The sequence below is a fragment of the Clostridioides sp. LIBA-6622 genome (genome assembly GCF_056716095.1).
In genome coordinates this window covers 1,055,585-1,113,255 of record NZ_CP196998.1, presented here as the reverse complement: position 1 = coordinate 1,113,255, position 57,671 = coordinate 1,055,585, and the positions used below count along the sequence as shown (strand labels likewise).

Sequence of the window (57,671 nt, the reverse complement as noted above, 5' to 3'; positions counted from 1 at the left end):
TATTAGTATTAGCAACCGCAGCCACAGCCTCCATCACCATCAAAGAATCCACCACATGAACAAGTTATTAATAATAGTATTAAGAAAGGTATCCATGACATTATATCGATGTCTCTCCAACAATCTTCAAAAGCTAAGAATAGGAAGAATAGTACTATTATCCACCATCCTCCTCCACCAAAACATCCTTCTTCTCCAAAAAATCTATCTAACATAACAAAGCCCTCCTTTTTTTAGTAACTACTATCTTTACTCTAAGCATCCACCACAGCAGCAAAGTATTAATAAAACTATTAGGAATGGTATCCATGCCATTATGTCAAATTCTGCCCAGCTCTCTCCAAAAGCTAAGAATAGGAAGAATAGTACTATTATCCACCATCCTCCTCCACCAAAACATCCTTCTTCTCCAAAGAATCTATCTAACATTCCACGTTACCTCCTGTTGATATTTTGTTGAGCTTTTCGCTCCTAACATATACTATGCATTTGGTTTCCATTTTGCTAATGTATTTTTATTTTTTTTTTAATTTTTTCTTATTCTAAAAAATAAGTCTTGTACATTCGTACAGGCTATATGTATGGTAAACTATCACTTTAAAGAGTATTTTATTTATAATGAAATATTAAACTTATAATCTAAACTAAAAAAGGCAAAACCATAACTTGTATAAGTTACTGGCTTTGCCTATTTAATAATCAATATTTTTTAGCAACAACAACCATCATCGAAGTTAAATAACAACAATACTATTAGTATAACCCATATCCATATATTGTCATCGCATAATAAGTCTTCTAAAATGTCTGTACATAATAATAAGAATACTACAACTATTATTATCAACATTTTATTACCAAAAAATCCTTCGCATCCTCCAAAGAAACGTTCCATATTGTCTTCTAATTTTGTCATAACTAATCCTCCTTGAATCATTAAGAGACTAAGTTCTGTCTCTTTAATTAAATATATGTAGTAATAGACAGATAAGTTACTTCTAAAAAGTTTTTATTGATTAGTTTATTAATTTCTTTTTCGCCAAGTTTATTGTATCTATCAACTTCATCTAGATAATCTTTTTTTTCCTCTGATATAGTATAAATTAAACTTTCTATTGATTTTACTTTGTATTCTTTATATCTTTCTATCAAGAATGATGTTTTTGAACTTTCTATTCCTTTCTTCACATGCATTAATCTTGATATGTAATCTTCTTTTTCATTAGATACATAACTCTCTTTTTCTGCTACATCTTCAAGGATTAAATTAGTCTCCATTACATAGTCCTCTATACGTTGCATATCTAAAGTTATTGAATTATAATAAAAATTTACTGCTATAAGTAAAAACATTCCTACTGATGCTAGTAATAGTCCTACATATTTCATAGCATTTCCTCCTAAGTTATATTTGTTATCAATAAAGTTTATTCATCAAATAATACTTTATTACTACCTTTATAAAATTTTATTATTTTTTATGGATTCCATATTGAAAAATTATCAATATTATATTAAACTAACATTAAAATTAATTAAAACTGCTTTAGGAGGCTTAAAATGTTTGAAAAAATAAAAGAAATAATAGCAGAACAATTAGGGGTAGACAATTTAGATGAGATAACTATGGAAGCGTCTTTAATGGATGACTTAGAAGCTGATTCGCTAGATGCTGTTGAAATTATAATGGCCCTTGAAGACGAATTTGGAATAGAAATACCAGACGAAGAAGCTGAGAATTTTAAATGTATTGGTGATATATGTAAATATATCGAAGAAAACAAATAATATTGTTTTGTCTACAAATATAAATAGTCTGTGTAAACTTCTATATAATAACTTATATCGAAGTTTACACAGACTATATTACATTTATTTACAATTATAGAAAATCTACACTTTATATATAAGTATATAAATTACTCAAATCAAAATTACTTTTCTTCATAAAAAGTTACATTCTTTATTACTATATCTATAGTTCCATCTTGATTTTGTTTTACAGTATATTTCATTGGGTCTTCAAAATCAGTTAGATTTCCTTTTATATCAAACCCATTATCTGTTTTTATACTTCTTTTTTTCAGCTTTTTCTCAACCCATTTTTTATCTATACTAAAACTTTCGTCAAGACCTTTTTCCCCCATATGTTCCTTGAAGCTATCCTTTAACTCATTATCTTTAATTGAATTATCAACAAAGTCATTTATATCAACCTCATGTTTTTCCTTTAATGTATAATTTAATATACTTCTTACATCTTCTGCTTGTTTTATATCATTGCTAAGGGCATTTGTTATCCAGTTTTCAGCTGTATTTTTAAATACTTTTGTCTTATACTTATCATCATCAATTTTTTTAGCATTTAAAAATTCTGTCACAAACTTTGATTCTGACCCTTCCTTTTCTGCATCTTTATCTAAGAGTCTTAAATGAAACTCATCATTTATTCCACTTAAACTAATTAAAGCTCCTTGTTTTTGTCTTAGAGTCTCTGGAATACCAATTTCATTTGAAACCATTTGAATGTTAAATTTATCATCTACAAATTCAATTGAATGAGTATATAACTTTTTATAATCTAATTTTAATATAGCAACACTTTTTTCATCTTTAATAGTATATAAACAAATTGCCAAATCACAAGATTCTAGTGCCGCATTGATTTTCATAACATCAAACAAGTAAGATGCAATCTCTTTAGAATTTTTTAAAAAAGAACTCTCATCATATATTATTTGTTCACAACAGTTCTTAATTAAATTATCATTATAATCTTTAAAAACACCTTTTCTTAAATCTTCATCCTTTGCAATTCTTTTTATAGCTTTTTGAAAAAATCCATCTACTTCTTGATTAACTTTTCCTTCAAAGTCATTTAATATTGGAACATCACTATTTTTATCCAAAACATGTATTATAAATTTATGTATTATCATATATATCACCCCATTATCTTAATTTCGATATTAACTCTGTCATATCCTTTGGTATATTTGCTTTAAATTTCAATTTTTCTTTTGTTCTTGGTTGCTCAAACTCCAACTCATAAGCATGAAGTGCTTGCCTATCTATGAGGTTTTCATCTACATAACCATATAACTCATCACCTATTATCCCATGCCCTATATGAGCCATATGGACCCTTATTTGATGTGTTCTACCAGTCTCTAAACTTACTTCTAGTACAGTAGCATTTTTTAATCTTTCTATAACTTTATAATGAGTAATAGATACCTGTCCTCTTTCATCTATTATCCTCTTTATTGAATCCTCTGCCTGTCTATAAATTGGCTCATTTATAGTTCCTTCATCTTCTTCTATAATGCCATCAACTACTGTTATATACGTTTTTTTAACCTTATTTTCACTCATTGCTATAGACAAAGTGTGATGTGCATAAGCATTTTTCGCTACTATGACAAGTCCTGATGTATTCATATCTAACCTATTTACAAATCGTATTTTTACATTTTCTTTCTGATTATCTATATAGTAACTAATACCATTTGCTATTGTTTTATCATAGTGGCTCTTGGTTGGATGAACTACCATAAATGGAGGTTTATTTACCATGATTATATCAAAATCATCATATATTATTTGTAAATTTAAATCTTGAGGTTCAAATTTTGCTTTTTCTTCTTCTATTTTTACCTCTATCAAATCACCACAATATACTTTTATACTTGGTTTTTTATACACACCATTTACTAAAACACTCTTTTCTCTTTTCATTTTTGATAATGACCTAACCGAGAAATTTAGTTTGTCTAATAAAACTTCTTTCAAAGTCATTTCTTCTTCATTTGTATACGATATTATATTATATCTTTGATTTTCTTTTTTAAACAAGCCTTTACCTACTTTCTTTTATATCTTCAAAACCATGATATTATATATTTTACACTATTTTTGTTTAATAGATAATAATTATTTTTAACTATAAAAACCTGTAAGAATAACAAATAGTTACTCTTACAGGTTACATTTATAGTTAAGTATTTAATTTTTTAAAATTATAATCTAGAACTATCTTTTAACTATTAGAGTAGTTCCCATTCCACCACCTATACAAAGTGTAGCTAAACCAGTTTTAGCATCTCTTCTCTTCATTTCATATAGAAGTGTAGTAAGTATTCTTGCTCCTGAACAACCTATTGGATGTCCTATAGCTATTGCTCCACCATTAACATTAACTTTAGCCATATCTATATTTAAATCTTTTACTACAGCTATAGATTGAGCAGCAAATGCCTCATTAGCTTCAACTAAATCTATATCTTCTATAGTCATATTAGCAGCTTCTAAAGCTTTTTTAGTTGCTGGAACTGGTCCATATCCCATTATCTTAGGGTCAACACCAGCTGTTCCATAAGAAACTATAGTCGCAAGAGGCTCTATTCCTAATTCTTCAGCTTTCTCCTTAGCCATTACTACTAACATAGCAGCACCATCATTGATTCCTGATGCATTACCAGCAGTAACTGTTCCATCTTTCTTAAATGCTGGTCTTAATTTAGCAAGTTTTTCTATTGTAGTACCAGCTTTTATATATTCATCTTTATCTACTATAGTATCGCCTTTTCTACCTTTTATAACAACTGGAACTATTTCTTCGTCAAATTTTCCTTCGACTTGAGCTTTTTCAGCTTTATTTTGACTTGCAAGAGCTAGTTCATCTTGTTCTTCTCTAGTTATATTCCATTGTTCTGCTATATTTTCAGCAGTAATACCCATATGGTAGTTATTGAATATGTCTGATAATCCATCTTTTATCATTGAATCAACAAAAGCAGCATCACCCATTCTTGCACCATATCTAGCACTTGGTACTAAATAAGGAGACATACTCATGTTTTCAGCTCCACCAACTAGCATTATATCAGCGTCACCTAATGCTATAAGTTGAGATGCCATTGAAACAGATCTTAATCCAGAACCACAAACTATATTTATAGTCATAGCTGGTTTTTCTACTGGTATTCCTGCACCTAATGCTATTTGTCTTGCTACGTTTTGTCCAAGACCAGCTGTAAGTACTCCTCCTAAAAGTGATTCATCTATCATATCTGGAGTTATATTAGCTCTTTTTATAGCTTCTTTAGCAGCTGTTATTCCTAAATCTACTGCTGAAACTGATTTAAATGCTCCTCCAAAACTTCCTACTGCTGTTCTAGCTGCACTGGCAATTACTACTTCTCTCATATTCATTACCCCCATTAAATTAGATTTTTATCAGATTTTCAAAATTGTTTCTTAAACAATACTATTTAAATTTCTAAATTCTTATTTATTGTAATCATAGAATCCTATCTTAGTTTTTCTTCCTAATTGATTAGCTCTAACCATTTTAGCTAAAAGTGGATGAGGTCTATACTTAGTATCTCCAAATTCAGTATATAGAACGTTCATTATAGCTAAAACAACATCTAATCCTATTAAATCACCTAATGCTAATGGTCCCATTGGATGATTTGCTCCTAATTTCATAGCTTCATCTATTTCTTCTTTACTTGCAACACCATCTGCATATATACCAACAGCTTCATTTATCATAGGTATAAGTATTCTGTTTACTACAAATCCAGGAGATTCAGATACATCTACTGGAACTTTATTGATACTCTTAGATAATTCAAATACTGTATCAAAAGTAACTTTTGATGTTAACTGACCGCTTATAACTTCAACTAATTTCATCATAGGAACTGGATTGAAGAAATGCATTCCTATAACTTTATCTGCTCTAGTAGTAGAAGAAGCTATTTCTGTTATAGATAAAGATGAAGTATTTGTTGCTAAAATAGTGTCTTCTTTGCATAATCCATCTAATAATTTGAAAACATCTTTTTTTATGTTCATATCTTCTGCAGATGCTTCTATTATTAAATCCATATCTTTTAAGTCTTCATAGTTAGTAGTTGAACTAACATGACTTAATATTTCTGCTTTTGTAGCTTCATCCATTTTTCCTTTAGTAACTAACTTAGTTAAATTTTTATCTAATAAGCCTAAACATTTATCTATAGCACCTTGAGTTCTACTCTTTAAACATACATCATGACCACAACTTGCAAAAGTTTGTACAATACCACTTCCCATAGTTCCACTACCTATTACAGCTAATTTCATAGTTATAACCTCCTGTTATTTTAGTATTTATATTCTGTTAACTAGATTAAAATACTGATTTAATCTAGTTAACAGCAAATATATTTTTAATTAGATTTTTTACCCTTTTATAAAGTTAGCTTCTCTTTTTTCAACAAAAGCTGACATTCCTTCTTTTTGGTCCTTAGTTGAGAAACAAAGACCAAATAAATTAGATTCTATATCTATTCCAGTATTTATATCAGTTTGAGCACCAAGTTGTATTGCTTCTTTAGAGTATCTAACTGCAAGCTGAGCATTTTTAGCTATTACCTTAGCTAATTTTTCAACTTCTTCCATTAAAACTTCTGGCTCAACAACTCTATTTACTAGCCCTATTTTTTCAGCTTCATCAGCTTTTATAACTTGACCTGTAAAGATTAATTCCTTTGCTTTTGCCATTCCAACCAGTCTTGTAAGTCTTTGAGTTCCTCCATATCCTGGAGTTATTCCAAGAGTTACCTCTGGTTGACCAAATTTAGCTTTAGCAGATGCAATTCTTATATCACATGCCATCGCAAGTTCGCATCCTCCACCTAAAGCAAATCCGTTTACAGCAGCTATTACTACTTTTTTGCTATTTTCTATTTCTCCACAAGCTTTTGCTCCTAGGCTACTAAAATCTTTAGCAGCTACAGCATCTAAGTCTTTCATATATGCAATATCTGCTCCAGCTACAAATGCTTTTCCTTCCCCTGTCAATATTACAACATCAATAGTTTCATCATTATTAATATCCATGAATATTTCATAAAGTTCTTCTAAAGTTTTTGAATTTATTGCATTAAGGGCTTTAGGTCTATTCATTTTCACTGTGCATATATTTCCATCTACTTCAACAGCTACATTCTCATAAACTTTAACATCACTTGTACTCATAATACCCTCCCCAAGAAATTAGTTAGCTAAAACTTCACCTTTTTCTTTTGCAACACTTAATTGGCTAATAAGTTCTGGAAGTACTTTATGAACATCTCCAACTATACCAACATCAGCATATTTAAATATTGGAGCTTCTGGGTTTTTGTTTATAGCAACTATAAACTCAGCATCTTCCATACCAGCTATATGTTGTATTGCTCCAGATATACCACAAGCTATATAAAGGTCTGGTCTTACAGTTTTACCAGTTTGACCAACTTGTCTTGCTTTGTCTAACCATCCTGCATCTATAGTTGCACGAGAACCAGAAACTTCTCCACCTATGATTTCAGCTAATTCATAAAGTATGTCTAAGTTTTCTTTTCCGCCCATTCCACGTCCAGCAGAAACTAATATCTTAGCATCTTCTATTTTAACTTGTTTTTTAGCTTCTTTTATTACTTCTACAACTTGAACTAATTTATCAGCATCAGTAAAATCTACTTTGAAACGATTAATTACAGCTTCTTTAGTTTCATCAATTTCATTTTTCTTCATAACTCCTGGTCTAACTGTAGACATTTGAGGTCTGAAATCTTTACAAACTATTGTTGCCATTATATTTCCACCAAAGGCAGGTCTTGTCATTAATAATAATTTTGTATCCTCAGCTACTGCAAGTCCTGTACAGTCAGCAGTAAGTCCTGTATGTACTCTAGCAGATACTCTAGGAGCTAAATCTCTACCTATTGAAGTTGCTCCAAATAATACAACTATTGGGTCAGCTACTTTTATTGCTTCATAAGCTGCTTTTGTATATGGTTCAGTTGTATATACTGCTAAAGCTTCATCATCAACTACTATTACTTCATCTGCTCCATAATGTGCTAATGTATCTATTAAACCTTCTACCTTACTTCCTAAAAGTAATGCAGAAACTTTTGTATCATAATCTTTTGCTATTTCTGTAGCCTTTCCTAGCAATTCTAAAGAAACGGTTTGAATTACATTTTCTCTTTGTTCTATTACTACTAAAACGTTACCCATTCTTTATCCCCCCTTAAATTATATGATATACTTCTCTTTTAATTTATCTATTACAATTCCAGCTGATGTTTTTGCATCTTCATTGTATATTGTACCAGCTGGTTTAACTGATTTTGTAAATGATTTAAATACACTAGTTGGAGAACCTTTAAGACCTAAATTAGTAGGGTCAACTTCTATATCTTTTACAGTCCAAGTTTCTACTACATCATTTTCAAATGCATCGTATATTCTTCCAACCTTCATGTATCTTGGTGTGTTCATATCTTTAAGAGTTGTTATAAGGCATGGCATTTTAACTTTTAAGTCATGACAACAATCTTCAAATTGTCTTTTTACTAATACATATTCACCTTCAGTTTTTATTTCTTCAGCATATGTTATTGATGGAAGTTTTAAATGTTCAGCTATTTGAGGACCAACTTGTGCAGTATCTCCATCTATAGCCTGTCTTCCAGCTATTATAATATCAAAATCTATATTTTTTAATGCTCCTGCTAATGCTGATGAAGTCGCCCAAGTATCAGCACCTGCAAATGCTCTATCTGTTAATAATATTCCTCTATCTGCACCCATTGCTAAAGCTTCTTTTAAAGCCATATCTGCTTGAGGAGGTCCCATTGTTATAACAGTTACATTAGCACCCATTTCTTCTTTTAATCTTATAGCTTCCTCTAGACCTGCTTTATCATCAGGGTTTATTATACTTGGTACTCCATCTCTAATTAAAGTACCTGTATTAGGATCTAGTTTAACTTCTGTTGTATCTGGAACTTGTTTTATACAAACGACTATATTCATAAATCCTTCCTCCATATCTATTTTAATATCGACCTATTGTGTATATTTTAATATTTATCTATTTTAATAATTTTCCTGAAATAACCATTCTTTGAACTTCACTAGTTCCTTCATATATTTCAGTTATCTTAGCATCTCTCATCATTCTTTCTACTGGATAGTCACGAGTGTATCCATATCCACCATGAAGTTGTACAGCTTTTGTAGTAACTTCCATAGCTGTTTCAGCTGCAAATAGTTTTGCCATTGCTGCTTCTACTCCATAAGGTTTTCCTTCATCTTTGTTTATAGCTGCTTGATATACAAGATGTCTAGCCGCTTGTATTTTAACTTCCATATCAGCTAATTGGAATTGTGTATTTTGGAATTTTGATAATGGTCTACCAAATTGTACTCTTTCTTTTACATATTTAACTGTTTCATCAAGAGCACCTTGTGCTAAACCTAAAGCTTGTGCTGCTATACCAATTCTACCACCATCAAGAGTAGACATTGCTATCTTAAATCCTTGTCCTTCTTTTCCAAGTAAATTTTCTTTAGGTATTCTACAGTCTTCAAATATTAATTCACTAGTAGCTGAACCTCTTATACCCATTTTCTTTTCTTTAACCCCAAAGCTAAATCCAGGAGTTCCTTTTTCAACTATAAATGCTGATATTCCTCTGTTACCTTTAGATTTATCAGTCATAGCCATTACTACATATATATCACCAGCTATTGCATTTGTTATAAATATTTTTGAGCCATTAAGTATGTATTCATCACCATCTAAAATAGCAGTTGTTTGTTGCCCAGACGCATCTGTTCCAGCATTAGGTTCAGTAAGACCAAATGCACCTAATTTTTCTCCACTTGCCAATGGTTTTAAGAATTTTTGTTTTTGTTCTTCATTACCATATTGATATATAGGCCAAGAACCAAGAGATGTATGAGCTGATAAGATAACTCCTGTAGTACCACAAACTCTAGACAATTCTTCAACTGCCATTATATACCCTACAGTATCTCCACCTTCTCCACCATACTCTTTTGGATATGGTATACCTAACATTCCTGCTTTTGCCATTTTTTCCACTGTTTCGTATGGAAATCTTTCTTCTTCATCAAGTTCTGTTGCTAAAGGTTTAACTTCATTTTCAGCGAAGCTTACATATAACTCTTTAAGCATCTGATATTTTTTAGAATTTAAATCCATAATAGCCTCCTCAGTATTTTATAAATATTTTATTTTCATTTATTAATTAAAATCTCGGCAGCATCTATAATAAAGTATTTGAATATACGTCGAGAAATTTATAACCTTAATTAAAGTCAGCTCTATATTTATATGCAATTATACTAACCAATTATGACATTAATTTAATTATAAATTGTTAATTTAAAATCAACTATACTTAAAAAAAATCTCGCTTTTTGGAATTTTGTGAAATTTCAAGCTAAAATAAGACTTCTCTCACAATGGTCATAGATAAAATAATTTGTTTATAATATTTACTTTTAGGGTATTTCAATAGTAAAGACTACATATGCTACTATTTTCAACCTAATATAAAAGAATTTTATCATATCAAAATTATTTTAATAGAGCTAAATAATCATGTTTTTCTGTGATTATTTTGTTTTTTAAATATCTTACATTTATAATAGTATCACTCAAAGGATAATTTTTCAATAATTTCTAATTATTTTTTTAACAATATTTACTACATTTTTTCCATTTTTTTGTCATTTTTTTTTAATTTAGAAGAAAAATCAGAATTTTTTAACTTTTTTTTGGATTATTAGTTTAAATTAGATTTTTCTCTTAGATTTATAAATATTTCATCAAAAAAACTATCCCTGTATAAATTGTATACAGGGATAGTTTTTTATAAACATCCACTATTGTTTACTATATTTTTTACCAATTCTTACAAACATCTACCCATTTTTCACAATTAGAGAACTTCTCCATTTCACCACAAGTAAGTTCTATTGCAGAATTACTACTTCCACATGCAGGAAACACTGTATCAAATCTTTTCATTGAATCATCTAAATACACTTTTAAAGGATTCTTTAAACCAAATGGACAAACGCCACCAATAGCATGTCCAGTAAATTCTAGCACTTCTTCTGGTGTTAACATCTTTGCTTTACAACTAAATTCAGCCTTATATTTCTTATTATCAATCTTAGCATCTCCAGCTGTTACAATTAAAATTGCATCATCACCTATCTTAAATGAAAGTGTCTTAGCTATCCTTGCTGGAATAACCCCTGCTGCTTCAGCTGCAAGCTCTACAGTAGCACTAGATTGTTCAAACTCCAATATACTTTCTTCTCTTCCAAACCCTTTGAAATACTCTCTTACGTTACTTATTGACATCAAATATCCCTCCTAATCTGAATGTTTATAAACCTCATATTATTCTTAATTATATATATGATTGGTTAATTTTTCAATTTTTAAAAATCATTCCATGATAGTAGCATTCCATACATCATTATTTTTGCCAACTACTAGATATAAACCTTCTGCCATTGGAATATCGACAATATATTCTCCCTTATATTCGACACTCATGCCAGACTGATTAAAGTATCTATAATCAAAACTTAGCCCTTTTGGAATTATAAAATCAACATAACCTTGATTATTTGGTTTTATTCCATATTTTAGAGTTTTTTCAGTTACAGAATTTTTTTCATTAGATAAATCTATATTTACATATGAAGAACATTTATTTGTTCCTTTTTTATTTTCTACACAGTTTTCAAACTTCATTTTAGCACTTCTTATCCTATAACTATATCTACTATTATTACTTATTTTAAATCTTACAATAGTACCAATATCTCTACTTCTTCTGCTATCAAAATCAAAACCAATTTCCTCTAAATGATTTATTTCATAATCTTTGACACTTACCATATCTCTATATACTAATTTATTTATAGCTATGAATAGTGTAAAAATCCCAAAAATAAAAAATGAAACCTTTATAAACTTATTCATTTCTAGTCTCCTTATATTTTGTGCTATTGTGTTATAAGATTAATTTAAATTTTAATAATTAAACTTATTCTTTTTTGAAATCTTAATAGAAAAATACATCGATATTATAAAAATTATTATTGTTAAAAATGTAATACTATACAGATTTATGTATTTAGTATTAACCATATCAGTTACATAATTTGAAAGATACACTCCTCCAATTTTACTATAGTTAAAATGCTTTACTTGATATACAGCCATGCTAATCGTCTTTAAAAGACCCCCATATATAAAGTAGATTAAAATACTCATTATTAGACCACAAACCTTCATTTTGCCATACCCAAACTTAAAAATTAAAGGAAGTAAAATTGCTAAAATTGCTAAAAATATATTTATAGAGAAAAATACATCATTTAAAACCATATTTCTGAAAAATACTAGTGATGTCAATTTACTTACTAAAGACACAAATATTGTCACAGAAATTATTAAACCCACACCTAATAAATATTTTGAGTATACTATATCTTCTATGCTAACTGGCATACTTCTTATAAAAATTCTTGAATCATTTTCATAATCACACTCAAATGTGTTTATAAACATTAGATAACTCACAACAACACTTACTGTATAATATGAAATTGAATTAAGGAAAAAATAAAAAACAAAAAATAATAATATGTACTTTAAATTTCGTATACCATCTGAACTAATTCCTATTATTAAATCTTTCCTTATTAAATTAAACATTATTTCACCTCATTTACATAATAATACATTAGTTCTTCTATAGTAGGATTTTTGACCTTATGCTTATCAATTTCTACCAACAAACTCTTTATTTTTAAACTGTCCCCAACTTTAACAAGTGCCTCATTATAATATTTATACTCTTTTACACCAACTATATTTTCTTTAATTGCTTCTAATTCAGCTTTATTTGCTCTAATTATTTTATATTCCTGCTCTATTAAATCTTTCTTAACTGTAAAAATCTGATTTCCTTTATTTATGAAAACAAGATAATCAGCAACTTTAATTAAATTATCAGTATTGTGAGTAGAAATTATTACACTACTATTCCCATTTTTTACAAAATCCTTTAAATACTGCATTATTTCAGACCTTACAATTGGGTCTATTCCAGCAGTTGGTTCATCCAAAATCAATAATTTAGCATTATGACTAAGTGCATTTGACAACATAAGTTTCTCAGATTGACCTTTAGATAAATTCTTAATATGCATATTTTCTTCTATCTCAAACTTTTTAAGATATTCATCAAATCTTTCTCTATCAAAATCACTATAAAACAATGATACTATTCTTCTAAATTCTTTAACCTTTAAGTGTGGATAAAATTGCAAAGAATCATATACAAAACCAATATTGTTTTTAAAACTTATAGGAGAATCGTCAATGGTTTCATCACAAAGTTTAATTTCACCTTCATCTGCATCAATAATCCCCATTATAATTTTTATTAAAGTCGTCTTCCCTGAGCCATTTGGACCTATAATACCAACAATATCCCCTTCTTTTAGCTTCAAGTTTATATCATTTAACTTGAATTTACCTAATTTCTTTGTGATATTCTTTACTTCAAACACATCTTCACCTCTTATGTATGTTTTTATACCCGCCTATACATATTTTAACACATTCACAACAAGCTAGGTCATTTATAAATTTATAAATTAAGAATTATAAAACTATGTTATAATACAAAGTATGAAGAGGTGAATATATGAAAAGAATTATAACTATAAATACAAACCAATTAAATAAGTCCCTTGAGACTAAAGAACTCTTAACTCGAAAACTTACCGATGCTGGTTTTGAAGTGTATTCAGATATTTATCCAGATACAGAGCTCATTATATCAATTGGCGGTGATGGCTCTTTTTTAAGGACAGTTAGAGATTTCGATTTTCCTGAGATTCCTATAATGGGTATAAATACAGGACATCTAGGTTTTTTTCCAGATATTTTACCAGATAAAATCGATAACTTTATTGAAGCTTATCTAAAAAAAGATTATATTATTCAAGAAATGTCACTTCTTAATGCTGAAGTATACACAACTACTAGTGGCTCTAACATGCTTGCTGTAAATGAGGTTGTTATAAGGGGGGACAAGTCTAGGACTATACACCTAAACTTAAACCTTGATAATAGACACATACAAAATTTTAGTGGAGATGGTATGATTATTTCTACTTCCACAGGTTCAACAGCCTATAACTATTCTGCTGGAGGTAGTATCGTTGATATAAATCTTGAACTTATGCAGATTACACCTTTACATCCAATAAACACCAACGCATATAGGTGTTTTACATCAAGTATAATATGTTCAAATGAATCTATTATAAAAATTGCACCAGAATACAGATTTGAAGATTCTGTATTAATTGTAGTTGATGGAGTTGAACACAGATTTAGACAAATCGAAAATATAAAAATTAGTATATCTGATGCAAAAATAAAATTACTTAGAATGTCAAATTACGAGTTTTGGCATAGAGTATCTGAAAAATTTTTATAGACTGTACTTAGGAGGATTTTAAATATGAAAATAGGAATAATGAGTGATACTCATGGTAGCTTACTTTACTTTGAAAAAGCATTAAATGTATTATCTGATTGTGATATTCTCTTACACGGTGGAGATGTCCTATATCATGGACCTAGAAATGATATTCCAGAAGGATACAATCCTAAAAAGTTTATTGAAGTATTAAATAAATTAGAAAATATTATGATTGTAAAAGGAAACTGTGATGCAGATGTTGACCAGATGGTAATAGAACATCCTATTCAGAGCCCTTATGTCATGAGTCAATTTGGTGAAATCAGAATTATATTAAATCATGGTTATACAGAATCAGAGGAAGAAATTATTGACAAAGCAAAAAAAATGGGTGCTGACATATTGGTTTTAGGTCATACTCATATAAAGAAACTATATATGGATGGTAATTTAATAGTTATAAATCCAGGAAGTACTTCTATCCCAAAAGATGGAAGCCACTCTGTAGCAATTATAGATATTATAAAAACTGACGATGAAGATGAACTTGAACTTGATATCAACTTAGTTGACATCAATACAGGAAATATAATAAATATTAACGAATAATAACTTTCAATAAAAATAAATCGCACTTAATTCTTTTAAATTAACAATAAAAAACAAGTAAACTATAATATTTATATCTTAATTAGAACTTTAAAGATAATCTCTTAAACTTCTAATTAAATCTGACTTAGTTTACTTGTTTTTATTATATGTTTTTATTGATTTACTGTAATGCTAATGCTTCTGTATATGGTTTACTATTCTTACCTCCACCAACTTGTACAAATTTATCAGCCTTTACTTTTTTTATAAAACTTTTTTGTGAACTACTTAAACTTCCACTTGCAAGGATTACAGGTGACTTGTTCTTTGATGCTAATACTCCAGCAGCAAGCCCATCAACTAAATCAGCTTCTCTTACACTTCCATCTTTTGCAAAATACATATTATTAACTTTACTTAATTTGCCATAAAATTTTTCTAAGACTTTTGCATTTGTATCTTTTCTATCTGTACCTGCTAGTCTTTCTGAATTGGCTAATTGTCCCTCAAGGTTTTTACTTATACTATATTCTCCACCTATTATGTAAGTCTCATTTGAATTTTGTGTAATAAAGCTCTTTGCTCCACTTCTTATACTATCTTTTCCTGTATATATTATAGCCATATTATCACTTGCAGCTGGACTTGATATTGAAGTTGCATCTGCTAGTCCATTATATCCATTAACGACTGCTACTTTTGAAACACCTAAATCACCTGTATCATCCAATTGCTTAGTAAGAAGTAAAGAAGTCTCTTCTCTATCTGCTCCACCAATTCTACTTACTAACACTCCTATATCCTCAAGAGATTCTTTTACACTCGATGAAATAGCCCCTTCACTTCCGATTAAAATAATTTCTTCTGGATTAAGTCTTTTTATTTCATCTGTCACATTATCTGGTATACTATTTTTATTAGTAAGCAGTATTGGTGCATCCAACTTACTAGCCAAAGGAGTTGAAGCCAGTGCATCTGGTAATGAATTTGAATTAACTAGAAATACTCTCTCTGAACCATTATTCCATCCACTTTGAGATATTTTTATGGCTGTATCAAATCTATCTTCACCAATTAATGTTTCTCCTTTTGGAGACTTTCTGTTTTGAAGATAATGATTCATATCTGTCTGTGCATTTTGATTTTTATCAGTTGTGTCTGCATATACACAACTTGGCATCATAATTCCCACTACAAGTGCAAATGCTATTATTTTTTTAGATTTAATTTTCAATATAATTCCCCCTTTTTAAATATTGATGCTTATTACTATCTGTACATCTTATTGATACCCACACTTAAAAATAATTATCTGATACAAAAATAATTATAAAAACAGCTATATCATCTCAAATACAATACAAACTTATAATCAGTTTGACTTATAAAGAATGATATAGCTATTATAACTTTAAATGATTAGTTTTTAAATACTTTTAACTAAACTCTTTCAGCATATTTTTCAGCTATTCTTATAATTAATTTAGTAGCTTTCTCCATAGAACTAACTGGTATACATTCATTTTTACCATGGAAGTTTAATCCTCCAGTAAATATATTTGGACAAGGTAATCCATTAAAAGATAATCTTGCACCATCAGTCCCACCTCTTACAGGAACTAGACGTGGATTTATACCTAATTCTTCCATAGCATCTTTAACTATATCAACTATGAACATAACTGGCTCAATCTTTTCTTTCATGTTGTAATAAGAATCTTTTAAGTCTAATTCCACTCTATTGTTATATTTCTTATTTATTTTTTCTATATTTTCTATCATAATAGACTTTCTCTGTTCAAACTTTTCTCTACAGTGGTCTCTAATAATATAAGCCATACTTACATTTTCAACATTACCACCTATAGAATTTAGATGCCAAAAACCTTCATATCCCTCTGTTGTCTCTGGTCTTTCATCTGTTGGAAACATTTCTGATATTTCAGAAGCTATATGTATAGCATTTACCATTTTATTCTTAGCTGACCCTGGATGAACATTTCTACCATGTATAGTAATGGTTGCATTTGCTGCATTGAAGTTTTCACATTCAAGCTCTCCAACTATTCCTCCATCTAAAGTATATGCATATTTTGCTCCAAATTTCTCAACATCAAATAAATCAGCACCTCTACCAATTTCTTCATCAGGTGTAAATCCTATTTTTATATCTCCATGTTTAATTTCTGGATGGTTTATTAAGTATTCTATTGCAGTTACTATCTCAGCTATACCAGCCTTATCATCAGAACCAAGTAAAGTCGTTCCATCAGTAACTATTAAATCATCTCCCTTAAATTCTTCTAACTCTGGAGAATCACTTATATACGTAACAACATTTAACTCCTCATTTAAAACGATATCTTTTCCATCATAGTTTTCTATTATTCTTGGTTTAATATCTTTTCCACTAATATCTTCAATTGTATCTAAATGTGATATGAACCCTATAGTGTCCACACCATCAGTGTTTCCCTTTAAAGTAGCCATTATATAACTATTTTCATCTAAACTTACATCATCAATACCCATTGATTTTAGCTCTTCAACTATATACTTAGCTAAAACTCTTTGACCTTCTGAAGATGGACAATTTTCACATTGAGAATTGGATGTTGTATCAAATGATACATATTTTAAAAATCTTTCTACTACTTTTTGTTTCACGTATATACCCTCTTTCTTATACTATTAATGAAATTTTTTATTTATTAGTGAATAAAATTTTATTTAAAAAAAGCTCTAAGTTATTATAATTAAAAAATATCCACCTTCTTAAGTATATCATGCATACATACTAAACCCAAACAAAAAATTACGCCAATTATTCCTTTTACTTGGATTCCAATAAAAATTGCAGCAAGTGTAGCAAGTGGATTTAATCCAACATTTACCGAAACTAGTTTAGGTTCTAATATTTCTCTAATTAAAGATAAGATAAAAAATATTATAGTCATACTTATAGCTATAAAATAATTTTTTATAAGAAAATAGTAAACGATTACTGGAAGGTATATTGTTATAATGCCTAGAAATGGAATTAAATCCATTAAAGCTCCCACAAATCCTACTATCAAACCATATTTCAATCCAAATAAAGCAAAACTTCCCCAGATTGCAAAAAATGTTATAGACATTAGTATTGTATAAGCTCTTATATATCCAACTAGCGAAATACCAGCTTCTTTTTTTACATTTTTTACTTTCTTTCTTACATCAATAGTGAACATATTATAAAAACTATTTTCAATTTTATCTAAATCTTTTGCTATAAAATATGTAGCAATAAACAAAGTAATTATAAATATTATAATATATGGAATAGAAGTAGCTAATCCAAGTATATTTGTAAGAAGATTTTTTGCAATTTGCATCACTTCACCACTAAATTTATTCACTAATTGTTCTACATCAAAGTTGGCTATTTCTTGAAAGGTTTTCATAAAGTCATTTATTTTATTTAAGAAATACATAATGGTATTGCTTATATCTTCAGGATTAGCAGATATATTATTTAAAAATCCCATTAGTTCTTTTACTGAATTTATTACTATTATTGTAGTAACTGTACTAACTATGGCAACTGCAAGAAAACTTAGAACCAATGTAGATACACCTTTATTTATGTTAAATTTATTTTCTAGCTTTTGTGATATAGGATTAATCATAAGTGCTATTATACTACCTAAAAAAAATGGAGCTATGTATGGAAAAGCTTTATAAAGAAAAACAAATAACAATGTATATATACAAAAAAAGATGGTATTATTTTTTAATTTATATAAAAAATCATTTTCTAGTATACTCATTTTTAAAATCTCCTTTCATCTAATTTATATTTTTATTTTGTCCATTTCATACTAGTTTTATTTGAATATAAAATAAAAATAAGTGCATACAATATAAAATTTAACTTTTACATTACATGCACTCATAATAAGTTTAAGAATATTATTACATTATGTATATATTCTTATTTTTTTAATTCTATTTTTTTCTATACTTTCTATACAGAATCTTATATTATCGACTTCAATTACTTCATTCTCTTCTGGCAATCTACTTAAGTGTCCAATTATAAATCCACCTATAGAATCAAATTCTTCAGATTCTAAGTTCACACCAATGAGTTCATTAACATCACCAATTTTAGTACTTCCATCTACAATATATTCATCTTCTTTTATTACTTGTATTTCATCTTCTTCCTCATCATATTCATCCTCTATATCACCAACAATCACTTCTACTAAATCTTCTATAGTTAGAAGTCCAGATGTCCCACCATACTCATCTACAACTATAGCCATTTGACTTTTTTCAAGCTTCATCTCTTCAAGAAGTTGTGTTATTTTTTTGAATTCATATGTGAAAAAAGGCTCTCTCATATAGTTTTTGATATCAAACGACTCTATTTCCTCATCTGATAAAAATATAATATCTTTTATATTAAGTATTCCTACAATATCATCTATAGTCTCTTCATACACAGGCATTCTACTCAATTTCTCTGTTTTAAATACCTGTATTATCTCATCGTAACTATCTTCCATATCTATAGCTACCATATCTATTCTTTGTATCATTGCATTTTTTGCTTGCATATCTCCAAATTCAAATACATTGTTTATGATTTCTCTTTCTTCCATTTCAAGGACGCCTTCTTCATGACTTACATTTACCATAGTTTTTAATTCTTCTTCAGTTATGAATGATTTTGCTCCCTTATTTGTTATACCAAATAATTTAAATATAACACTTGTGATTATGTTAAATACCCATACTACTGGTCTTAATATAAATATAATTGCTTTTATAGGTTTAGATACTAATAGAGAAACCTTTTCTGAATTACTTGCTGCTATGGTCTTTGGAGTAATTTCACCAAATATTAATACTAACACTGTCATCACAGCTGTAGCAAGTGCCACTCCTTTTTCTCCCATTAATCCTATAAATAAAGATGTTGATATGGATGTCGCTGCTATATTTACAACGTTATTTCCAACTAATATAGAACTCAAAAGTTTATTTGGATTTTCTATTAATGAACTTACTAACTTAGCTCCTTTAACTCCTTCATCTTGCATATATCTGATTCTGATTTTACTCAATGACATTAAAGCCGTTTCAGATGCTGAGAAAAATGCAGACCCCATAAGTAATACTATTAAAAATATAATCTGAATCAAATTATTGGGCGATTCCAACACTTACCACACTCCTAATTACATGTTTTTATATTAATATTAATTATAAATAACTTTAATATTAGTTTTAATTATATCACAATTATATATTTTTTGGAAATATTAGATAATATATTCAATTAACATATGTTTCTAACTATATTCAATTTTAACTTGTGAACCTACTCCAGCCTCACTAGATGAAACTAATAACTTAACAGGAACTCTATTTTTAAGTTCCTCGACATGACTTATTATACCCACACTTAGATTATTACTATGCAACCTTTCCAATGATTCTATAACAATTTCTAAAAGTTCACTGTCTAGTGAACCAAATCCTTCATCTAAAAAGAAGAATTCTAGTGGTGCACTTCCTTTTAATTGTATCTGAGATGAAAGAGCAAGTGCCAGTGATAGAGAAGTTAAGAATGTCTCTCCACCAGATAGAGTGTCAATACTTCGTCTTTCTCCTCCATTAAAATTATCTCTCATTACAAAATTCAATGTTGAATCAATTTCAAGTGCATATCTTCCTTTTGTTATTCTTTCTAATCTTTTTGATGCTTCCAAAGCAATATATTTTAATTGATTTGTAGAAACATATTCTACAAATTTATTTCCTTGTACACATTTATCTAGTTCCTCTAATAAATCTACATTGTGCTCAACTACTTTAAGTTCTTTATTAAATTCATTTATCTTATCTAAAGAGTCTTTTAATGTTATTAGCTTATTTTGATTGGCTCCGATATCTTTTGATATATTACCTATTTCAACTTTTAGATTATAAATTTCATCTTTTAATTGCTCAAAGTACTCCTTCTTTACAGTTCTCCCATTTAACTTTTCTTTTGATGACTTTATTTTAAATGTCAATAATTTTTGTTCTTCTTCATATTCTAATATCTCTTCAATTAATTTTTTTATTTCGTCACCATCTAACAAAGCTCTTTTTACTGCATATATACTTTCAAATTTATTTTCTGCTAGTAATCCATTTAATATTACTTTTTGTTCTTTATATTGCTCACCAGCTGTTTTAAGTCTACCATCTATGTTGTGTTTTTCAGCAAGATTTTTTTCATACTCTAATCTTTGTTCCTCTAATTTTTTTCTACTTGATTCTTCTTGTTCTAATATCTTACATATATTTTCTTCAACATTATGTAAAAGATTTTTAGCTAAATCACCCTTTGTTATATTAATAACTTCTTTATACTTATTTTCTCTATGCAATTTTTTTTCTACATATAATTCTCTAGCTCTTATTAACTCTATTTCTATCTCATGTAGTTTACTTTCATTTTCTCTTATTTTAAGGTCTAATGAGTCTCTATTTTTTAATAACTTTGAGTATCCAGCACTTAATAATTCTAATTTTTTTTCATTTTCTCTTATTTCTTCTACTTTTGATGCTAAATTAGAAACTTTAGTAATCGTCTTTAACCCTATATATTCCTGTTTTAGCTTTTTACATTTATTTTCTAGACTTTCTATCTCTGTATTTAAGTCTCTCGTTAATTTCTTATAGTTATTTAGGCTTTCTTTTATCTTTAATTCTTCTTTTTCGACTTTATTCTTCTCTTCTTTAACTAATGTTATCTTATTTTCGGTATCTTCTTTCTCTTTCTCCCATTCTTGAATGTTAGATTTAAGCAAAACAAGTTTTCTTTGTTCATCATCAAGTTTTTTTAATAATTGACTAGATGGAATATCTCCTAGTTTTCCTTTTACATCTTCCAATTCTTTGGTTTTCATTTTTTCTACAGATAAGTATCCGCTTACTTTAGCATTTAATTCCTCTATATTATGTCTTATACTTAATTTTTCTTTTTCCTGTTTCTCTAGTTTTTCTTTGACAAAAACTATATTTTCATCATATTTAGTTATATTATGATTTTCATGATGCTTTGACCCACAAACTGGGCATGGTGTATTTTCTTTTAACTCACGTCTAAGTTCTGATGCTAAATTTAAATATTTTAGCTCTTCTAGCTCTTTTTCTAAGTCTTCTCTATTTTTTCTATTATTTTCAAGCTTCTCATTTAGTAAATTTATTTCTCTTTCAGTATTAAATTTACTTTCTAGTACTATTTTTAATTCATCTTGTATGCTATTCTTCTTAATTTCATTTTCTTTAGTATTATTTGCTTTATTTCTTAATTCAGTTACATATTCAGATTTTAAAAGTAAATCTGCACTCTTACCAGGACATTTTCTAAGAAGAACATCTAAGTGAAGAGATAAATTTTCTAAATTACGTTTTGTATCATTTTTATCTTTATCGATATATCTTACTTTTAAATTTATTTCTTCTGTGTCTTTGAGTATTTCTTCTAGTTTATTTATTTTTTGATTCTTCTCTTCTAATACCTTATTATAATCTTTCTCATATTCATATGCTAAAAATATTTTTTGTTTTAATTCAGCACTTATATTTACTTTATCAATTTTTCCTTCAACTTCTTTTATAGACTTAATAACTGCATCTTTTCTAGATTCAGCCTCTTGTTTTACTTTCTCTAATTCTACTTTATTCTTACTTAAATTAACGCCATGTTCTTTTAACTCTTTTAACTCTTTATCTAGTAAAACTAACTCTTCTTCTAGTTTTATTGCCTGTTGTAACCTTATTTTTTCTTCACTTAATTTAGGAACTTCTTCATTTTTAATTCTACTTATTTTTTCATATCTATTTTTTATGACCTCAAGTTCCTGATTTAATATCACTAATTTCTTTTCTAAATTATTTACAGTAAAGCTATCTTCATTTATTTTTTTTTCTAGATTTTGAACAGAACCTATGTATGGGTCTACTTTTCTTGCATTATTATCGTTTTCTACAATAGCAGTCTTTTCTTTTATCTCATTACTTTTTAAATTAAGTTCATTTTTTCTAATCTCATTTTTCTCTAATTTTAATTGTTCTTCATATACTGCCTTACTCTCTTCATACGATTTCTGAGCCAAATCCAAAGCTTTATTTTTCTCTTTTTCTATTTGTTTTAATTCTATTAATTCTTGATTTATATTGTTGTATACTTCTTCTGTAATTCCATCATATTGGCTTAATTTTGATTTTAAATCTTTTAAATTTTGTAAATGTAGATTTTTTCTCTTTTTTACTTTTTCTCCAAGACTTCTTCCATATTTCTCAAGATTGAAAATTCTCTCTAACATATCTCTTCTATCTGCACGTGACAATCTCAGAAACTCATTAAATTTATCTTGTGGCAAAACTACTGACCTAGTAAAATCATTAGCTGTTAGTCCTACAACTTGAGCTACCTTTTCATTTACTTCCACAACCTTATCAGCTAAAACATTTTTAGTATTATCATTTAATATCTCTATTAATCTAGCGTTAGAAGTCTTTGTTCCTGTTTTACTTCTAGCAATAGTTCTATCTACAATATATCTTCTTCTAGTATTTTTACTTCCTATCTCAAATTCATATGATATAATTGCCTTATCACATACACTATTTATATATTCTTTTGTATTTCTAGATATATTTCCATACATAGCAATGGTTATTGCATCTAAAATTGTAGATTTCCCACTTCCAGTAGTTCCAAATATTCCAAATAAACCTCTTTCAATTAGCTTTTCAAAGTCTATAACTTGTTTATCAATGTAACTATTAAGTCCTGTAACTTCTAACCTAATTGGTCTCATCTGCTGATTCACCCTCTTCACTTATTATATCTAGAAACAAATCCATAAGTTCCCCTTTTGGCTCTACACCTCTACTAAAAGAATAAAATTCTTTAAATAACTCTGCCATAGACTTTTCCTTTATATCTACACTTTCTTGTTCATAACAAGATGTTATTATTGGTTTTATTTCTATTATGTCTTTTAATAATTCCTTCATTTTTTTTATTTCATTCTGTGATATTATCTCATCAGTATTTATTTCAAAGTATGACCAAATTTCTCTATCTTGATTTTGCTCACATATCTCTAAAGCTTCTTCTATTCCATTACATTTAAATACTTCTATAGGTTTATAATTATTAAAGTATACTTCTTCAATTACTGGTTTTTCACCAACCTTTATATCCACTATGTATGCACCTTTAGTATATGCTCTTTCATCTTTACTATATTGAAGTGGAGAACCTGAATAGTATGCATTTAAACGTTCAGAAGCTTTTTGTTGTTTGTGCAAATGTCCTAATGCAGTATATTGAGCTTTTTCTGGTAAGTCTTTTCTTTCAACCAAAAAGCTTCCCCCTAGTTGTATTGGTCTTTCTGATTCAGTACTCTCTCCACCTATTACAAATATATGTGATACTGCTATATTTATAGTATCACTTCTAAAATGTACTTCTAGATTTTTAAATATATCTCCTACCTTTTCAGAATAAGTTTTTTGTTTTTCCAAATCATCTTCACTTGAAAAAACTTCATTCAATCTTTTCTCACTTGGATAAGGTAGTGTAGCAATTACGACACTTTCACCATTTATATTTAGAGTTGTGCATCCTTGTACTGCATCTGTTATTTCAAAGCTTTTATACTTAGCTTTTGTTGTAGCACTTGATGGATAACCAAATATAAGTATTCCTTGTTCATGTGCTAAAGGTGTTATTGCAGAAAGTCTCTCTGGATTATCATGATTTCCTGAAATTATTAATACACACCTTTGCCCATTATTAGCAAGTTTTGAAACAGTTTGATAAAATAGTTTTTCTGCTTGTGCTGGAGGATTAGAAGTATCATATATATCTCCAGCAATTACAACCATATCTATTTCATTTGATTCTACTATTTCTATAAATTCCTCACAAAATTTTGCTTGTTCTTCAATTCTAGAATGACCCTCTAGGGATTTCCCTAGATGCCAATCTGATGTATGAATAAATCTCATATTTTCCCCTTCCTCTATCTTTATGTTTAATTTTTATAAAAAAACTAATAACAAACAGCTTCATCAACGCCAAATAAATATATACATTTTTCTTTTACTGACTTGCCAGTTAAAGTTTTAATAACATCTGCATATAAATCTAATTGTTTTTTATATTTCTCTATTATTTGATTTATATTTTCTTCATTTACAAAGTCTGTTTTATAATCAACTAAAACTATTTGATTATCTTCTTCAAAATAAGCATCAACTATACCTCTTAACATGACACTTTCTTTATCATAGAGTTTTTTATCATCATTTTTTATTAATTCTTCATAAATATAGATATCTTTCATATTCACTTGTGCATAAATTGATTTTTCTCTATTTATAAGTTCAGCATTCAACATCCTTTTCCCTATATTAGAGTCAAAAAATTTATATATTTTATATGGATTTACTATACTAGCCTGTTTTTCTGTTATTACACCTTTTGAAATAAGTCCTTGTATTTGTACCTTTATATCATTTACACTATTTACTTTTTTTAAATCTAAAACTTCCATAACTAAATGGACTATAGTACCTCTTTCTGCCCCATTAATCTTTTCTCTTTCTTCGTCATTTTGAATAAATAGAGGTTTTTTTAGTATTACTTTTTGTTCAAATATAGTATTTATTAACTCTTCCTCATAATTGTTTTGTATTTTTTTTATTTCTGTAACAGATATACTAGCAGGTTTTCTTGTGCTAAACTCATACGGATATACATAATTTAATTTTCCTTCTATTTCAGTATAATAATTGCTATCAGGATTATCTACATCTATTTTTTCAAGGACTTCTTCAATACTTTCATTTTCTTCATTAGTTTTTCTTTCTATTAAGACATCATTCTTGTTCCACAATCTGCCATACCATTTTGAATTATGGTCAACATTAAATACTGAATCTAAACCTACATCTTCCAATAAATTAGATAAGTCTTTATGTTTTAATACACAAGGCATTATCCAGTCCAGAAAATTTTTACCTTTTAATATCTCATATTGCGATATTGTATCTAAACCTTCAATTCCATTAGCCCATCTTTTTATACTATCTTGTATATTTCTAGTAGAACCTGTTATAATCAACTTTTCTTTTGCTCTTGTAAATGCAACATATAAAACTCTCATCTCTTCTGATAAATTTTCTATATTTATTTTACTTTTTAATGCTTCCTTAGCTATACTTGGAAAAGATATTCTTCTCTCGTAATCCACAAACTGAGGTCCATACCCTAAATTATGATGATATAAAATACTCTTTTTAAAGTCTTGAGTATTGAAGTTTTTACCCATTGCAGAACATATAACTACTGGAAATTCTAATCCTTTACTTTTATGAATACTCATTATTCTAACAACATTTGCATTTTCTCCAAGTGTCTTTGCACTTCCCATATCAGAACTAGATTTTTTTAATTTTTCTATAAAATTTACAAAGTTGAATATGCCTTTAAAGCTAGTATCTTCAAATTGTTTTGCTCTCTCAAACAATACTTTTAAATTAGCTTGTCTTTGACTTCCACCTGGTAATGCTCCAACATAAGCATAATACCCCGTCTTTGTATACAAATACCAGATAAATTCGTCCGTACTCATATACATCGACTTTTCTTTAAAGTCTCTTAATTTAACAAAAAAATCTTTGCTTTTACTTATACATTCTTTACTTGGTATAAACTCAGATTTATTTTTATTTTGAGAATCAGTAAACTCATCATAGTCTGATGTACTCTCTAGAACTTCATAAAAAGTCTTATCTTTATTCTGAATTCTAATATCAATCAAATCTTCTGGTGTAAATCCAAATATAGGAGATTTTAATACAGATATAAGTGGTATATCTTGTATTGGATTATCTATTATCTGAAGTAATGATAATATTGTTTTTATTTCAATTGTGTCGAAATATCCCACTCCAACATCAGCATATGTTGGTATATCCATATTCATCAATTCATCTGCAAACACTGGAGCCCATGCTGATGTAGCTCTTAAAAGAATAACTATATCTCTAAACTCCACAGGTCTATATCCGTCAATTCCCTTATCGTAGATTTTTTGCATTTTTCCATCTTCATTAACTTTCATTAAATCTTTGATAATCTTTCCAACCATTCTAGCCTCAAGTTGTATATTATCTAATTTTTCTTCTTCTTCTAATTCATTGTCTTCAGTATTAGCACTATCATCTTTATTATTTATAGCATCATCATCAAGTTTATTATCTTTTTGTATAAGATGTATTTCTGTTGCTCCACCAATAATAGAGCTTTCATCTGTATCCAATTTAAAATCAGCACCCAAATTGAGCCTTTCTTTTTCCGTATATTCAATTTCTCCAATATTTTCATTCATTATATTTTCAAATATATAATTTACAGCATCTACAACTTCTTCTCTACTTCTAAAGTTTTTATAAAGCATTATTTTTCTATGGGAGCTTCCCTTTTTGTCATTATAATTATTGTATTTTTGTAAAAATAATTCTGGCTTTGCTTGTCTAAATCTGTATATACTCTGCTTTACATCACCAACCATAAATCTATTTGGTGTTTCTACATTAGCCACAGCTTTAAGCAATACTTCTTGCACTAGATTACTATCTTGATATTCATCTATAAATATCTCATAGAACTTCTTTCTATATCCTATTGCTATATCAGAAGGTACAATATTACCTTCTTCATCTACATTTGTTAGTATATTTAAAGCAAAATGCTCTATATCATTAAAATCTATTATTCCTTTTTCACTTTTCTTACTGCTATATTCTTCTTCAAATCTCAGTACAATATTAGATATTGGCTTGACTATATTATAAAGATATTTTATTTCTTCTTTAATAGAGTCATTATCTTTATTGAATGTAGAATTTACTATACTTTCTAAAGACTTTTTAGCCTTGTCTCTCATAGTCTTTGCTTTTTCTTTTGATTCTTTTATATATGAAGGGGCATCTTTTGGGATTCTTTTTACCCCTTTTACATAGTTTTCAAAAGACATGCCTGCCATCTTTTTATATGCTTCATTCCAGGATTTATTACATGCTTCTGAAATATCTACTATTTTTTTATATTCAATAGCTAACTTTTCTGTAAAAGTTTCTAATTCTTCTATTGATTCAACTTCTTTTAATGCCTTTTCCATATTTAAACAAAGACCATTAATTTCTATTTTTACAGTATCTAATATAGCTCTAGCCCAAATAGACTGTGAAAAATCAAAGTCTTCATCAATATTAAATCTATCTGCTGAATCAATAAGCCATTTTTTAGGTTTAGGAGAAGCCATTGCAAATGAATATATTCCTAAAATAATATCCTGTACTTCTTTGTCTCCTCCTCTTTCTGCATAACTTTCAACTAAATTTAAAAAACCCTCATTTCTTTCTTCATATAAGATTTCAAATACATCTTCTATTGCCTCTTGTTTCAAAATAGCACATTCAGTTTGGTCTCCTATTCTGAAATTTGGGTCTAAATTTATTCTATGAAAGTTTGATTTTATAACATCTAAACAAAATGAGTGTATTGTTGTAATGCTAGATTTATTTAATAGAACCAGTTGATTTTGTAAATGCTTATTTTCTGGATTTTCATCTAGTGATTTTCCTATAGCATCACCTATTCTCTCTCTCATCTCTGATGCAGCAGCATTAGTAAATGTAACAACTAATAACTTATCTATATCGATTGGATTTTCCCTACTTGTTATCATTTGAATTATACGCTCAACTAGTACTGCTGTTTTTCCTGACCCAGCAGCAGCTGCAACTAATAAATTGCAATCTCTACTTTCTATGACTTCTAATTGCTCTTTTGTCCATTTAGGAGAACTCACTATTTAACATCTCCTTTCATCATTTTTATTATCTCTTCATTGCTCTTATTATTTAAAATTTTATATTTATTATCTTTCATAGTTGAATCAAACTGACATATAGCTGAATAATCACAAAAATCACATGATGTCCCATCTTTATGTTTATATGGAGCTATACATATTTCTCCACTTAACATATCTTCACATAAATCCTTTATAGCATGTTTTACATATTTTCTAAGTAGTTTAAAATCTTCATAGGTTACTGCTGATGTGCTTTTACCCACATTTCCATCCTTTGTAAGACCTACTGGTATTACTAAAGAGTTTTTTCTTTCTCCATCTATTAATGATTTATCCATCTCTTTGATTATATGTGAGTCTTTTATTACAAGACCCTTCATTCTAAGTTCTTTTAGTATTGCTTCTTGTATTTCTTCATCATCTTTGTCTTCATTAAACTTTGCTATTGGGTTGTTTATTCTACAATATAATATTGCGGCTGGATTTATATTTACATCTTCACCTTTTACACTTTCAAGGATTGCATCTAAATACACAAGTAATTGTAATTGTAGACCATAGTATATTTCTGTCAAACTTATGGATTTATTGCCTGATTTATAATCTACTATTCTTATATATTTATTTTCCCCTTCTTTAAATTCGTCAACTCTATCTATTTGTCCAATTAAATTTACTTCTTCTCCATTGTCTAATACTATTTTTATAGGAGGATATTTTCCTTCTCTTCCAAAATTAACTTCATAATCTATTGGTTCAAATGAACCTTGTTTTATTTGTTGACTAATTATATTTACAGCAGTTGTCAGCATATTTTTTAATCTATATGCAAGGTATTTATACCTTTCAGAACTATTTAATATATATCCTGGTATCTTTGAAATTATTTCGTCAACTATTATATCTATCTTTAATTCTATATATTTTTCATCAATATCTCTCCAAGATAAATTATCTTGTGAAATCTCCTTTGAAAATTTATCTAAAATATTGTGAATGAAAGTTCCTAAATCTGGTGGTGTAAATGAATATTCTTTACGTTTCCTAGCCTTTAGCCCATACTGTATAAAATAAGCAAATGGGCACTCTGCATATTTTTCTAGTCTAGATACACTAAGAGAATTACTTTTATATAATGACCTTATTTTTTTCTCTTCAATCTTATGAACTTGATTAGTATAACTAAGACCTTTTATAACTTTTCTTGTTATTGAGCCATACATTTCATCTTGTAGATAGTATCTATATATATCTAGCCAAATACTATTAATATCTTCTTTATTGTAGCTATCATTATCATAATTTTTTATTACATTTATAAGCTCATTAAATGTAGGTGATTTAACTGTTATTTTTTTAAGTATATCTTCATCATTTTTATTATCTTCTTCTATTAAATAACTTTTATTATCTATATTTGGAAATATCTTTTTTAGTCTGGATATAATTATTGATGGCCTAAGAGTTTTACCTTCATGGTCAGATATTGGATATGTTATGATTAAATTCTCAGATGTAGAAGTAAGAGCCTTATATACTAGAAACTGTTCCTCAAAACTTCTAGTTTTACTATCAATATCAACTTCAATTCCTTTACTTCCAAGGCTTTCTCTATCATTATCACTTAATATCCCACTATCCTTTGTAATCAGAGGAAATATACCATCAGTAGTTCCAATTAGATATAAATATTTAGTGTTTGGATTTTTCATTCTATCCACACTACTTACAAGTACTTGGTCTATACTAGGAGGAACTAATCCTAATTCGTATTCATCAAAACCTAAAGTTATTAGTTTTATAAATTTTTCTAAAGAAATTATTTCATCACCCATAAGTTCAACCATTTGGTCTAGGACATCAACTACTATATCCCAAACTTGTGAGTATTGATTGGCAACATCAAGTTCTCCTTTATCTTTAAAATTTACTATTAAACTTTCTATAGTTTCTGGCATATTTATATCTAGTAAAAATTCATATATATACTTACATATTTCTTTTACTCTATTTTTTCCTTTTAATTTTTCTTGTAAAGTGACTATTGGTTCTAGTACTCTATTTTTTATTCCATTTATTTTATCTTTTAATTCTATCTCAAACTCACTTTCTTCACCTGAAAGACTCTGTGTTATTCTATAATTCCATTTTTCGTCGAACCATTTCTTGCCTTTAATTCCATTAGCCAACACATAGTTTTCTAGTAAATTTATATCATTATTATCAATTCCTATAAGTCCACTTTTTAAATATCTAAACATAGTCTCATATCCATATCGTCTATGCTTCATTTCTAAAGCTGAAATAATTAAAATAACTATTGGATTACTTTTTGCTTCTCTCTTCTTATCTATAAAATTTGGTATATTATATTCATTAAATATAGAGTGTACTAAAAAATCATATCTATTTAAATCTCTTGTTGCAATAGTTATATCTCTATATCTAATATTCTTATCTCTAACTAAATGTACAATTTCTTTAGCTATTTCTTCCACCTCTGAATATAAATTATTGAACTCTTTTATTTTTATATTTTCAGTTGGATTCAAATATGTTTTATATGGATAAGCATTATAAAACCTTTCTAAGTGTTGTAATTCTTTGATTTCTTCAAATCTTTTTATAATACCTGTATTCAAATTTACTTGTGGAAGTATTTTTATTCCTTCTTCATTACACAATTGAGTTAACTTTGAATAAGTAAATTTAGTTCTAGAGAATACATCTGCTTTACTATATCCAATATAATTAATGTCATCTACAGTCAAAGAAACACTTACATTTTTAGTTTTGTTTAATATGCTCTTTATTACATTGTACTGATTTGGTGTAAAGCCTGTAAATTCATCTATATAAACACAAGCCCCATCTAAATAAATGCTTAATTCTATTCTATTTGCTAATGAAGTTAACATATCTTGAGCATCTATATAATTTTCATGTAACTTTCCTTCAAAAGAATTATATATTTTACTTATATCTTTTAATTTTAAGCTTAAAGTTTCATTATCTAATTCTCCTGATATATTTTCTAACATTTCAGGACTTATATTGTACTGTTTCATTTCTGATATCATATCTGTAATTGAACTTACAAAACCAGATTGTGACTTTGATTTCGAAAATACATTTAATTCTTCACTTACATCTTCAATTGCTCTATATACCATCATTGCTTTTCCACTAGAATTTATATTTACATCTGTTAATCCTCCTGCTTGAGAAAAAACTATATTACTTAGTGTTTTGAAACTAAGCACCCTAACTCTTAGATACTTATCTTTTTCTTTTCCTAAAAATAGTTTGCTTACTCTATTTTCAGCTTCAAATGTGTATTGTTCTGGAACTAAAAGTATAATTGATGTTGTTTCATTTTTTTGAGCTTCTCTTTTAATTTCATCTAGTACATAAGTAGATTTTCCACTTCCACCTCTGCCTAATATAAACCTAAGTCCCATAAATTTCCGCCTCCAAAATACTATAATCTATTTCTTTACCATTACATAATTTATTGAATTCACAATACTTGCAATGATTCTTATTTCTATAGCACATACGTTCTTCTTTATTATATACCTTTTCTATATCATTGTATAGATTGTCTTCGTATGTATGTTCTTCATAATTAGTATTCTTTATCATACTTATATAATTTTGAATTTTATTTTTATTTGCTTCATGTTTTTCTTCATCATATGAAATGATAATTGGTAAGTCGTTAAATTCAGGTTGATAGTATCTCATATTTATATCTTTAACATTTATATCTATTTTTAAAACTTTTGGGATTACTTCTTTTGCTAAAAACATATAAACAATTGTTTGTATTCTGTTTTCTACATTTTTATAGTCAATTTTTTTAGACTCAGTTTTCCAGTCCCATATCTCTATATTGTCTTTTCCAATTACAACTAAATCATATTTTGCCTGTATTATATCTCCTCTTAAAATCATCCTTACTTCATATTCTGGTAAGTATATTTTATCTTCTTTAATAGGAACAACTTTTTTTATATTTTCAATCCATTTTGAAAATTTTTTACTATTTTTATCTCCTTCATTAAGGTAGATTCCAAGTGGTATATTACTAAAATATCTTTCACAAATTAAATGAAAATCTCTTCCTGTTTTTAAACTTTCATAATACTCTCTACTACCAATATCATCATTTTTCCAATTTATTCTATCAATATATTTATATTTAAACTTCAATGGACATGATTTATATGTATTAATTGAATTTTGACTATAAGAAAAATACTTTAATTTATCATTCACTCATATCACTTCTCTCTTAGCTTTATTTTTAATAGCTATTTATTACTATCTATTATTTTAGCTTTTTTTCATCAATATTTTAAACAGTACATTCATTAAATTTATTATATATTAATTTGACCTCTTTTCAATAATACGTCGGTTCAATCTACTTAAATATATACTTGGTTTTTGCTCTTTTCTTTTATTTCCTACATCATTTTCGTCTCTATAAGAACTTCCTGAAAGTACCAACATCTCCTTCGCTCTGGTTATTCCTACATATAAAAGTCTAATTTTTTCATTTATAGAATCAATCTTAGTTTTATGAGCATAATCAGTTGAAATACTACCTTTTAATATAGCTTCAATTTCTGATTTAATAATTGCCATAGGATTTTTATATTTTTCTTTTAAATACCATTTATCACTCTGAAATTTTTGATTGATATTGTCAGGGAAATTATATTCAATAAGACCTAATAAAAACACACAATCCCACTCCATCCCCTTTGATTTATGATAATTACATAATGTTATACTACCAGGCTCTGGTTCATATCCATTTATTTCATATACTACATCTATTATGTGATTGAATACCTTATTTTTTACATCAAACAGTAAATTATATACATCTTCTAAATCCATATGTATATTTTCTGATACTAAATACTTTACATAAAAAGATATATAATCAAGTACTGCCTTATCTTCTTTTTCCAAATTAAGTTTTCTGCCAATAAACAAAACTAATAAGTCTAACCTTATTATTGGATATTCTAGTATATGTTTTATAATGTCTATTCCTTTTTTGAAATTCAAATATATCTCACTTTCTTCATTTATTTCTATTAAATTAGTCTCTAACTCACTAAATTCAAAATTGTAGATGATTTCTTCTGTCGAATAATCTTTTAATACTTCTAAAAGATTATTCTCCTCTGCTTCATTATCAGTATTTATAAAAACCTTATCAAGTACATTTATTAACTTTTCTACATCATCGCAATGTAGCATAAAATCAATAATAGATGCTATGTTGTTTATAACCTTCCTCTTACTCAAAGAATTTGGACCTAATTCTTCAAAAATTAGATTGTACTCCCTAAGTTCTTTAGCAACTTGTGTAACTTGTTCATTAAATGGAACTAATATACCTATACTTTTATCTGGATATTTATTTTTTATCCCTTTAACATATTTAGCAGTTTGCTCTATTTCATTTTTCCAGCTCTCATACCACTTTACATTTATATTATAATGTTCTGGGTTAGGATTTTCTTTATACCCCATTCCATTTGGTACAGTCTTTATTTGCATATCTTCAAGAGCATGTCTACATTCTTCCTGTCTAAATTCCTTTGTAACATAATCTACAAGAGTATTTGCTAAATCAAGTATATCTTTCGAACTTCTATTTGACATATTCATCCTGTAACAGAAATCTGCATTATTTATAAATTCTTTAAAAAATCTGGGGTCTGATGATGAAAAAGTTCCTGTTATACTCTGATTTATATCCCCAACCCTAACTAAATTTTTATTTTCACTAGATATAATTTTTATTATATTACCTTGAATTTCATTTGAATCCTGACATTCATCTTCAAAAATATATTTGTATCTAGTTTGAAATTTCTTCCTAAGTGCTTCATCTAAACTCAAAGTTTTTTCTGCTAAAATTAATATATCATCATAATCTAGTAAGCCATTTTGCTTCAACTTCCTATCATATAATTTATATATTGGTAAAATAATTTTAAGCATTCCTTTATGCCCTCTTGACAATATTTCTTCAAGTTTATCTGGAGAAATACCTTTATACTTAAGTTCACTTATTGCATTTCCTGCAAATTCGAAAAAACCTCTTTCCCAAGCTTCAAGAGTTATTTCTTTCCAACGCTCATCTTTTTGCTCTTTTAGAAACCATCTAAAAGCTCTTTCTCCTCCTTCAAATCTAAATCTATTTATACATTCATTTAATATAATATTTTTTTGTAAATCGTCAGCTATATTAAAATCCTCACTTAACATTACAGCTTCTGGTTTTTCCTTTATTATCTTTACAGCTAAACTATGTATGGTCATTACTTCATATGAACTAGCATCATCTATTTTATTCTCTTCAAGAATTTTTTTTATTCTACCTTTAAAATTATTTACAGCACTGTTCATATAAGTAAGAACTAATATCTTTCCACCTTTATGCTTCTGCTCAAGTAATAGCTTTGCTACTAAGTTTGTTATTATAAATGTTTTCCCTGCACCTGGAACTGCTGGTACCGCCATAGTACCATTATCATAATTTATTATTGGTATCTGATCTTCTCTATAATTTATATTAATCATAATTTTTATCTCCTTTATGTGAGATTTTTAAAAGTATACTATATAACATACTTTCTTGAATATATCCATTAATCGTATACTCACTCTTGTATGCATAAATTTTATTTGCATTTAGTAACAAATTATATACAGTATTGTATAGATAATATTTCTTATAATGTTCTTCCATTTCATTTGTATAAATCTTTTTTTCCTCAAAAGATTTTCTAAGTACAATTAAATTGCTTATATCTTTTTCTATTTTCATATTCCAAGCATTACTTCCTATATCTACCCATATTTGTATACTTCTATCTATATTTGATGATATATACGAATAAGGAGTAGTTATTACTATTTTATCTTTAGATTTTAACTCTTCTATATCAACAACAGAGTAATAATCATTTATTGTGGTCTTTAAAGCTTCTATGAATATCTTTTCTTCTCTCATGCCAAGTAAACTTATACTTTCACTAAAAGATTCACTTTCAGCTATTATCTTTTTACATAACCCAACATTCTTCTTACCTTCTTTTAAACCTAGCATTTTATCTATATAGAACTGAATTAAAAATTCATGTATTTTTATATCACTTTTCTTCTTTTCCTCAATATACTGTAAAATATCACAATACTGACTATATCCATTTATATTATCAATACTTAAATGTCTTGTTTCATTGAGAATTTTAAATGCTTTTATCCTATTTATTTCTAAAAGAGTTTCTAAAAAACTTAAATATTCATCTTCTTTTATAAAATCTAAATACCCATAAAATATACATGTAGCTACTACCAGTGCATTTCCATATGGATAATCTATCACTTTTTTATCCTTTTTAGTATTAAAAACACCTATATTTTTTTCTATCAAAGAGTCTCTAATCTGATACTCCAATATAGTATTGTTTATAGGAGATATAATTGCTATATCTCTTGGAGATATACCATCTTCTATAAGATATATAATTTTTTCACTTATTAAATCTAACATTTCATTGTACAGTTGGCTTGATTGATTTAATTTCACTTTTGCATTTAATAAGTATAAGTCTTCTATTCCTATGTTCTTCTTTTTAATCTTTCCTTTTTCTTGTGATTCAATTTTTGATATTATCTTTTCATTTATATAGTCCATATCTGCATTATTAAATACAGAGTAATCTTTGTTATAATCAATATATATATAACTTTCCAATACATTGTCTAGTGATTTTACGATAAAATCAACCTCTACATTACTTGAATTTTCAAGGCTATCTACTATTATATATCTCACTTCTTTAAATAAGTTTTTTATATAAGAATCATCAGTAAGTAGATATTGATTATATAGATATACACTTAATGCATTATCTAAAATTGAGTTTGATAATAATAAGTCTATATAATATGATATAATTTCATCCATTTGAGTATATGAGAATCTATATATACTATCTCTATTTTTCTTTGATGAATATATTTTTTCTCCAATAAAATCAAAATCAATTAAATTGAATGCAGATTTATTTATATTAGTCATTATACTATTTGCTATTGATTTATTTGTTCCTGTAATATCTTCAAAATAACCTTCTTGTATCCTTTTTTCCTTAACTTTTTGTACTATTAAATATTCACTTAAACTGTTTGATATAAACGTTGGAGATACAGATTTTTTACTTATTTTATTACACTTTTCTATTATGAGTGGCCAATATTTCAGTAATTCTTTTTTTACAAAACCTATATATGTTGTTATTTTCAACTCTTCACTATAACCTAATTTTAAAGACCTTTCATATCTTATTTTTGTATTATTATTTGGTACCAATAGAATAATACTTCTTGAATTATTATAGTTTTTTTCTAATATTTCTCTATATTTATCTAGAGGTTCATCTCTATATTCTCTTAAACCACTTTTTTCAAATAAATATTCCACATAATCACCTTCCTCAATTAAATTAAGTGTATATTATCTAATTATATCATATTGTGTATTTTACAAAATACAATCAAATTATTGCATTTAACTACAAAAAAGACTATATATACATAGTCTTGCATTTATATATGCAACAATGTATATACAGTCTTTGATATTGATACACTTATATTTCATTTTATGACTTTAATGTCAATTTCCAATTATAGATTTACATTAAACTTTTAAATCTTTTTACTTATAATTACTTTAATGACTCTTCTATCCCTTTAGCTATTTGTGTACCCATTTCTTTTACTTTTGCTGGCGAGTTTATTAAACTCATGTCACTCGTACTATCCAAAAATGCACATTCTACAAGTACAGCTGGCACATTATTAGTTCTTAAGACATATAAATAATCTTTTGCAGGATTGTCGTCTAGAGTTCTTGTTTTTATACCTCTATTAGTAAGTTTAAATTTTTCTAAAATTCTATTTAATATGTTTGTAGCTACAGTCTTAGTAGTTCCTCCATTTTTATCTTTAATCTTATAAAACACTTCTACTCCATGACCTTTTCTATTATTATCACCATTATAGTGTATACTTGTAAATAAGTCTGGTTTAAGTGAGTTAGATAAAGCAGTTCTACTTCCAAGTGATACAGTTTTATCTGTATCTCTAGTCATAATTACATTTATACCTTTTGAACGTAAATATTCAGTAGTTGCAAGTGAAGTATTTAAATTGTAATCTTTTTCAATCATTCCTCCATATGAATTTCCAGGTGCTGAACCACCATGCCCTGGGTCAATCATAACGGTCTTAGCACCATTATTACTTCCTGGGTCTGTTGGAGTTGTATTATGTTTAGATAATGATGCTGCTATAGAACTCATTACACTAGAAGTCAATCCTCCACCTATTTTATATACCTTATTAGCTGATTTAGCTTCTAAATTAGCTTTATGATATGCAGACACATACGTCTTTGGCGTTATAAGTATTGGTGATTTTAAGCTAGCAGCTAATGGCCCCGCTGCTAAAGCATCAACAAGTTCATCTGATTTAGCTACTAAAACAGCTTCCAATTCATCCTCTGTATAGAATTTTTTTATTACATTTGCATTTGTTTCATGTCTATCTGCTCCATATACTCTATTATTAGTAACATTATCCTTAGTTATATTATTTACTTTATTGATGACATTTGTTGATATCATCTGAGGTCCACCTATAAAATAAGCACTTTGTAAGTCCTCACTCTCTAGCCATTGATATGTAACATTTGTAATACTATCTTTGTCAGCCACTATAATAGGTTGTTTATCCTGACCTGCTTTTGCTGCTATAGTAAGTGCATCTATTTCTCCACCATCTTTACCATTTGTTATATACACTTTCTCTACATCATGGTTTTTATCTATTTCTTTTGCTATCAATAGAGATGTCTCATATCTATTAGAACCATTTAGACGTGTTTGATTAGCATTTACAGTCGATTTTATCTGATTAGCAGTAGTTTTAGAAATTGAGTTCTCATCTCCAATTATAATTACATCTTTAGGATTTAGACGTTTTAATTCTGATTTTACACTATCAGAAACATTATTTTTCTCAACCAAAAGTATTGGTGCATTATATGTAGTTGCTAATGGAGTTGATATGATTCCATCAATACTTACATCTCCATTTATTATAACTACCTTGTCTGCACCATTTTTCCAACCCTCTTTACTTATTTTAACTGCTGTTTCATATCTATCACTTCCTGTAAGTTCTGTGATAGGTGCAGAAGTCTTTCTCAAGTATTTATTTACGTCTTTTCTTGAAGTTATATCTTCAATTATACATTCCTGTGTTACATTATAGTCTTTTAAATTTAATCCCATCTTTTCTAGGTCTTGTTTGTTTAAAGTTTTAGGATTAGTTTCACTATTTATCGTTATCCCTTGTAACTCCCAAACATTTTGATATTCTGGGTCTTGATTATAATTGATAGTTCCTTCATATGCCCTAGTTGATTTGTTGTAATTTATAGTTGTATCTAATGGCATATCATAACATTTATATTTTAATGTAATACTGTCTGAATCTGGCTTTTCTTTAAATTTAACACTAACTTTTGATGTACTACCTAAAACTATACTTTTTTTCTCTAAGCTTATATTTAAATCTGAATTATTTTCCATAGCACTAGATTCAGTAGCAAATGCCATTGTTGGTGCGACAATTGCCATTGAAAGAATTCCTGTTGTTAATAATTTTGTATTTTTTCTCATATTAATCTCCTTATTTAACATAACTTTCTAATTTAGTGTTTTTAATTTTTTAATATGTCAAAGTGTATCTACCCAAATTATAAATAATTTATAAACAAATTATAAAAATAAAATAACAAAAAAATAAACATATTATATACATTTATTTACCTTCACTATATCACTTATTACTATAAAAATCCATAAAAATACATAAAAAACAAATAATAACACATAATACCTTCATTTCCATTGTATTTTATAGGCAAATATCACAACTTTTAATAGTTAATAATATTCTTGGTATATGTGAATGTTTTATTATTATACTTAACTACAAAAGGCTATATATATACCATTTTGCACTTATATGCAACAGTATATATATAGCCTTTCTTACTAATACAATTATGTTTTATTTTGTAGATTCAGTCTAAGTTTAAAACCATAATTCATTTTATATTAAGACCTTTAGTTATTCTCATTTAGACTATTTTAGAGACTCTTCTATACCTTTACCTATTTGTGTACCCATTTCCTTTACCTTACTTGATGTATTCAATAAACTCATATCTTTTTCATTGTCTAAAAATGCACATTCTACAAGTACAGCTGGCATGTCATTTGTTCTTAAAACATATAAATAATCTTTTGTAGCATCAGTTGATAGTGCTCTCGTTTTTGCACCTCTATTTTTTAAATTGAATTTTTCTAAAATTCTATTTAATATATTTGTAGCTAAAGTTTTAGTAGTTCCACCATTTTTATCTTCAAGTTTATAAAATACCTCCACGCCATTTCCAGTTGTATCAGACGCATTATAGTGTATGCTTGTAAATAAATCTGGTCTTAATGAATTAGATAAAGCAGTTCTATTTCCAAGTGATAAAGTTTTATCTGTATCTCTAGTCATAATTACGTTTATGCCTTTTGAACGCAAATATTCAGTCGTTGCAAGTGAAGTATTTAAAGTATAATCTTTTTCTTTAATACCTCCTAATGGTTTCCCTGTTGTACCAGTATCTGAACCACCATGTCCTGGGTCAATCATAACTGTCTTAGCACCAGTATTATTGTCTGGGTCTGTTGGAGTTGTATTATGTTTAGATAATGATGCTGCTATGGAATTCATTACATTTGAAGTCAATCCTCCACCTATTTTATATACCTTATTAGCTGATTTAGCTTCTAAATTTGATTTATGATATGCAGACACATATGTCTTTGGCGTTATAAGTATTGGTGACTTCAAGTTAGCAGCTAATGGACCTGCTGCTAAAGCATCAACAAGTACATCTGATTTAGCCACTAAAACAGCTTCTAATTCATCTTCTGTATAGAATTTTTTTATTACATTTGCATTTGTTTCATGTCTATCTGCTCCATATACTCTATTATTAGTAACACTATCCTTAGTTATATCATTTACTTTATTGATAACATTTGTTGATATCATTTGAGGACCACCTATAAAATAAGCACTTTGTAAATCCTCACTCTCTAGCCATTTATATGTATTATTTGTAATACTATCTTTATCAGTCAATATAATTGGTTGCTTATCTTGACCTGCTTTTGCTGCTATAGTAAGTGCATCCACTTCTCCACCAGTAGCATTTGTTATATACACCTTATCTACATCATGATTTTTATCTATTTCTTTTGCTATCAATAAAGATGTCTCATATCTATTAGAACCACTTAGACGTGTTTGACTAGCATTTACAGTTGATTTTATCTGATTAGCACTAGTTTTAGAAATTGAGTTCTCATCTCCAATTATGATTACATCTTTAGGATTTAGACGTTTTAATTCTGATTTTACACTATCTGGCACATTATTTTTTTCAACCAAAAGTATAGGTGCATTATATGTAGTTGCTAATGGAGTTGATATAATTCCATCAATACTTACATCTCCACTTATTACAATTACCTTATCTGAACCATTTTTCCAGCCTTCTTTACTTATTTTAACTGCTGTTTCGTATCTATCACTTCCTGTAAGTTCTGTGATAGGTGCAGAAGTTTTTCTCAAGTATTTACTTACATCTTTTCTCGAAGTTATATCTTCAATTATACATTCCTGCGTTACATTATAATCTTTTAAATTTAATCCCATCTTTTCTAGGTCTTGTTTGTTTAAAGTTTTAGGATTAGTTTCACTATTTATTGTTATACCTTGTAACTCCCAAACATTTTGATATTCTGGGTCTTTATTATAATTGATAGTCCCTTCATATGCTCCAGTTGATTTGTTGTAATTTATAGTTGTGTCTAATGGCATGTCATAACATTTATATTTTAATGTTATACTGCCTGCATCTAGCTTTTCTTTAAATTTAACGCTAACTTTTGATGTACTACCTAAAACTATACTTTTTTTCTCTAAGTTTATATTTAAATCTGCATTATTTTCCATAGCACTAGATTCAGTAGCAAATGCCATTGTTGGTGCGACAATTGCCATTGAAAGAATTCCTGTTGTTAATAGTTTTGCATTTCTTCTCATATTAATCTATTAATCTCCTCACTTAATATAAATTTCTATTTTGTTTTATAGATTTAAATTTTTAAAATATATCAAAGTGTATCTACCCAAAATTATAAATAATTATATAAAAAGTAAACTTATAAAACACAAAAAATAAAAAAATTAAATATATCTAATATATTTAATTATATTCACTATATCATTTATTGCCAAAAAAATCTATAAAAGACAAATAAAAACATATAATAATTGTAGTTTTATTAAATTTTATACAACAAAAAAGATTACATGGCTACGTCCTACTCTCCCAGGCAGTTTCCCACCAAGTACCATCAGCGCTAGAGAGCTTAACTTCTGTGTTCGGAATGGGAACAGGTGTATCCTCTCTGCTATTGTAACCACATAATCTTTTGGAGCGGGTGAAGGGGATCGAACCCTCACAGCTGGCTTGGAAGGCCAGAACTCTACCATTGAGCTACACCCGCATTATTTTTTATAAATTAGTAGAACTAACTTTCTAGAGTTAACACTCTAAAAACTACACATATATTTTATTGAATGAACATCATATAATATTGGTCAAGTCCTCGACCTATTAGTATCGATAAGCTAAATACATTGCTGCACTTACACCTTCGACCTATCAACCAGATAGTCTTTCTGGGGTCTTACCCTTGCGGTGGGAAATCTTATCTTGAAGTCGGCTTCGCGCTTAGATGCTTTCAGCGCTTATCCATTCCGTACATAGCTACCCAGCCATGCCCTTGGCAGAACAACTGGTACACCAGAGGTACGTCCATCCCGGTCCTCTCGTACTAAGGACAGGTCTTCTCAAATTTCCTACGCCTGCGACGGATAGGGACCGAACTGTCTCACGACGTTCTGAACCCAGCTCGCGTACCACTTTAATGGGCGAACAGCCCAACCCTTGGGACCTACTACAGCCCCAGGATGTGATGAGCCGACATCGAGGTGCCAAACCTCCCCGTCGATGTGGACTCTTGGGGGAGATAAGCCTGTTATCCCCAGGGTAGCTTTTATCCGTTGAGCGATGGCCCTTCCACGCAGAACCACCGGATCACTAAGTCCGATTTTCATCCTTGCTCGACCTGTATGTCTTGCAATCAAGCTCTCTTTTGCCTTTACACTCTACGTACGATTTCCGACCGTACTGAGAGAACCTTTGAGCGCCTCCGTTACCTTTTGGGAGGCGACCGCCCCAGTCAAACTGCCCACCTGACAGTGTCCCAAGACCAGATTCATGGCCTATGGTTAGAGTCCCAGTACTACAAGGGTGGTATCCCAAGGATGGCTCCGCCAAAACTGGCGTCCTGGTTTCAAAGCCTCCCACCTATCCTGTACATGTAGTACCAAGACCCAATGTCAAGCTACAGTAAAGCTCCATGGGGTCTTTCCGTCCTGTCGCAGGTATCCGGCATCTTCACCGGAATTACAATTTCACCGAGTCTGTTGTTGAGACAGTGCCCAAATCGTTACGCCTTTCGTGCGGGTCGGAACTTACCCGACAAGGAATTTCGCTACCTTAGGACCGTTATAGTTACGGCCGCCGTTTACTGGGGCTTAAGTTCACTGCTTCGATTGCTCTAACAGATCCCCTTAACCTTCCAGCACCGGGCAGGCGTCAGCTCCTATACATCGTCTTGCGACTTAGCAGAAACCTATGTTTTTGGTAAACAGTCGCTTGGGCCTATTCTCTGCGGCCACCAGATGGTGGCACCCCTTATCCCTAAGTTACGGGGTCATTTTGCCGAGTTCCTTAACAACAGTTCTCTCGCGGGCCTTAGGATACTCTCCTCACCCACCTGTGTCGGTTTGCGGTACGGGTACCTTTAACCTCGATAGAGACTTTTCTTGACAGTGTGAAATCAGCTACTTCGCTACTAAATTTCGCTCCCCATCACATCCCAGCATTATCAAAGCGGATTTACCTACTCTGACTGCCTCAATGCTTGGGCACATATAACCAACAGTGTGCTTAGCTTATCCTACTGTGTCATCCCATCTCTCAAACGGTTATCGGTAGTACAGGAATATCAACCTGTTGTCCATCACCTACGCCTTTCGGCCTCAGCTTAGGTCCCGACTAACCCAGGGCGGACGAACCTTCCCCTGGAAACCTTGGGTTTACGGCCTGTGGGATTCTCACCCACATCTCGCTACTCATGCCAACATTCTCACTCCCATACTGTCCACATGTCCTTACGGTCATGCTTCAACCCGTATGGGAAGCTCCCCTACCCATCATAATGATGCCGTAGCTTCGGTAGTAAGTTTTAGCCCCGGAAATCTTCGGCGCAGGATCACTCGACCAGTGAGCTATTACGCACTCTTTGAATGAGTGGCTGCTTCTAAGCCAACATCCTGGTTGTCTGTGCAATCCCACATCCTTTACCACTTAACTTACATTTAGGGACCTTAGCTGACGATCTGGGCTGTTGCCCTTTCGACTATGAATCTTATCACCCACAGTCTGACTCCCAAGTATAAGATGACGGCATTCGGAGTTTGATAGTCTTCGGTAGGTGCAATACCCCCTAGGACATTCAGTGCTCTACCTCCGTATCTCTCACCTTGAGGCTAGCCCTAAAGCTATTTCGGGGAGAACCAGCTATCTCCGGGCTCGATTGGAATTTCACCGCTACCCACAAGTCATCCCCGAGCTTTTCAACGCTCGTGGGTTCGGACCTCCACGAAATTTTACTTTCGCTTCATCCTGCTCATGGGTAGGTCGCCCGGTTTCGGGTCTACGTCAAGTAACTGAACGCTCAGTTAAAACTCGCTTTCGCTACGGCTCCACACCTTAAGTGCTTAACCTTGCTACTTAACGTAACTCGTTGGCCCGTTCTACAAAAAGTACGCGGTCACACAAGAAATGTGCTTCCACAGCTTGTAAGTGCAGGGTTTCAGGTTCTATTTCACTCCCCTCCCGGGGTCCTTTTCACCTTTCCCTCACGGTACTATACGCTATCGGTCACTAGGTAGTATTTAGCCTTGGAGGGTGGTCCCTCCTGCTTCCCACAGGGTTTCACGTGTCCCGTGGTACTCTGGATCATATCTAAAGTCTTCTCGTTTAACATACAGGACTATTACCTTCTGTGGTGGGTCTTTCCAAACCTCTTCAATTACGATACCTCTTCGTTATGATATGTCCGCAACCCCAATAAAGAAAACTTTATTGGTTTGGGCTCTTCCGCGTTCGCTCGCCGCTACTTACGGAATCGAATTTCTTTCTCTTCCTTCAGGTACTTAGATGTTTCAGTTCCCTGAGTTCCCCTCATTAAGCTATGAATTCACTTAATGATACTTAGACATTACTCTAAGTGAGTTTCCTCATTCGGAAATCTTCGGATCAAAGTTTACGTGCAACTCCCCGAAGCTTATCGCAGCTTATCACGTCCTTCATCGGCTCCTAGTGCCAAGGCATCCGCCCTGCACCCTTAATAACTTGACCAGTTAAAAAGGTTTGATAGATTAAAGTCTATCAACTTGATAATTTTAAAAAGTTATCAGCTTTATATATTACAAATTAGATGTCATATCACTAAATATATATGCAGTTTTTAAGGTGCTAACGCACATCTTCAACAAACAAACTTCACATTGGTTTAGTTTATTTGGTTGATTCAAGTGCTAATTTTGAGTATTCGTAAAAACGAACCCTCAAAATTAAACAGTAGGCAATTCTCCTTAGAAAGGAGGTGATCCAGCCGCACCTTCCGATACGGCTACCTTGTTACGACTTCACCCCAGTTATTGATTCCACCTTCGACGACTTCTTCCAAAAGGTTAGATAATCGGCTTCGGGCGTCTCCAACTCCCGTGGTGTGACGGGCGGTGTGTACAAGACCCGGGAACGCATTCACCGCAGCATTCTGATCTGCGATTACTAGTAACTCCAGCTTCATGTAGGCGAGTTTCAGCCTACAATCCGAACTGAGAGTAGCTTTAAGGGATTAGCTCCACCTTACGGCTTGGCAACCCTCTGTACTACCCATTGTAGCACGTGTGTAGCCCTAAGCATAAGGGGCATGATGATTTGACGTCATCCCCACCTTCCTCCAGGTTATCCCTGGCAGTCTCTCTAGAGTGCCCAACTTAATGATGGCAACTAAAGACAAGGGTTGCGCTCGTTGCGGGACTTAACCCAACATCTCACGACACGAGCTGACGACAACCATGCACCACCTGTCACCAATGTCCCCGAAGGGAATTCTCCGATTAAGGAGATGTCATTGGGATGTCAAGCTTAGGTAAGGTTCTTCGCGTTGCTTCGAATTAAACCACATGCTCCGCTACTTGTGCGGGTCCCCGTCAATTCCTTTGAGTTTCACTCTTGCGAGCGTACTTCCCAGGCGGAGTACTTAATGCGTTAGCTGCGGCACCGAGGGGGGTAACCCCCGACACCTAGTACTCATCGTTTACAGCGTGGACTACCAGGGTATCTAATCCTGTTTGCTCCCCACGCTTTCGTGCCTCAGCGTCAGTTACAGTCCAGAGAGCCGCCTTCGCAACTGGTGTTCCTCCTAATATCTACGCATTTCACCGCTACACTAGGAATTCCACTCTCCTCTCCTGCACTCAAGTCTCCCAGTTTCAAGAGCTTACTACGGTTGAGCCGTAGCCTTTCACTCCTGACTTGAAAGACCGCCTACGCACCCTTTACGCCCAGTAAATCCGGATAACGCTAGCCCCCTACGTATTACCGCGGCTGCTGGCACGTAGTTAGCCGGGGCTTCCTCCTCAAGTACCGTCATTATCTTCCTTGAGGACAGAGTTTTACGACCCGAAGGCCTTCATCACTCACGCGGCGTTGCTGCATCAGGCTTTCGCCCATTGTGCAATATTCCCCACTGCTGCCTCCCGTAGGAGTTTGGACCGTGTCTCAGTTCCAATGTGGCCGTTCACCCTCTCAGGTCGGCTACTGATCGTCGCCTTGGTAAGCCGTTACCTTACCAACTAGCTAATCAGACGCGGGTCCATCCTGTACTGGCTCACCTTTGATATTTAAGAGATGCCTCTCAAATATATTATCCCGTATTAGCATACCTTTCGGTATGTTATCCGTGTGTACAGGGTAGGTTACCCACGCGTTACTCACCCGTCCGCCGCTCTTTACCGAAGTAAATCGCTCAACTTGCATGTGTTAGGCACGCCGCCAGCGTTCATCCTGAGCCAGGATCAAACTCTCAAATAAAAGTTTATCAGGCTCAGATACTATTGTTATCAAAATATCTGGCTTTATGGTTTGTTTCTTGTTTTATAAATTAACCTACTGTTTAATTTTCAAAGTTCATTTTGTTCTCTTTCGAGTACAGTAATAATAATATCACCTTTTAAATAACAAGTCAATACATTTTTTTAGTTTTTTTTACAAATTTTCTATTCTTTTGTAGAAAATAATCTTATCCTGTTATAACCTCATACGAAGTTAATAATTATTTTGTTTCTACTTTGTTATCTATAAGTTGCAAATTATAGCTTCTGATGACTTCTATTAATAGTTCCGCATATATACGATTTCCTTTTTTATCTTCAGCTGTACTATATCCTGCATTTTCTAGGGCTTGTGCTTGACTAGTATAGTCTTTTGCTTCAAATAAACCATGTTTTCTATATCTTTTATTATCAACTAAAAACAAACTATGGTCTCTGACAGAATCCTGTAATGAATTATATGACCTAAAATTCGCTACGATTTTCTCATCATAGTGTTCTGAGGTTGAGATTTCTACTTTTTTTCCTTTCCATGCTTTATCTGCTTTTATTCCAAATAAATTATTACTCTGCTTTGTAAGTTTAGAATTTCCCCATCCAGATTCTAATATAGCTTGTCCTATTGTTATAGATGGCAGTATTCCATAATCAATGTATTCTCTTATAGCTGAATCTTCTAACTTTTTTATAAATTTGATTTTTTCATCACCATTTTTTAATTCTTTATTTCCAAGATACATGTATTCTAAATCCTTCATATATTTTTTTGCTCTACTTTTTTGAGAAGAGTCAAATTTTATTTCATTCAATACTTTAGTGAATTTTTTTACTTTATACACATTTTCTCCCTTGTCATTTTTATCCTCTACTATAAATTTTTCTCCTATATTTAATGTATCTTTCTTTTTTATATTACTTAAGTCTTCATCATGTATTACCATATCTATAGCAAGCAATGCTTTCCAACTTACTTGGACTTTCCCATCACCTGCTTCATCGGCTACATCCATATAGTATTCAATTTTGGTACTTTCTATATCTCTTACCTTATATAATTCCTCAAAGTATTTTGTTATATTAAAAACAGCAATTATGCTTGCTATTATACATACAGTTATAAAAATTTTTTTAAATAGAAGCTTTATTCTCTTTATACTTTTATTTTTCCCTAAATTTTTTATGGTTTTTCTGGCCATATTATTCCCCCTTAAAAATGGTATTCCTTATGTTATCACAGATTTTATATCAAATGGATAATAATTTTAATTCTTTCTACTATAAATTTAAATAAATAAAAACTAATTTAGATATTTACAATTTAATTTTTTCATTATTATGTCCACTATATATTTACTTGCATTTCCGTCCCCATATGGATTAGATGCTTTACTCATCTGATTATAACTGTCTTTATTTATTAATAAACTACTCACCGAATTATATATTCTATCTTCATCAGTACCTACTAATTTAAGTGTCTTAGCTTCAATACCTTCAATTCTTTCTGTTTTATCACGCAACACCAAAACTGGTTTACCTAATGATGGAGCTTCTTCCTGTATTCCTCCACTATCAGTCATTATCATGTATGATTTATTTAAAAAATTATGAAAATCAACCACTTCTAAAGGTTCTATAATATGAATCCTTTTAGAGGATTTTCCAAATGCTTCATCAGCTATATTGCGTATTTCAGGATTTAAATGTATTGGGTATACTATTTGTACATCTTCAAAGTCATCTACTATTCTTTTTACAGCTTTAAATATGTTTTTCATAGGATTACCTAAATTTTCTCTTCTATGAGAAGTCAATAAAATCATCCTGTCATTGCCAATCTTATCAATTATAGGATGATTATAGTCTTCTTTTATTGTCATCTGCAAAGCATCAATCGCAGTATTACCAGTTACAAATATATTATTTTTAGGCTTTCCTTCACAAATCAAGTTTTTCCTAGCCAAAGTGGTAGGGGCAAAGTGTATATCAGCAATAATACCTGTAAGTTGCCTATTTAATTCCTCTGGAAATGGAGAATATTTATCATAAGTTCTAAGTCCAGCTTCTATATGACCAACAAAAATTCTACTATAGAACGCAGTCAAGCTAGTAGCTAGGGTTGTTGTTGTATCTCCATGCACTAATATTATATTTGGATTTTCCTTATTTATAATTAATGGAAGTTCATTTAAAATTTTGCATGTTATATCATTTAAACTTTGTCCTTTTTTCATTATATCCAAATCATAGTCTACATTTATATTAAATGTTTCTATAACTTGGTCAAGCATTTCTCTATGTTGGGCTGTAACACATACAATACTTTTTATATGCTCTCTATCTTCAAGTTCTTTTATTAAAGGAGCCATTTTAATAGCTTCAGGCCTCGTTCCAAATACAGTCATAACCTTGATGTCATTCATTTGTATCTCTCCTAATCATACATTTAATTTATACAAATACTAATGCTTTCATAACAAAACTATTCATACCAAGACTTAATAACCTTTATACTCTCCTTTGATGGATAAAAATTTTTTTCTTCATCTATTTTACCTACACAAAACACAGAAAAACCATTTATCCAATCTTCATTCTCAAAAACTTTTTTATATGCCTCAAAGCATCTTGCTTGCTCTTCATCATTTATAACTTTTGAAGGAATATGATTCCATGGTTGAGAACTTGCATTTTCTCTATTTGAAAAACCTAATTCTCCAAAAAATATTGGTTTCCTATGAACTTTATAAAGATTATATATTTCTTCTTTTATATTCTGTCCTCTATTATTTACAGTAGATGAATGTAATGCAGAGACCAATTCTTCCACTGTATTAATAGGTTTATTACTTAGTTCAAAATATGCTGCTATAGATATAAAATCTAACTTATCAAAAAAATTATTATTTAGTTTTTGTTCATAATATAATTTACTATTTAAGTCATCTTTTTTTGTATACCACCAATTAGTCCTATATGTTACAAGTCCATCAAATTTTGATTGTACAAAATCTATTATTTCGCTCCAATTTTTCTGATATTCCTCTAAATGTACAAAATTAGAACCTATATTCAAGACATTTACATCCAGAGGATTTGCTACATCTATTATAAGTTCATTTAATATAGTATTTTGCCAAGTATAAAAAAATCTATCTTTATTTTTAGGATTCCAATCAGTTTCATATAATTTTCCATTTTCTATCCACGGATATGCTTCTAGTATTGTTGAAATACCTTTTTTATTTAATTTTTTTATCAGCTTAATTGCTTTTTCTTTACTACTATTATCTATTGACATAATATCAGAATTAATTTCATCTACATTTATAATTATGGGTACATTTACTGTATTCAATCCTAGTTTATCTATATCCTTCATAACTTGTTTTATTTCATAGTCTACAGATAAGTTAGCTGATTTAATCTTACCATCATATTGGTTATTTATTAGACTTTTATCTCTTAACTCTGTGTTTATAAAATAGATTATAAATATAAAAATTAAAGCTACTACTGAAATTAGAATATTTCTTTTTAATTTAAATTTATTTATATATTTGTTCAAATTATATACCTCTTTTAAAATAATAAATTTATCATGTTATCTTCTTTTATATTTTTTTATATATAACATTGACAATACTATGGCTACAATTATAGTAATAAAAGAAATCATTAAAAATACTTTTGTTGTCTTACTAATGCTTATATTATTATTTAAAGTTTTTACTTCTTTATTAATTTTCAAATTATAAGCTAAATCTTCTACCTCTCCATATTCATCAATCGTTAATGTATCTCCTTTTAAATCATTAACTTTACTTTTATTCAATAAATAATCCATTCCTAAATATAAGTTTTTTTCATTTATTGAACTAATTACCATAATATTTTTTTGATTATTATAAGGTGATTTTATCAATTGAATTGCAGAAATATTTTTCCCATAGCCATCGATAAAACTTATCTTTTCATTTGATAAAAATGTAGAATAACTTTTGTTAAACTTTATGTTTAAATTATCGTTTAACATCTTTATAACAGAATTATTAAATGGCACACCAAAAACTATAATATTGCTATCTTTATATTTGTCATTAAACTCTTTTCCTCTAATTACGTTTATATGTCCTTTATACGAATTTATATTTGCACCTAAACTAATACCTAAGCTAGACATCCAAGTCATAGCTTGTGAATCTGAATAATCTGGCATTATTACAGTTAAATCATTAAATTCATCATCTTTAATAAATGGATATGGATAACTTTCAAAAGACAAAGATTCATTTTCTTTTGTAGATAAATCCATATAAGAACTATTTAATACATATGCCCAAGGATTATTACTTTCCCTTGTAATACAATTTTGGTTCTTTATACTCAAATTAAATACTAATTTAACTTGATAATAGTCTTTATTATCTATATCTTTAGGTATTTTTAATTCTAGCTTGTCATTATTAGAATGTGACCTATCCAATTTCTTACTTCCCACAACAACATCATTTATAGATACTGTAACCAAAGATTTTTCAAAATCCAAATTATCAGAGTACCTTAAATTTAAGACAATTTTTGAACCATTATCCAATATCTTACCCTTTGGTATTTTAACATCAAACAAAGCTTGCTGATTAAATGCACCCTCTAACAAAAAATCTGAATATCCCAAGTCCTTTAATGTCAAATGGCTTAAATTTAACTTTTGTTGCTCATTAATATTTATATTAGTGTCTTTATTTACAATTACTGATGATGATAGTACTTGATTAGAAAGTTTATTTTCCACTAATAAATTTGATGCCTTTATTAAATCATCTTCATTACTACCAATTACCACCATCATTTTCTTATTCTTATTGTAAGGTGAGTCTACTTGTTTAATTATACAATTTGAAGATAATAGAGTTTGTTCCTTTGTGCTTAAAATATTTAAAATTTCTTCTGCTGTATTTTCAGGTTTACCAATATATATAAGATTATCCTCAGACCAATTTTTCATTTCTGAATACAGTTTAACATCCAGTTTTAAATTATCATTTTTTGTTATTTTTCCAAAGTCTGAAGCTATATTAAACACTGCTGTAGATTCTCCTCTAGTCATATTGTCTGGAACTAATATAGTTGTATCCAAATTAAACTTATCTTCAATTTCTGAATATGGATATGGATATTCATTTATTGAATTCCCCATATTTTTCTGCTTATATCTAATTGATGTATATGATTCTTTATGAATAACCATCCAATTCCCAATATTAGAATCATCCTGACAAATTTTATCAGATATAGTTTTATATGCTTTTATTTTTATTTCATTATAACCTTGGATTATATAGTCTTTTGGTATTAATACCTCTAGTGTATTTTTATAATCTGTCTTAGCATTTAGTTTAATAGATTTTATTGGTACATTATTTATTAAAACAGTTAAACTAGAAACATCTTCATTTAATATTTGACTCTTACTAAAATTAAGATGTAATAAAACTTCCTCGATATCCCAATTCTTATTTACCTCAAAAAAGGTACTATTACTTCCTATAACACCATCAATAGTGATGTCTCTTTCAAATTTATAATTTTTAACTTTAGTCTCATCAGCTTTTACTTCATCTACAATCAATATATTTGAAAAAAACAATACTAAAGATATAATTGATATAACAAATTTTTTCATGCTAGTTCCTCCTGTACATGAATCAAAATCTTTCTGTCTTATACCATTTAACTTCCCTTTTAAAAATCACATCTTTTAAATATTCTATCATTCCTTTTATAGCTACAAACAACCACAGTTGAGAGTATGTAAAATACATTATTGCAACTATGAATATATTCTCAAGTGTTGCTTCGCCTTTTTCTATACTTAGACTTATACTTACCTCTATAATAAATAAGAGATATGATAGTATCCATATTATAAAAAAGTTAATCGGAATTGAAATCTCTACTAGTTTAGATATACTTAAAATAAATAAAATATCTGATATAATGACAGATGTTAAAAACAAAAAATATACAGAAAAAAAGTAGGCTATATCAAATACAATTTTATTTTTTCCCTGTTTAAATATATTTTTTATATATTTCATTAAGACATATATATTTCCTTTCGCCCATCTTGTACGTTGCTTTATCCATACTTTAACAGTTTCTGGTTCTTGCTCCCATGTTATAGATTGTGGTACAAGCTTTATCTTATATCCCAATTTATATATCCTAAAGCTAATTTCTGTATCTTCTGCAATTGCTTTACTATCCCATCCTCCAATTTTTTCTATGATACTTTTTCTCAATATAAAATTAGTTCCTGGTATTGTACATAGGTTAAATAATTGCCATCTACCAGCTTGTGACATCCATTGAAAGCTTAGTGTTTCTATATTTATGAATTTAGTTAATAGATTTTTATTTTTATTGCGAGTCCTAAACTTTCCAATAACAGCACCTAATTCATCATCCATTACTATTGTTTGTATTAAATATCTAAGTGCATTTCTATCTGGTGTATTATCCGCATCATAAACAGCTATAAATTCTCCTTTGGAAATAGTATATCCAATATTTAATGCGTTTGATTTTCCTTTGCCTCCTGTTAAATTATCTGTATTTATTATGGTAAAATTATAATTATTATACTTATTTTTTATATCTTCTAAAATATCTTTACTATTATCAGATGAGTTATCATTTATAACAATTAGCTCCATTTTATCTTTAGGATAATCAAGTAATAGTAAAGATTCCACAGTTTTGCCTATTACCTTAGCTTCATTGTGAGCAGGAACAAGTATCGATACCATAGGATATTTATCAATTTTTTTTACTTCTTTGTTAAAATTTTTAAAGTAAAATATATAACCGCCCAAAGCTAAAATAATATTTATAAGCAACAAAGACCATATACTAAATAAGCTAAATATAAATAAATACTCTGATATATTTAAATCTCTCATAAATTTCTCCTAAAATTTTTTAAAACCTCTATTCTAATATAAAATAATTTATTTTAAAAATTTCTTTTTATCTATCTTCTTAAAATATATAAATATAATCACAAATGTTAAAACACTTACAGACACTATCAATATTAAAATTTTACTAATATTGGATATATACTTAAATCTAATATCATTTTCAGTATTTTCTTCTAAATTCCTATCATAAGTTACTTTAACTTCATTTCCAACATTTCTTATTTGTATTTCATCAACTTTTACCCAATTATTAAAATCTCTTAAATCCATAAATTCTATATTTTGTTTTTCTAGGTATTCTATTGTATACTTTAAGTAATCTATATCTAAATATGAATGAAAAAAGAAACCTCCACTAAAACCTCTAACCATAGAGACTTTATCTAGATTTTCTTTGATATTTTGAAAAGTAAACTTATCTTCTGGGTCTATATATCCTAAATTTTCAGGTATAAATATATTAAATTCTTCTGTATCCTGAATAACATAAGGATATGTATTAGTACTAAATTTTTTATCATTATTTTGATGTTGACCTACATAAGTAGAAAAATACTTTTTCAACTCTTTATATCCCTCAGATTCTATTGCATAATGTGGTGCTTCAAACGCAAGAGGATAAATTCCATTTTCTATACATATTCTAAGGCCACTCAACACTCTATCTTTTACAAATACCTTCATATCTTCCTTTAAAGGTGCATCTCTTTCGCCATCCCAAAATTCATACCCTTCTCCAGAAACTTCTTCTTTTTTGTATTGATGAGTATATCCATGTAATATTACTGTACCTCCCTTCTCTTGCATATATTTTACTGCTTTGACAATCTCAGGGCTTTCTGATAAAGTAGTTATTTTATGATTTTTAGGATTTACATAAGCTGGTATCAATGCAATTGTAAATGGTATATTTCTGTCACTTAAATAATCAGCTATATCTACAAGATTTTTAGGGTCTCTAAAAGCATGTACATCTTCTATTCTTACAAATATACTTCCCTTATCAAATTTCTTAATATTAAAAATATCATTCAGTGAATCACAGAATATATAAAATAAAACACCATCCAAATCCAATTTGGATACATAAAAAAGATTTTTGTCATTTATTATATATGGATACTCATTTAATGTATCACTAATACTTCCTATTACTTTATCACTTATATCTTTTGATTTCACAAGATTAAATAAATAGTGTTCATCCAAATTGTACGACTTACCCTTATAATTTACACTCACTATGTTATTTGTTTTTCCCAAATACTCTAAATTATATTTTTTGTATTCTAAAAGATTTTCTATACCATGCCCCAACCAACATATATTTCCGTTATATGAATCTAATGAACTAAGTAAATATTTAGTTCTTTTCTCATTAGCATATGAATTTTCATTAATTCCTATAATAAATATATGACTATAATAATTTTTATTTATTTCATCATCATAGTTACTTAATTTTAATAACTCAATATCTGAACTAAATCTCCCCAATAGAGTCCTTATAATTTTTAAAATATCTCTATTGTAGGCTGTTTCTTTCTTAGAATCATATATAACTAAAACCTTATTTCTATTAGATGTAATTTCTGTTGCATATGAAGATAGATTAAAGTTTGATATTACCAGTACTATAGATAATATCAGTATTAATTTTGATAAATTCTTATTGAGTATTTTAAACATCGTATTGTAATTCCTCTTCAACTATATTCTTAAAATTTATACTATCGCCAAAGTTATCGTTATACTCTAAAAATGCAATTTTCACATCTATATTTACATATTTTCCTTTATTGTTTAGGTCTAAATTTAACGCTCTTATCTTTTTATTTATTCTGTCTTTAACAACTTTTGAACCTTCCAAAGATGTATTTGGCATCAATATGCCTATCATATCCTTTTGTAAACTATAAATTATATCCTCATTTCTTGTACACTCTATAATACTTCTACTGATGTGTTTTACTATTTTATTAGTCTTATTTTCACCAAATATTGTCTGTAAATTTCCATAGTATGGCAATTTGACTATCATAAGAGAAAAATTAGTATTATGTCTAATAGATTTACTTATCTCCATATTTACATCATTATAAAAAATCTTTAAATTCCTAAGTCCAGTTTCACTATCAATAGTCACTAACTCTTTATACTGTTCAGTTAACTTTGTGTTTGTATATTGCAATTCATTTATGTTTTTATTTAAATTACCTACTATAATTGAAGAGATTGGTATTGCTATTATCCACATATATGATATAAACTCAACATCTATATTATGAGTAATATTGTTATATAATATATAGGATGTATACATAAATATAGTTATTGAACTTGTTATCAATCCTATTACTGAGTTTGATAAATAAGTTAACATTATTATAAAAAAAACCACTGCAAACATTATAAATACATTCAATTTATTTTCTGTTCTAATAGATAATATTACTATTCCAACAATTAAAAATATAAAAACTAACAAACTCAATATTAATAAATCTATTTTTTTATTTATCCTATTCATTTTTTATAAATTTACACCTCCAATTATTCTATTAAGTTACCCATTTTTTCTAATTATTATTAGAGTCATTATACAAATAAGATTTTCACTTATTAAAAGATTAATTAAGTCGCATGTAAATATAATTTAATAAAAACAAACTCAAAACAAGTATATATTGGACAAAAAATAAAAACTGTTCAATAATTAGAAAATTAATTTCTAAAAAAGAACAGTTTTATTAAGTAAATATAATTAAATCAGAAAGACTCTATTTTGACTTTAATTCTATCCAAGCCTTGTCATATAGTTTTATCTTTTCACCAATATCTTCAAAAGTCTCACATTTACTAAGTACTTCTTTAGATGGATATGCAACAGGATTATTAGTTATTTCTGGGTCTAATAATTTTAGCGCTCCTGTATTCGGTGTCGAATATCCAATATACTCAGCATTTATTTTTGCATTTTCTGGGTCTAGTAAGAAGTTTATAAACAATTCAGCTTCTTTTTTATTTTGTGCTGTTGTAGGTACACACATAGCATCTACCCATTTATTAGTACCTTCTTTAGGTATCGCATAATCAAGGTCAGAATTTTGGTCCATTAATGTAACTGCATCTCCAGAATACAACATACCCATTGCTACTTCTCCACCAAGTAATCTATCCTTACCTTCATCATTTACATAAGCTAATACCAAGTCCTTTTGTTTCATTAAAAGATTTTTCGCTTCATTTATTTCTTTTGTATTTACACTATT

General features: G+C 29.1%; 40 protein-coding genes, 1 tRNA gene and 3 rRNA genes (1 of these 44 cut by a window edge). 3 read left to right on the top strand and 41 right to left on the bottom strand.

The annotated features are described in order from the left end of the window. Positions 1–8 precede the first annotated feature (8 nt). From ACTG47_RS05335 to ACTG47_RS05320, 4 genes are all read right to left on the bottom strand, one after another. The gene (locus ACTG47_RS05335; protein WP_054269613.1) at positions 9–215 is read right to left on the bottom strand and encodes a hypothetical protein; all 207 of its coding nucleotides are present in this window, start codon (positions 213–215) and stop codon (positions 9–11) included. 34 nt (positions 216–249) lie between these two features. After that, positions 250–429 carry a hypothetical protein gene (locus tag ACTG47_RS05330; RefSeq protein WP_054269612.1) on the bottom strand — a complete coding sequence of 60 codons (180 nt, stop codon included), beginning with the start codon at positions 427–429 and terminating at the stop codon, positions 250–252. 280 nt (positions 430–709) lie between these two features. Further along, complete coding sequence (locus tag ACTG47_RS05325; protein WP_169466339.1) at positions 710–916, bottom strand: hypothetical protein; 207 nt, start codon at positions 914–916, stop codon at positions 710–712. Between the two features lie 47 nt (positions 917–963). Beyond that, entirely contained in the window at positions 964–1,389 is a 426-nt protein-coding gene (locus tag ACTG47_RS05320) for a hypothetical protein (RefSeq protein ID WP_054269610.1), read from the bottom strand. A gap of 171 nt (positions 1,390–1,560) precedes the next feature. On the opposite strand from ACTG47_RS05320, the gene acpP reads away from it, so the two are divergent. Further along, a complete protein-coding gene (acpP, locus tag ACTG47_RS05315; protein ID WP_003418905.1) occupies positions 1,561–1,788 on the top strand; it encodes an acyl carrier protein in 228 nt (75 codons plus the stop codon). Positions 1,789–1,934: 146 nt separating this feature from the next. On the opposite strand, the gene ACTG47_RS05310 is transcribed toward acpP, so the two are convergent. The 12 genes from ACTG47_RS05310 to ACTG47_RS05255 form a co-directional block, all read right to left on the bottom strand. After that, entirely contained in the window at positions 1,935–2,939 is a 1,005-nt protein-coding gene (locus tag ACTG47_RS05310) for a nucleoid-associated protein (RefSeq protein WP_479926388.1), read from the bottom strand. A 13-nt stretch (positions 2,940–2,952) separates the two neighbouring features. After that, positions 2,953–3,855 (bottom strand): RluA family pseudouridine synthase, encoded by a 903-nt coding sequence (locus tag ACTG47_RS05305; RefSeq protein ID WP_479926387.1) that lies wholly within the window; start codon positions 3,853–3,855, stop codon positions 2,953–2,955. A 177-nt stretch (positions 3,856–4,032) separates the two neighbouring features. Continuing rightward, positions 4,033–5,208, bottom strand: coding sequence for an acetyl-CoA C-acetyltransferase (locus ACTG47_RS05300; RefSeq protein ID WP_479919990.1), 1,176 nt, complete (start codon positions 5,206–5,208; stop codon positions 4,033–4,035). Between the two features lie 81 nt (positions 5,209–5,289). After that, a complete protein-coding gene (locus ACTG47_RS05295; RefSeq protein ID WP_479926386.1) occupies positions 5,290–6,135 on the bottom strand; it encodes a 3-hydroxybutyryl-CoA dehydrogenase in 846 nt (281 codons plus the stop codon). A gap of 99 nt (positions 6,136–6,234) precedes the next feature. Beyond that, positions 6,235–7,032 carry an enoyl-CoA hydratase-related protein gene (locus ACTG47_RS05290; protein WP_479926385.1) on the bottom strand — a complete coding sequence of 266 codons (798 nt, stop codon included), beginning with the start codon at positions 7,030–7,032 and terminating at the stop codon, positions 6,235–6,237. A gap of 18 nt (positions 7,033–7,050) precedes the next feature. Beyond that, positions 7,051–8,061 carry an electron transfer flavoprotein subunit alpha/FixB family protein gene (locus ACTG47_RS05285; RefSeq protein ID WP_169466351.1) on the bottom strand — a complete coding sequence of 337 codons (1,011 nt, stop codon included), beginning with the start codon at positions 8,059–8,061 and terminating at the stop codon, positions 7,051–7,053. 18 nt (positions 8,062–8,079) lie between these two features. After that, positions 8,080–8,862 carry an electron transfer flavoprotein subunit beta/FixA family protein gene (locus ACTG47_RS05280; RefSeq protein ID WP_169466353.1) on the bottom strand — a complete coding sequence of 261 codons (783 nt, stop codon included), beginning with the start codon at positions 8,860–8,862 and terminating at the stop codon, positions 8,080–8,082. Between the two features lie 58 nt (positions 8,863–8,920). After that, positions 8,921–10,057: an acyl-CoA dehydrogenase gene (locus ACTG47_RS05275; RefSeq protein WP_169466354.1), complete on the bottom strand. Its 1,137-nt coding sequence runs from the start codon at positions 10,055–10,057 to the stop codon at positions 8,921–8,923. 705 nt (positions 10,058–10,762) lie between these two features. Beyond that, a complete protein-coding gene (locus ACTG47_RS05270; RefSeq protein ID WP_169466355.1) occupies positions 10,763–11,230 on the bottom strand; it encodes a YbaK/EbsC family protein in 468 nt (155 codons plus the stop codon). A gap of 87 nt (positions 11,231–11,317) precedes the next feature. Next, positions 11,318–11,860, bottom strand: coding sequence for a hypothetical protein (locus ACTG47_RS05265; protein WP_479926384.1), 543 nt, complete (start codon positions 11,858–11,860; stop codon positions 11,318–11,320). A gap of 51 nt (positions 11,861–11,911) precedes the next feature. Then, positions 11,912–12,598: an ABC-2 transporter permease gene (locus ACTG47_RS05260; protein WP_169466357.1), complete on the bottom strand. Its 687-nt coding sequence runs from the start codon at positions 12,596–12,598 to the stop codon at positions 11,912–11,914. Then, complete coding sequence (locus tag ACTG47_RS05255; RefSeq protein WP_479926383.1) at positions 12,598–13,458, bottom strand: ABC transporter ATP-binding protein; 861 nt, start codon at positions 13,456–13,458, stop codon at positions 12,598–12,600. The genes ACTG47_RS05260 and ACTG47_RS05255 overlap by 1 nt, the downstream gene beginning before the upstream one ends. Before the next feature lie 137 nt (positions 13,459–13,595). Here ACTG47_RS05255 and ACTG47_RS05250 point away from each other — a divergent pair, with 137 nt between their 5' ends. Together ACTG47_RS05250 and yfcE are read left to right on the top strand one after the other, a co-directional pair. After that, positions 13,596–14,396 carry an NAD(+)/NADH kinase gene (locus ACTG47_RS05250; protein ID WP_169466360.1) on the top strand — a complete coding sequence of 267 codons (801 nt, stop codon included), beginning with the start codon at positions 13,596–13,598 and terminating at the stop codon, positions 14,394–14,396. Positions 14,397–14,420: 24 nt separating this feature from the next. Further along, positions 14,421–14,990 (top strand): phosphodiesterase, encoded by a 570-nt coding sequence (gene yfcE / locus ACTG47_RS05245; RefSeq protein WP_479926382.1) that lies wholly within the window; start codon positions 14,421–14,423, stop codon positions 14,988–14,990. Between the two features lie 163 nt (positions 14,991–15,153). Here the strand turns inward: yfcE and ACTG47_RS05240 are convergent, their stop codons facing one another. The 25 genes from ACTG47_RS05240 to ACTG47_RS05120 all read right to left on the bottom strand — a co-directional run. Beyond that, on the bottom strand, positions 15,154–16,206 hold the full coding sequence (locus tag ACTG47_RS05240; protein WP_479926381.1) for a cell wall-binding repeat-containing protein: 1,053 nt from the start codon (positions 16,204–16,206) through the stop codon (positions 15,154–15,156). 206 nt (positions 16,207–16,412) lie between these two features. After that, positions 16,413–17,639 (bottom strand): peptidase T, encoded by a 1,227-nt coding sequence (pepT, locus tag ACTG47_RS05235; RefSeq protein ID WP_479926380.1) that lies wholly within the window; start codon positions 17,637–17,639, stop codon positions 16,413–16,415. 89 nt (positions 17,640–17,728) lie between these two features. After that, on the bottom strand, positions 17,729–18,781 hold the full coding sequence (gene ytvI / locus ACTG47_RS05230; RefSeq protein WP_479926379.1) for a sporulation integral membrane protein YtvI: 1,053 nt from the start codon (positions 18,779–18,781) through the stop codon (positions 17,729–17,731). 150 nt (positions 18,782–18,931) lie between these two features. After that, positions 18,932–20,185, bottom strand: a complete 1,254-nt coding sequence (locus ACTG47_RS05225; RefSeq protein WP_479926378.1) for an HlyC/CorC family transporter — start codon at positions 20,183–20,185, stop codon at positions 18,932–18,934. A gap of 129 nt (positions 20,186–20,314) precedes the next feature. Then, a complete protein-coding gene (locus tag ACTG47_RS05220; protein WP_479926377.1) occupies positions 20,315–23,842 on the bottom strand; it encodes an AAA family ATPase in 3,528 nt (1,175 codons plus the stop codon). Next, positions 23,829–25,040 carry an exonuclease SbcCD subunit D gene (locus ACTG47_RS05215; protein WP_479926376.1) on the bottom strand — a complete coding sequence of 404 codons (1,212 nt, stop codon included), beginning with the start codon at positions 25,038–25,040 and terminating at the stop codon, positions 23,829–23,831. Before ACTG47_RS05215 ends, ACTG47_RS05220 begins: the two co-directional genes overlap by 14 nt. Before the next feature lie 44 nt (positions 25,041–25,084). Continuing rightward, positions 25,085–28,912 (bottom strand): helicase-exonuclease AddAB subunit AddA, encoded by a 3,828-nt coding sequence (gene addA, locus ACTG47_RS05210; protein ID WP_479926375.1) that lies wholly within the window; start codon positions 28,910–28,912, stop codon positions 25,085–25,087. Continuing rightward, positions 28,912–32,379 carry a helicase-exonuclease AddAB subunit AddB gene (gene addB, locus ACTG47_RS05205; protein WP_479926374.1) on the bottom strand — a complete coding sequence of 1,156 codons (3,468 nt, stop codon included), beginning with the start codon at positions 32,377–32,379 and terminating at the stop codon, positions 28,912–28,914. The genes addA and addB overlap by 1 nt, the downstream gene beginning before the upstream one ends. After that, on the bottom strand, positions 32,369–33,199 hold the full coding sequence (locus ACTG47_RS05200) for a PD-(D/E)XK nuclease family protein (protein WP_479926373.1): 831 nt from the start codon (positions 33,197–33,199) through the stop codon (positions 32,369–32,371). The genes addB and ACTG47_RS05200 overlap by 11 nt, the downstream gene beginning before the upstream one ends. Positions 33,200–33,310: 111 nt before the next feature. Then, a complete protein-coding gene (locus ACTG47_RS05195) occupies positions 33,311–35,530 on the bottom strand; it encodes an ATP-dependent helicase (protein WP_479926372.1) in 2,220 nt (739 codons plus the stop codon). After that, positions 35,523–37,439 carry a hypothetical protein gene (locus ACTG47_RS05190; protein ID WP_479926371.1) on the bottom strand — a complete coding sequence of 639 codons (1,917 nt, stop codon included), beginning with the start codon at positions 37,437–37,439 and terminating at the stop codon, positions 35,523–35,525. The genes ACTG47_RS05195 and ACTG47_RS05190 overlap by 8 nt, the downstream gene beginning before the upstream one ends. A gap of 247 nt (positions 37,440–37,686) precedes the next feature. Beyond that, positions 37,687–39,705, bottom strand: a complete 2,019-nt coding sequence (locus tag ACTG47_RS05185) for an N-acetylmuramoyl-L-alanine amidase (RefSeq protein WP_479926370.1) — start codon at positions 39,703–39,705, stop codon at positions 37,687–37,689. 469 nt (positions 39,706–40,174) lie between these two features. Beyond that, positions 40,175–42,196 carry an N-acetylmuramoyl-L-alanine amidase gene (locus tag ACTG47_RS05180; protein WP_479926369.1) on the bottom strand — a complete coding sequence of 674 codons (2,022 nt, stop codon included), beginning with the start codon at positions 42,194–42,196 and terminating at the stop codon, positions 40,175–40,177. 268 nt (positions 42,197–42,464) lie between these two features. Continuing rightward, positions 42,465–42,581 (bottom strand): 5S ribosomal RNA (gene rrf, locus ACTG47_RS05175). An 8-nt stretch (positions 42,582–42,589) separates the two neighbouring features. Then, positions 42,590–42,663, bottom strand: a tRNA-Gly gene (locus ACTG47_RS05170). Positions 42,664–42,753: 90 nt separating this feature from the next. Continuing rightward, positions 42,754–45,650: ribosomal RNA gene (locus tag ACTG47_RS05165) — 23S ribosomal RNA — on the bottom strand. Between the two features lie 240 nt (positions 45,651–45,890). After that, positions 45,891–47,393: ribosomal RNA gene (locus ACTG47_RS05160) — 16S ribosomal RNA — on the bottom strand. The 16S, 23S and 5S rRNA genes sit together here with 1 tRNA gene alongside, the layout of an rRNA operon. Before the next feature lie 241 nt (positions 47,394–47,634). Then, positions 47,635–48,609: a glycoside hydrolase family 73 protein gene (locus tag ACTG47_RS05155; protein WP_479926368.1), complete on the bottom strand. Its 975-nt coding sequence runs from the start codon at positions 48,607–48,609 to the stop codon at positions 47,635–47,637. 102 nt (positions 48,610–48,711) lie between these two features. Continuing rightward, positions 48,712–49,836 (bottom strand): non-hydrolyzing UDP-N-acetylglucosamine 2-epimerase, encoded by a 1,125-nt coding sequence (gene wecB / locus ACTG47_RS05150; RefSeq protein ID WP_479926367.1) that lies wholly within the window; start codon positions 49,834–49,836, stop codon positions 48,712–48,714. Between the two features lie 59 nt (positions 49,837–49,895). Beyond that, positions 49,896–50,981, bottom strand: coding sequence for a glycoside hydrolase family 113 (locus tag ACTG47_RS05145; RefSeq protein ID WP_479926366.1), 1,086 nt, complete (start codon positions 50,979–50,981; stop codon positions 49,896–49,898). Between the two features lie 36 nt (positions 50,982–51,017). Next, positions 51,018–53,099: a cellulose biosynthesis cyclic di-GMP-binding regulatory protein BcsB gene (locus ACTG47_RS05140; RefSeq protein ID WP_479926365.1), complete on the bottom strand. Its 2,082-nt coding sequence runs from the start codon at positions 53,097–53,099 to the stop codon at positions 51,018–51,020. A gap of 22 nt (positions 53,100–53,121) precedes the next feature. Then, a complete protein-coding gene (locus ACTG47_RS05135; RefSeq protein ID WP_479926364.1) occupies positions 53,122–54,378 on the bottom strand; it encodes a glycosyltransferase family 2 protein in 1,257 nt (418 codons plus the stop codon). Positions 54,379–54,426: 48 nt separating this feature from the next. Next, a complete protein-coding gene (locus tag ACTG47_RS05130) occupies positions 54,427–56,088 on the bottom strand; it encodes a DUF2334 domain-containing protein (protein WP_479926363.1) in 1,662 nt (553 codons plus the stop codon). Next, positions 56,081–56,929 carry a GGDEF domain-containing protein gene (locus ACTG47_RS05125; protein WP_479926362.1) on the bottom strand — a complete coding sequence of 283 codons (849 nt, stop codon included), beginning with the start codon at positions 56,927–56,929 and terminating at the stop codon, positions 56,081–56,083. Before ACTG47_RS05125 ends, ACTG47_RS05130 begins: the two co-directional genes overlap by 8 nt. A gap of 250 nt (positions 56,930–57,179) precedes the next feature. Next, on the bottom strand, positions 57,180–57,671 hold the final stretch of the coding sequence (locus ACTG47_RS05120; RefSeq protein WP_479926361.1) for an ABC transporter substrate-binding protein. The gene runs 561 nt beyond the window's last position; 492 of the gene's 1,053 nt are visible here — the last part of the coding sequence; its start codon lies off the right edge, out of view; its stop codon occupies positions 57,180–57,182.

Coding starts and splice junctions, on each gene's coding strand:
- ACTG47_RS05335 (WP_054269613.1), bottom strand. CDS start 215: ATGTTAGATAGATTTTTTGGAGAAGAAGGATGTTTTGGTGGAGGAGGA.
- ACTG47_RS05330 (WP_054269612.1), bottom strand. CDS start 429: ATGTTAGATAGATTCTTTGGAGAAGAAGGATGTTTTGGTGGAGGAGGA.
- ACTG47_RS05325 (WP_169466339.1), bottom strand. CDS start 916: ATGACAAAATTAGAAGACAATATGGAACGTTTCTTTGGAGGATGCGAA.
- ACTG47_RS05320 (WP_054269610.1), bottom strand. CDS start 1,389: ATGAAATATGTAGGACTATTACTAGCATCAGTAGGAATGTTTTTACTT.
- acpP (WP_003418905.1), top strand. CDS start 1,561: ATGTTTGAAAAAATAAAAGAAATAATAGCAGAACAATTAGGGGTAGAC.
- ACTG47_RS05310 (WP_479926388.1), bottom strand. CDS start 2,939: ATGATAATACATAAATTTATAATACATGTTTTGGATAAAAATAGTGAT.
- ACTG47_RS05300 (WP_479919990.1), bottom strand. CDS start 5,208: ATGAGAGAAGTAGTAATTGCCAGTGCAGCTAGAACAGCAGTAGGAAGT.
- ACTG47_RS05295 (WP_479926386.1), bottom strand. CDS start 6,135: ATGAAATTAGCTGTAATAGGTAGTGGAACTATGGGAAGTGGTATTGTA.
- ACTG47_RS05290 (WP_479926385.1), bottom strand. CDS start 7,032: ATGAGTACAAGTGATGTTAAAGTTTATGAGAATGTAGCTGTTGAAGTA.
- ACTG47_RS05285 (WP_169466351.1), bottom strand. CDS start 8,061: ATGGGTAACGTTTTAGTAGTAATAGAACAAAGAGAAAATGTAATTCAA.
- ACTG47_RS05280 (WP_169466353.1), bottom strand. CDS start 8,862: ATGAATATAGTCGTTTGTATAAAACAAGTTCCAGATACAACAGAAGTT.
- ACTG47_RS05275 (WP_169466354.1), bottom strand. CDS start 10,057: ATGGATTTAAATTCTAAAAAATATCAGATGCTTAAAGAGTTATATGTA.
- ACTG47_RS05270 (WP_169466355.1), bottom strand. CDS start 11,230: ATGTCAATAAGTAACGTAAGAGAGTATTTCAAAGGGTTTGGAAGAGAA.
- ACTG47_RS05265 (WP_479926384.1), bottom strand. CDS start 11,860: ATGAATAAGTTTATAAAGGTTTCATTTTTTATTTTTGGGATTTTTACA.
- ACTG47_RS05260 (WP_169466357.1), bottom strand. CDS start 12,598: ATGTTTAATTTAATAAGGAAAGATTTAATAATAGGAATTAGTTCAGAT.
- ACTG47_RS05250 (WP_169466360.1), top strand. CDS start 13,596: ATGAAAAGAATTATAACTATAAATACAAACCAATTAAATAAGTCCCTT.
- yfcE (WP_479926382.1), top strand. CDS start 14,421: ATGAAAATAGGAATAATGAGTGATACTCATGGTAGCTTACTTTACTTT.
- ytvI (WP_479926379.1), bottom strand. CDS start 18,781: ATGAGTATACTAGAAAATGATTTTTTATATAAATTAAAAAATAATACC.
- ACTG47_RS05220 (WP_479926377.1), bottom strand. CDS start 23,842: ATGAGACCAATTAGGTTAGAAGTTACAGGACTTAATAGTTACATTGAT.
- ACTG47_RS05215 (WP_479926376.1), bottom strand. CDS start 25,040: ATGAGATTTATTCATACATCAGATTGGCATCTAGGGAAATCCCTAGAG.
- addB (WP_479926374.1), bottom strand. CDS start 32,379: ATGGGACTTAGGTTTATATTAGGCAGAGGTGGAAGTGGAAAATCTACT.
- ACTG47_RS05195 (WP_479926372.1), bottom strand. CDS start 35,530: ATGATTAATATAAATTATAGAGAAGATCAGATACCAATAATAAATTAT.
- ACTG47_RS05185 (WP_479926370.1), bottom strand. CDS start 39,705: ATGAGAAAAAATACAAAATTATTAACAACAGGAATTCTTTCAATGGCA.
- ACTG47_RS05180 (WP_479926369.1), bottom strand. CDS start 42,196: ATGAGAAGAAATGCAAAACTATTAACAACAGGAATTCTTTCAATGGCA.
- ACTG47_RS05155 (WP_479926368.1), bottom strand. CDS start 48,609: ATGGCCAGAAAAACCATAAAAAATTTAGGGAAAAATAAAAGTATAAAG.
- wecB (WP_479926367.1), bottom strand. CDS start 49,836: ATGAATGACATCAAGGTTATGACTGTATTTGGAACGAGGCCTGAAGCT.
- ACTG47_RS05140 (WP_479926365.1), bottom strand. CDS start 53,099: ATGAAAAAATTTGTTATATCAATTATATCTTTAGTATTGTTTTTTTCA.
- ACTG47_RS05135 (WP_479926364.1), bottom strand. CDS start 54,378: ATGAGAGATTTAAATATATCAGAGTATTTATTTATATTTAGCTTATTT.
- ACTG47_RS05130 (WP_479926363.1), bottom strand. CDS start 56,088: ATGTTTAAAATACTCAATAAGAATTTATCAAAATTAATACTGATATTA.
- ACTG47_RS05125 (WP_479926362.1), bottom strand. CDS start 56,929: ATGAATAGGATAAATAAAAAAATAGATTTATTAATATTGAGTTTGTTA.